This window comes from Acrocarpospora phusangensis (assembly GCF_016862995.1).
Classification (GTDB): Bacteria; Actinomycetota; Actinomycetes; order Streptosporangiales; family Streptosporangiaceae; genus Acrocarpospora; species Acrocarpospora phusangensis.
In genome coordinates, this window is sequence record NZ_BOOA01000008.1 from 114,647 (window position 1) to 172,317 (window position 57,671).

Sequence of the window (57,671 nt, forward strand, 5' to 3'; positions counted from 1 at the left end):
AAGCGGCGAGGAAGGCCGCCTTCAAGGCACGTTCGCGGGGCATCAGGTAACTCCTGTGGAGTAAGTTGCAGAGATGCCTGGTTCTGGGATCCTCGACAACGACGTGCTCACATTCCCGCCGGTCGAGCTGGCGCTCGACGACGAGCTTGCGGCCATCGTGCTCGCGGTGCCCCTGGTGCGCGACGCGCACCGGCTGGCGGCCTGGACCGGAACCCGCGAGGTGACCGAGGCGTCGATGCTCACCGAGGCCGACGCCGCCGCGGCGGCCGGAGCGCTCGGTCTGACCCCGGCCCGGCTGGGCCTGCTCTGGGTGGTCGCCGTGAACGGCCGCCTGATCGAGATCACCAAGGCGGGCGCGCGGCCCGGCCCCGGCTGCGCCGACCCGATGGAGTTCTGGGACGGCGTCGTCATGGACGTGCTGGACCGCACCGACACCCCCGACGGGCTGACCGGCTCCGCCGTGATCGACGAGCACCTGACCGAGATCCTGGCCACCATGTACTCGGTCCGGGACGGCATGGCCTTCACCGCGCTGGCCTCCGGCATCCTCCAGGCGCACGAGGTCGGTTGCGAGGCCCGCCCGGCCGAGCTGCGCCGGCTGCGCGTGTCCCTGCCGGCCGAACTGGCCGAGGCGATGGACCTGCTCCGCTACTGCGGCCTCATCGAGGTCGTGGGCGACCTGGTCAGGCTCACCCCGCCGGGCGTCTGGGCGGTCCGCCGCGACCTGCTCCGCGAGGGCCACGACGCGCCCTCGCTCAGCGAGGTGGCAGGGCTGGCCGAGCTGAGCGCGGGCGAGCTCGTGGACGCCATGCTGGCGGGCCGCGCCTCCGCCAGCGCGGCCACGCTCTGGCTGGAGCGGCGCGTCCCCGAGGAGGCCGCCCGCGACCTCATCAAGATCGCCGCGTCCGGCAACGCCGCCCAGCGCGGCACGGCGGGGACCATCCTGGAGGAGCTGGGCCCGGAGGCCGCGCCCGCCGTACGGGAGGCCCTGGACGAGCCCATGATGTGGAGGTACGCGGCGGCCTGGCTGGGCGTCCGGGACCTGGAGGCGCCCGCGCTCGGCGGCGGGGACGGCGCCTGGGTGGCCGTGGACACGCTGGCCGCGCTGCTCTACCTGAACACCCGCGTGGACTCGCCCGCCAAGCTGGACATCCTCGGCGAGGACTTACTGAGCCTGGTCCCCGAGATGGGCGCCGCCGACCACCCGGACACGCTGGCCGTGCTGGAGCTGCTCGGCAAGCACCACCCGGACGTGGTGGTGGCCAAGGCGGCCCGCAAGACCGCGATGAAGGCCCGCTCCCGGTGAGGCGGGGGGGCCTCCCGAGGACCCGTAAACTGGGGTGATCCCTAGGTAAGAGGAGCCCGCTGGTGGCCATTCAGCCGATCCGCCTGTTCGGCGACCCCGTCCTGCGCACGCCCGCGGAGCCGGTGGTGGACTTCGACAAGGAGCTGCGCAAGCTCGTCAAGGACCTCACCGACACGATGATGGACGCGCCGGGGGCCGGTCTGGCGGCGCCCCAGATCGGGGTCGGCCTGCGGGTGTTCACCTACCACATCGACGATCAGCTGGGCCACCTGATCAACCCGGACCTGGACCTCTCCGCCGAGCTGGACGAGGAGGGGGAGGAGGGCTGCCTGTCCTTCCCCGGCCTGTCCTTCCCGACCCCGCGCGCCATCCGCGCGGTGGCCAAGGGCTTCAACATGTACGGTGACCCTGTCACGCTCGAGGGCACCGACCTGATGGCGCGCTGCTTCCAGCACGAGACCGACCACCTCAACGGGGTGCTGTTCATCGACCGCATGGACGTCAAGCAGCGCAAGCTGGCCATGAAGGCGATCCGCGAGGCGGAGTGGAGCGGCATGTCGGCGCCGGTCGTCAAGCTGTCGCCGCACGCCACTCAGGGCCGCGCCGTCTAGCCGGGTCCCGGCACCGAAATCTCCGAAAGGACAGACTTGAGGCTGGTCTTCGCGGGCACACCCGAGACCGCGCTGCCGTCGCTCCGCGCCCTGCTGGCGTCCCGGCACGAGATCGCCGCCGTGGTCACCCGGCCGGACGCCGAGGCGGGCCGCGGGCGCAAGGTGCGGCCCAGCCCGGTCGCCGAACTCGCCGCCGAGTCGGGCATCGAGGTGCTCCGGCCGGAGAAGGCGGGCGACCCCGCGTTCCTGGACCGGCTGCGCGAGATCGCCCCGGACTGCTGCCCGGTCGTCGCGTACGGCGCGCTGCTGCCGCAGGAGGCGCTGGACATCCCCGCCCACGGCTGGATCAACCTGCACTTCTCGCTGCTGCCCGCCTGGCGCGGCGCGGCCCCCGTGCAGCACGCCATCCTGCACGGCGACGAGATCACCGGCGCGGCCACCTTCCGCATCGTCAGGGAGCTGGACGCCGGGCCGGTGTTCGGCGTGGTCACCGAGGAGATCCGGCCCGCCGACACCAGCGGCGACCTGCTGGCCCGGCTCGCCGAGTCGGGCGCCGGGCTGCTGGCCGCCACCCTGGACGGCGTCGAGGACGGCACGCTGGAGGCCCGCCCGCAGCCGGGAGACGGCGTCAGCCTGGCCCCCAAGATCACCGTGGAGGCCGCGCGGGTGGACTGGCGGGCCCCCGCCATGCGGGTGGACCGGCTCATCCGGGCCTGCGCGCCCGCCCCCGGCGCGTGGACCGAGTTCCGCGGCGAGCGCATCAAGCTCGGCCCCGTGCGGACCGCGCCGGACGCGGAGAAAGACGCGGAGAAGCTGGGCCCCGGGGAACTCCGGGTGAACAAGAACACCGTCCTCGCCGGCACGGGCGGTCACCCGGTCGAGCTCGGCGAGGTACGGCCACAGGGCAAGCGGCAGATGCCGGCGGGAGACTGGGCGCGCGGCGTCCGCATCACAGAGCAGGATCGGCTGAACTAGTGACGGGAAACCGGGCCGGGATGAGGCAGGGGTCGGACAGGCGGGGCGGCAGGCGGCCGGGCGGCGGCCCCAAGGGCCCCAAGCCGGTCAGGGACGAGGCGCGCAACGCCGCCTACGACCTGATGCGCGCGGTGGACGAGCGGGACGCGTACGCGAACCTGCTGATGCCGGTCATGCTCCGGCAGCGCGGCATCACCGGCCGGGACGCCGCGCTGGCGACCGAGCTGGCCTACGGCACGCTGCGCGGGCTCGGCACCTACGACGAGATCGTGGCCGCGTGCAGCGACCGCGCCCCCGAGCACGTCGACCCGCCGCTGCTGGACGCGATCCGGCTGGGCGCGCACCAGCTGCTCAAGACCCGCATCCCGGCGCACGCCGCCGTCAGCGCCACCATCGACCTGGTCCGGCTCCGCGTCGGCGAGGGCCCGTCCAAGTACGCCAACGCCGTGCTCCGCAAGGTGGCCGGGCGTTCGCTGGCGGAGTGGCTGGCGATCGTCGCCCCGCCGGCGGACCAGGACCCGGTCGGCCACCTGTCGGTCGTGCACAGCCACCCGGCCTGGATCGTCTCGGCGCTGCGGGACGCGGTCGGCGGCGACTTCGCCGAGACGGCCGCGCTGCTGGAGGCCGACAACGAACGCCCCCGGGTGGCCCTGGTGGCCCGTCCCGGCCGGGCGACCGTGGACGAGCTGGTCGCGGCGGGCGCGGAACCCGCCGCGTTCTCGCCGTACGGGGCCTATCTGACCGAGGGGGATCCGGGATCGCTGGCCGCGGTCGGGGAGGCTCGCGCGGCGGTGCAGGACGAGGCCAGCCAGCTGGTGGCGCTCGCGCTGACCCGGGTGCCGCTGGACCGGGACGGCCGCTGGCTGGACATGTGCGCGGGCCCCGGCGGCAAGGCCGGGCTGCTGGACGCGGTGGCCGCGCAGACCGGCGCCCGGGTGCTCGCCGCCGACCTGCAGGAGCACCGGGCCCGGCTGGTGTGGCGGACCACCAAGGAGGCGAAGGTCGTCGTCGCGGACGGCGTCGAGCCGGCCTGGCGTCCCGGCGCGTTCGACCGGGTGCTGCTGGACGCGCCGTGCAGCGGCCTGGGCGCGCTGCGCCGCCGCCCGGAGGCGCGCTGGCGGCGCGACCCGAGCGGCATGCCCGAGCTGGCCGGCCTCCAGCGCCGCCTGCTCGGCTCCGCCCTGGACGCGGTACGGCCCGGCGGCGTCGTCGCCTACGTCACCTGCTCGCCCCATCTGGCCGAGACCAGGGCCGTGGTGGCGGACTTCGCCGGCCGGGCCGAGACGCTGGACGCCCGCGAGTACCTGCCGGAGGTCCCGGACCTCGGCGACGGCCCGTACGCCCAGTTCTGGCCGCACCGGCACGGCACGGACGCCATGTTCCTGGCCCTGCTCAGGAAGGGGTAGGACGCCGGGCCTCTAGAATTGCCGGTCATGGCCGTACAGATCTCGCCCAGCATCCTGTCCGCCGACTTCGCCCGTCTCGCCGAGGAGGCGGCGCGGGTGGAGGGGGTGGCCGACTGGCTGCACGTGGACGTCATGGACAACCACTTCGTGCCGAACCTCACGCTGGGGCTGCCGGTGGTGGAGGCACTGCTGCGGGCCACGCCGATCCCGATCGACTGCCACCTCATGATCGAGGACCCGGACCGGTGGGCGCCGGGTTACGCGGAGGCCGGCGCCGGGAGCGTGACCATCCACGCGGAGGCGTCCAAGGCGCCGGTGCGCACGCTGCGGGCGATCCGGCAGGCGGGGGCCAGGTCGGGCTTCGCGCTCAACCCGGCCACCTCGGTGGAGGTGTACGAGGACCTGCTGCCGGAGATCGACATGCTGCTGCTGATGACCGTGGAGCCCGGATTCGGGGGGCAGCGGTTCCTGGACGTGGTGCTGCCGAAGGTGACCAGGGCGCGGGCGCTGATCGAGAAGCACGGCGGGGAGATCTGGCTCCAGGTGGACGGGGGCGTGTCGGCGGAGACGATCGAGCGGTGCGCCGCCGCGGGGGCGGACGTGTTCGTGGCGGGCAACGCGGTCTACGCGGCCGACGACCCGGCCCAGGCCGTACGGGATCTGCGGGCGCTGGCCCGTCTTGCTTGACACCTCCGGCAGGGGGTAAGCACACACTTATGGGGGACTGCGGGATTTTCGGGCCCGGTTCGGTGACCTGGCGGGTCATGGGGGAGCCGATCCTGCTGGTGGGCGGGTTCCGCGCGCTGCTCATGCAGGGGCTGCACCCGCGTGCCATGCGCGGCGTGCAGCAGAACTCCGACTTCCTGGACCCCGCCGAGGCCTGGTCCCGCTTCGTCCGCACCACCGAGTTCGTCCGCGTCCGCACGTACGGCACCCGCGCCGAAGTGGCCAAGGCCGCCAGGCGGGTGCGCCGCATCCACGCCAGCCTGACCGCCTTCGACCCCGACACGGGGGAGCGCTACCGCCTGGACGACCCGGACGCGCTCCGCTGGGTGCACGTGGGCGAGGTGGACTCCTACCTGTCGGTGGCGCGGCGGGCGGGCGTGCCGCTCAGCGACGAGGACGCCGACCGTTTCGTCGCGGAGTGGCGGCGCGCCGCCCAGCTCGTCGGCCTGCGCCGCGGGGACGTGCCCGGCAGCGTCGCCGAGCTGCGCGACTACATCGAAGCCCAGCGCCCCGGCCTCTACCTGGTCCCGGAGGCCGTCCACCCCCTCCGGCTGTCCCTCAACGCGCCCCTGCCCCTCAAGCTCACCCCGCTCAAGCCCGCCTTCCCGCTGATCATGGTCCTCGCCTTCGCCACCCTGCCCCGCTGGGCCCGCCGCCTGTACCACCTGCCCGCCACCCCCGTCGGCGACCTGTGGGCCACGATGACCCTGAAGACCCTCCACCAGGGCCTGCGCTTCCTCCCCGACCAGCTCCGCTACAGCCCGGACGCCCGCCGCGCCCGCGCCATGACGGCCGCCTGAGCGGGCCGTTCCCGCATGTGACCAAGCGCTCGCTTGTCCCACCAGGTGGAGCGGGTCGCGGCGTTTTGCGGTGGCATGGCACACTGGAAGACGAGCAAAGCGTGCTCCGGGGTCGGTGTAATTCCGAACCGGCGGTTACAGTCCGCGACCCGGCCGAAGCCATCGGCCGGTTGACCTGGTGAAACTCCAGGACCGACGGTGAAAGTCCGGATGGGAGGCAGCGCGCTGGCGGGCGATTGGCCGTTACCCGGTTTACGGGGAGGGGCCGGCGTCCGCTGACGGAGTGCACCTGGCGTGCACCCGTCGCCACCCCCGGGGCCCGCCTGGTGACACAGGTGAGGAGAGGACCGGGGTGGCCGATCAGACGGATATCACTCACATGCGGCGTGCCGTCGCGCTCGCCGCGCTTGGCCTCGGCACGACCAGCCCCAATCCCGTCGTCGGCTGCGTGATCGTGGACGCGGCGGGCGAACCGGCGGGCGAGGGCTTCCACGAGTACGCGGGCGGCCCGCACGCCGAGGTCAACGCCCTGCGCGCGGCCGGGGACCGGGCCAGGGGCGGCACCGCGTACGTCACGCTGGAGCCCTGCGACCACACCGGGCGGACCGGGCCGTGCAGCCAGGCCCTCATCGAGGCGGGCGTCGCCCGGGTGGTCCTCGCCGTCGCCGACCCCAACCCCGTCGCCTCCGGCGGCGCCGACCGGCTCCGGCGGCACGGCGTCCGGGTGGAGACCGGCGTGCTGGCCGAGGAGGCCGGGGACGGCAACGCGGCCTGGCTGACCTGGACGCGCCTGGGCCGGCCGTACGTGACGTGGAAGTTCGCGGCGACGCTGGACGGGCGGTCGGCGGCCGAGGACGGCACCAGCAAGTGGATCACATCGCCGGAGGCGCGGGCGGACGTGCACCGGCTGCGTGCCGAGCACGACGCCATCCTGGCCGGGATCGGCACCGTGCTCGCCGACGACCCCCAGCTGACCGTGCGCCCGCCGCGGGGGAGGCCGCCGCTCCGGGTGGTGCTCGACAGCGACGGGCGGACCCCGCCGCACGCCCGCGTCCTGGACTCGGCCGCGCCCACCCTGATCGCGGTGGCGGAGGGCACCGAGATCTCCCACCCCGACGTGGTACGGCTGCCGCGCGCGGACGGCGGGCTCGACCTCACCGCCCTGCTGGCCGAGCTGAGCCGCCGCCAGGTGGTGAGCCTGCTGATCGAGGGCGGCCCCGTGGTGGCCGGGTCGTTCCTGCGGGCCGGGCTGGTGGACCGGGTGGTCGGCTACCTGGCCCCGGCGCTCCTGGGTTCCGGCCCCGCGGCGCTCGGCCCGGCCGGAGTCCCCACCATCACCGAAACCCATCGACTGACATTTGACGAAATTTCCCCTATTGGGCCGGACCTGCGTCTCGTCGCCCGGCCGGCACCCCCGAAGGAGACACGTGTTCACGGGAATCGTTGAGGAACTCGGCGAAGTCGTACAGATCGAGCAGCTGGGCGACTCCGCCCGCCTGGCCGTACGCGGAAAGACCGTCACGCCCGGCGCGCGGCACGGCGAGTCGATCGCGGTCAACGGCGTCTGCCTGACCGTCGTCGACGCCAACGGCGAGGTGTTCACCGCCGACGTGATGAAGGAGACCCTGACCCGGTCCTGCCTGGGCGTGCTCATGCCGGGCTCGCGGGTCAACCTGGAGCGCGCGGTCCGCGCCGACCAGCGGCTGGGCGGCCACATCGTGCAGGGCCACGTGGACGGCACCGGAGTCATCCTGACCCGGGAGCCCGCCGAGCACTGGGAGATCGTCCGGCTGTCGCTGCCCGCCGAGCTCAACCGCTACGTGGTCGAGAAGGGCTCGATCACCGTGGACGGGGTCAGTCTCACCGTCTTCGCCGTCGACGAGCAGAGCTTCGCCGTCAGCCTCATCCCCACCACGCTCGGCCTCACCACGCTCGGCTTCAAGCAGCCGGGCGACCCGGTCAACCTCGAGGTCGACATCATCGCGAAGTACGTCGAGAAGCTGGTGACCCGCTCATGACCCGGTCAAGGAAAGAAACGGTGGCGAAATGACCATCAGGCTGGATCCGATCGAACGCGCCATCGCGGACATCCGCGACGGCAAGCCGGTCGTGGTCGTCGACAACGAGAACAGGGAGAACGAGGGCGACCTCATCTTCGCCGGTTCCAAGGCCACGCCCGAGCTGCTGGCGTTCACCATCCGGCACAGCAGCGGGGTGATCTGCGTGGCCGTGCCCGGCGCGGACCTGGACCGGCTGGGGCTGCCGCTGATGGTGCACGACAACCGGGAACGCATGCGCACCGCGTACACGATCAGCGTGGACGCCAGGGACGGCGTCTCCACCGGCATCTCGGCCGCCGACCGGGCGCGCACCATCCGCACCCTCTGCGACTCCGCGACCGAGCCGTACGAGCTCGTGCGCCCCGGCCACATCTTCCCGCTGCGCTACCGCGACGGCGGCGTGCTGGTCCGCCCCGGCCACACCGAGGCCGCCGTGGACCTGGCCCGCCTGGCCGGGCTCACCCCCGCGGGCGCGCTCGCCGAGGTCGTCAACGACGACGGCACCATGGCGCGGCTGCCCCGGCTGCGCGAGTTCGCCGACGAGCACGACCTGGCCCTGATCTCGATCGAGCAGCTCATCGAGCACCGCCGCCGCACCGAGCGCATGGTCGCCCGCGTCGCCGAGACCCGCATCCCCAACCGGTACGGCATGTGGCGCGCGTACGGCTACACCAGCGCCATCGACGGCGGCGAGCACGTGGCCCTCGTCTACGGCGCGGAGGACGACTTCGCCGCCGACGGGGAGAACGTCCTGGTCCGCGCCCACTCCGAATGCCTCACCGGCGACGTGCTCGGCTCGCTCCGCTGCGACTGCGGCGTGCAGCTCGACCACGCCATGGCCGCCATCGCCGCCGAGGGCCGCGGCGTGATCGTCTACCTGCGCGGCCACGAGGGCCGGGGCATCGGCCTGGTGGCCAAGCTGCGCGCCTACAGCCTCCAGGACAACGGCAGCGACACCGTCGACGCCAATCTGGAGCTCGGCCTCCCCGTGGACGCGCGGGAGTTCTCCAACGCCGGCCAGATCCTCGCCGACCTCGGCGTGAAATCCGTCCGGCTGCTCACCAACAACCCCGCCAAGATGCGCGGCATGGACGGTTACGGCATCAAGGTGCTGGGCCGGGAGCCGATGCCGGTGGCGGCCAACCCGTACAACGAGAGCTACCTGGCGGCCAAACGGGACCGCCTCGGTCACGACATTCCTGGAGCGAAGTGATGAGTGGCGCAGGACGCCCCGAGACCCAGCCTGTCGACGCCGCCGGGCTCACCGTCGGCATCGTCGCCGCCCGCTGGCACGAGCGGATCACCGACCAGCTGGTGGCCCGCGCCGTGGAGGCCGCCAAGGACTGCGGCGCCACCGCTGTGGTGGTCCGCGTGGCCGGCTCCCTGGAGATCCCCGTGGTCGCCCAGGCCCTGGCCCGCCGCCACGACGCCGTCGTCGCCCTCGGCGCGGTGATCCGCGGCAAGACCGCCCACTTCGACTACGTCTGCGACTCCGTCACCGCCGGCCTCACCCGGATCGCCCTGGACGAGTCCACCCCCGTCGGCAACGGCGTCCTCACCTGCGACAGCGTCCACCAGGCCGTGGACAGGGCCGGCCTGCCCGGCAGCCATGAGGACAAAGGCTACGAAGCCACCGTCGCCGCCCTGGAGACCGCCGTCCTCCTCCGCGCCCTGACCCCCTGACCACCACCCCCGTGCAGTACGGTTGCGAGGTCCCGCCCCGACTCACCTGGTGACCTCACAACCGTGCCCGAAGCCCTGCCCGCCCTCCCCCTGACCTGGCGCCCCCGCCGTTCCCGCTTCGTCGCGTACGGCCTCGCGGCGCTCATGCTCGTGGGCTCCCTGATCCTGGCGATCATCCTCCCCGAGCAGTTCAAGGCCCCCGACCGCATCGGCATGGTCGCCTTCTTCGGCGCGATCGCCTGGGTGCTGCACCTGCTCGGCCGCATCCGGGTGGTCGCCGAGGAGAACGGCCTCACCGTCGTCAACGTCCTGCGCACCCACCACTACGAATGGCCCGAGGTCCTCGACGTCACCCTCGCCGACGCCGACCCCTGGCCCCGCCTCGACCTCGCCGACGGCACCGTCATCGGCGCGATGGGCATCCAGGGTTCGGAAAAGATCCGCGCCGCGAAGGCGGTGGCGGAACTCCGCATCCTCGTCAAGGCGAAAGGCGAGGCTCCCGAAGCCTGAGACCGCTGGTCCGGGCAGTTCGCGAGGGTGTAGGGTCGGCGGGTAAAACCGAAAAGGATAACAGGCCGGACCCTCAAAGTCCGGAATGGAAAAGCAGGTCTTCCCCGCCCTTCCGCTATGAGGTGGTCAGCTGTGTCCGTCTGTTCGTCCAGCATTCCCGATCTGTCGGAGATCTCCTTCGCCGAGATCGCCAATCTGATGGAAGAGTCACGGCCGGAGTCGCGGCCGTCCTTCAATTCTTCTATCTAGGTGTAGGGCGCGGCGTACGCGCGCGGAAAAGTTGTGACCCCAGGGTTTGCGCGCGCGTAACGCTTTGCTCCGGCCCGGCATTTGGTGCAATTATGGCCAAATTGAGCGGACGTCAACGGATTTGCGCCGCGCCCCCTGGGCGCGCCCGCCGAAGGCCGCCCAGTCGCATGACCGTTCCGGCCTGAGGCTATAGAGTTAGCTCATCGTGTCCGGGCACTTACCGGTAAGTGCCCATTTCGTCGTTCGGAAAGGTCATCTCTCGTGTCTAGTAAAGTTATCATTCAGTCTTCTCTTGTCAACTCGGCGGAGATCTCGCTCGCCGAGCTCGCCGACATGGTCAACGAATCGAATCAGACATCGCCCAGCTTCAATTCCTCTATTTGAGGCCAGCCGATTCGACATACCTGAGATCATGGTTCCGTTCCGCGGGGTGCCCGCGAGGCGAGCTGCCGATCTGATCTCGCGTGCGATCATCGTGTTTATGGATTCGCCGATCGGTCCTGGTCGGCGAACCTAAACCCCAACTTCAGGAAAGCGTGAGCCAGGGGTGGCTGGTTCTCCCCGTGGGGCACGAGTGGTGTGGCGCCGACTATTGCTGACTACAAAACGCGCCACCGGCAAGTGGGCCGTACGCGCTTCACACAAATCGCATTTTTCCGCTTAACCTTGCACCCACAGGACCGTGACCGAGGCGTCTACGGGAGGTGCGGGTGGCCGGATCACACACGTCACACACGCACCCCCCATATTTCTTTCTGAGCTACGCGCACACGCCGCCCAGCCGGGACAACGGGGTAAATCCCGACCGTGACGTGGCCACGTTCTTCGAAGACCTGTGCCAGGAAATCCTGCACCACACCGAATTCCCCGCGGGAATTCCGGTCGGGTTCATGGACACCGGGCTGCGGAACGGGGACGCCTGGCAGGAGCGCCTGGCGATGCAACTGGCGATCTGCCGGGTCTTCGTGCCGCTCTACTCCCGGCGCTACTTCAGCAGCGAATACTGCGGCAAGGAATGGGCCGCGTTCGACCTGCGCAGGCGGGCCTCGGGCGCGGACGACCGCCCGCCGCCCGAGGCGATCGTCCCGGCTTTCTGGGTGCCGGTGCCCGACTTCGAACTGCCCGAGGCCGTCCGTCATATCCAGTTCAAAGACGAGGCGCTCGGCTGGCAGTACCTGAAGTACGGTATTCGCGGCCTCATGCGGATCAACAGACTGCGCGATGAATACCACCTGACGGTGGACGCGCTCGCGAAAAGGGTCATCAACCTCGCGGAGGAAGTCCGGCTTCCGTCCCGTGAACCGTGCGACCTGGCCGCGATCAAGAGCCCTTTCCAGCCGGATATCTTCCGCATCACGGTGGTCGCGCCGGACGCCCGTACGCTGCCGACCGGCCGCAACCGGGTCTTCTACGGGCCCGCGGCGACGGACTGGCACCCCTATCGTGCGATCAGCTCCAGATCCCTGGCCGACAGCGCCGCCGAGGTCGTCCGGAGCTTCCAGTTCAAGCCGGACGTCGGCTCGCTCAACGACCACCGGGGCGACCTGCTCGCCGACGAGGCGAGCCCGTGCCCCGCGGTGGTCATCGTGGACCCCTGGGCCACGCTCGACGCCCGGTGCCACGAATTCCTGAAGGCGCTGGATCGCCGCAACAAGGCCTGGGTGGGCGTCATGGTCGTGTGGAACGACGACGACGAACAGTTGCTGGAGGCGGGCGAGGAACTGCGGCGCGGCCTGGGGAGCGCGTTCCCCGTCAAGACGCACCAAGGCCGGCTCTCGGCCAAGGACGTCCTGCACGGCATCAGCGGGCTCGCCCAGTTCGAGAGCGTCCTGCGCCAGGTGATCCAGGCCCTGCGCGCCTCCTATATCAGGGAGGCGCCGGCCTTCCCGCCGAAGGTCCCCGGCAGCCCCCGCCCTCACCTGCTGGCACCGGCGTGCCCGACCGATCCAGCCGAACCCAGGGAGGCGTGATGCCAGAAAGCCGCGACGGCCGGATCGTCACCTTCTACTCGTTCAAGGGCGGCACCGGCCGGACGATGGCCCTCGCCAACACCGCGTGGATCCTCGCCGCGAACGGGTTCCGGATCCTCGTCGTGGACTGGGACCTCGAATCGCCGGGACTGCACAAGTTCTTCCGCCCGTTCCTGGACGGAACCGAGATCGCCAGGACGCCCGGCGTGGTCGAGCTGATCACGGAGTACCGCGAGGCCGCGATCCGCGACAAGGAGCGCCCCGAGGACTGGCACGTCGAGTACGCCCGGGTGAGCCCCAGCGTGGTCTCCATCGACTGGGACCATTTCCCCGGCGATGGGGCCATCGACTTCCTCTCGGCCGGGTCGCAGAATCGCGACTACTCCACCTCGGTCTCCACCCTCGACTGGGACGACTTCTACGAGCGCCTCGGCGGCGGCCAGTTCTTCGACGCGCTGCGCGACCACATCAGGGCCGACTACGACTACGCCCTGATCGACAGCAGGACCGGACTCAGCGACATCGCCGACATCTGCACGGTCCACCTGCCCGACGTCCTGGTCGCCTGCTTCACCCTCAGCGACCAGAGCATCGAGGGAGCCGCCGGCGTCGCCACCCAGATCGCCGGCCGTTACGCGGACCGCAGGATCAGGATCCTGCCCGTCCCGATGCGGGTGGACGACGCGGAGAAGGAGAAACTGGACGCCGGACGCGCGTACGCGCGCACCCAGTTCGCACGGTTCCCCACCGGTTTGGGCGGTGACGATGCGGACCGGTACTGGGGCAGCGTCGAGGTGCCGTACAAGGCGTACTACGCGTACGAGGAGACTCTGGCGACGTTCGCGGACACGCCGGCCTCGCCGGCCTCGCTGGTGTCCTCGTACGAACGCCTGGCCGAGGTGATCACGGAAGGGCGTGTCACCAAGCTTCCACCCCTGGCGGAGGAGATCCGGCTGAACTACCGGGAACGGTTCGTCCGCCGCTGGCCGCATTCTCAGGTCGACATCCACCTCAGCTACATCCCTGAAGATCGCCTGTGGGCGGACTGGATCGGCTCCGTGCTCACCCAGGCGGGGCTGCGCGTGCACAGCGCGGACACGCCGGGCGGGCGGGCGGGCGGCCCGGCTCGCACGCTGGCGCTGCTCAGCCCGGGCTATCTCCGGTCCACGGCCGCGGAGTCGGCGCGGCGTCCGCCCGGCGCCGACTCGCCCCGGGGGCTGCTCGTGCCGGTCCGCGTCGCCGAGGTGCTGATGGAGGCGCCGTACGCGGGACCGGCCATGGTGGACCTGGTCCATCTGGACGAGGCGCAGGCACGCCGGGCGCTGCTGCGGGCGCTGGGCTGGTCGGAGCAGCGGGCGGTGGAGGCGGGGAAGCCGAGCGGGCCGAGATTCCCCGGCACGCCGCCGGCCGTGGTGGAACTGCCCACCCGCAACACCAGCTTCACCGGGCGCGCCGAGGTCCTGCAGCGGCTGCGCGACCAACTCGTCGGCGGCGCGCAGACCGTCGTCACCCAGGCCCGCGTGCCACACGCGCTGCACGGGCTGGGCGGCGTCGGCAAGACCCAGCTCGCGATCGAGTACGCGCACCGCTACCTGACCGACTACGACGTGGTCTGGTGGATCTCGGCGGAACAGCCCGAACTGCTGAACGGGGAGATGGCCGAGCTCGCGTACCGGCTGGGCATCCGGGTGGGCGACAACGTGGCCGAAGCGGCGCAGGCGGCCCGGGAGGCGCTGCGCCGCGGCGAGCCGTACTCGCGGTGGCTGCTCATCTTCGACAACGCCGACCAGCCGAGGGACCTGGAGAACTTCATCCCGCGCGGCAACTCGGGGCACGTGCTGATCACCTCCAGGAGCACGATCTGGTCGCAGGCCGCCGAGCCGCTGGAGATCGACGTCTTCACCCGGGAGGAGAGCCTGGAGCATCTGCGGCGGCGGGTGCCCACCCTCAGCGACGAGCACGCGGACCGGGTCGCGGCGGCGCTGGGCGACCTCCCGCTCGCCATCGAGCAGGCGGGCGCCTGGCTCCAGGAGACCGGGATGAAGGTGGACGAGTACATCGAGCAGCTGTCCAGCCAGCCCTCCGCCACCCTCGCCCTCGGCGACACTCCCACCTACCCGGTCCCGGTCCTCATCACCTGGAACGTCTCGTTCAACCGGCTGAGCCAGCGTTCCCCGGCGGCGGTCCGGCTGCTGGAACTGCTCGCGTTCTTCGCCGCGGAGCCGGTCTCGCTCTCGATGCTGTACGGGGACGAGACGATCCGCTGCCTGGTCGACTACGACCCGTCCCTGCGCGAGAAGATCATGATCGGCCGGCTGATCCGGGACCTGAGCAGGTTCGCCCTCGCGAAAGTCGACCAGCGGAACAACAGCGTCCAGGTGCACCGCCTGGTCCAGGCCGTGCTGCGCGACCGCATGGACGACGACGAGCGGGAGCGCACGGTCCACGACGTGCACCGCATCCTGCTGGGCGCGCGTCCCCGCGAGGGCGACACCGACGACGCCAGGAACTGGCCGCGCTACGACGAGATCTGGCCGCACCTCGCCCCCTCCAACGCCGACAGCTGCGACGAGGAGGAGACCCGCCAGCTGCTCATCGACCGTGTCCGCTACCTCTGGAAGCGCGGCGAGTTCGACCGGGCCCTGGCCCTCGGCCAGCGGCTGGAGGAACGCTGGATCAGCAAGCTCGGCACGTACGACCGCCAGACCCTGCACCTGCGCTTCCAGATGGCCAACGTGATGCGGTCGCAGGGCCGTTACCAGGAGGCCTGCGACCTCGATTCCGCGGTGCTCGCCGACCAGCGCGAGAAGCTGGACGACCCGCACCCGCACACGCTGATGACCGCGGCCGGGCTGGCGGCCGACCTGCGCGCGCTCGGCCAGCTCCAGGAGTCCCTGCGGATGGAGCGGGAGAGCCTCGCGCAGACCCGGGAGCTCTTCCTCGACGACCACCCGCGCACGCTCATGGCGGCCAACAACCTGGCGTGCGCCCTGCGCCACGTGGGGGACTTCCAGGGCGCGCTCCGGCTCGACCGGGAGACGCTGGACCGGCGCCGCGCGGTCCTCGGCACGGATCACTTCTTCACGCTGTTCTCGGAGAACAACCTCGCCCTGAACGTGCGGGAGGCCGGCGAGTACGAGAAGTCCGTGGAGATGCTGCGGGTCACCCTGGCGAGCTACCAGCGCGTGCTCGGCGAGGACATGGTCGACACCCTGCGCACCGCCCAGAGCCTGGCGATCTCGCTGCGGAAGGCCGGCCGCCTGGGCGAGGCCAGGCAGCTCACCCAGGCCACCTACGACCGTTACCTGCAGCGGTACGGCGCGGAGTCCCCGGAAGCGGTCTCCTGCAAGCTCATCCTCGCCTGTGACCTGAACGCCGCCGGGGATCCCGCCGCGGCCCGGGTGCTGGCCGAGGAGGTCCGCCAGACGTACGAGCGCAGCCTCGGCGTGGACAACCCGTACGCGCTGATCGCGGCCAACAACGTGGCCATCTACCTGCGCCGGACCCGTGATCTCGGCGAGGCCCGCGTGCTCGGGGAGCGCACTCTCGGCCTCTTCACGGAGCGGCTCGGCGCGGATCATCCGCTCCGGCTCGTCTGCGCGGTCAACGTGGCCAACGGCTACGCCGATCTGGGCGATTTCGACAGTGCGAAGAGCCTGCAGCGCGACACCCTCGCACGGCTCAGGGACGTCAAGGGCCAAGACCACGCCGACACGCTCGTCTGCCAGGCGAACCTGGCCATCGTGCTGCGCGAGACCGGGCCTTCCGACGAGGTCAAGAAGCAGCGTGACCCGGCGCTGGCGCGACTGGGACAGACCCTGGGCGAGGCGCATCCGGTGCTGGCGGCGCTGCTGGACTGGCGGCTGGTCGGCATCGACCTCGAACCGCTGCCCTGGTAGGTCAGCGGCTCAGCTGCGCGAGCCAGGGGAGCAGGTCGGGCAGGACCTCGATGGCGTCGAAGTGCGCGGCGCCGGGCTGTACGGTGAACCGCGCCGACGGGATGCGCTGGGCGAGCCAGCGGGAGTGGCTGACCGGGGAGAACACGTCGTCCTCGCCGTGCCACACGACCGTCGGCACCCGGATCTCGGCCGGGTCGATCCCCCACGGCGAGCAGAAGGCGATGGCGTCGTCGATCCACCCGGCGGGCGAGGCCCGCACCGCCTCCGCGAAGTTCCTGGCGAGCATGGTCCGGATGCCGGTGTCGGCCACCACCCGCCGGTCGGCGTCCCTGAGCTCGGCGAAGAGGCTGTTCACCAGGTGAGCGGGGTCCCTGCGGATCTCCTGGGCGGCCCAGGCCAGCCGGGCGGCCAGCAGGGCGTGGTTGTGCCGCGCGGTCTGGTATTCACGGATGTTCGCCGGCGTCATGCCCGCGAACCAGTCCAGCCAGTCCAGGCCGTCCGCGCCGGGCGGCGCCAGGCTGACCAGGACGGCCACCCGGGTGACCCGCTCGGGGATCAGCGCGGCGCAGGCGAGGGCGTGCGGCCCGCCGCCGGAGCGTCCCACGACCGCGAAGGAGTCGAGTCCCAGGTGGTCGGCTATCGCCGCGACGTCGGAGGCCACGTCGCTGACCCGGCGCCCGGGATGGCGGTCGGAGCGGCCGTAGCCGGGGCGGTCGTAGGTGATGAGCCGAACGCCGAGGCGGTAGAGCAGGCCGTCGCGGGGGACCGGCCCGACCCTGCTGCCTGGGGTTCCATGTAATAGCAGCACCGGAATGCCGCCTTGGATCTTTCCCCTCTGGGCGACCGCGAGGATTCTCGTACGATCGGCTGAGCGAATAGCCTCCGTCAAAGCCCTTGCCCCCTAAGGCGTGTCCTGAACGGATCCGCGTCCAGCATCCCCCGTGGCCGGGGAGCTGGGAAGGGCTGGTAAGTGCATGCGATACGTGCCGTTTGTCGTGTTTACGGTTGGTCACTTTGACCTTGGTCTTTCTCACCGTGAGAGGAAGACTGGACTACTATTCAGGTCTGCACCACCACATCTCCCCGGCGGGATGCAATTACGCTGCTTGTCCGCATTTTGGGCGATGTCGATTGCTTGGCTGGATCCTGCGCACTGTGGTTATGATGCGCCATGGCGGCGTAGATCCGCTGGCATGGGTAAACCCATCGGCATTCGCATGCGGAAAGTGTGGTCCGGGTGCTTCTATCGATCGCGGACAGAAACGAAACCGAGGGTGAAATGATGACTGATCGACAAGGCAAGATCATCACGTTTTATTCGTATAAAGGCGGAACCGGGCGGACCATGGCCCTCGCGAATTGCGCCTGGATTCTCGCGAGCCGGGGGCACCGGGTCCTCTGCGTCGACTTCGACACCGAGTCGCCTGGGCTGCTGCACTACTTCGAACCGTTCCTGGGCCAGTGGTCGGCATCGGCGTCGGGAGTGATCGAGTTGTTCACCGGCTACGAGCACGCCGCCAAGGATGGCCGTGACCTGGACGCATTGATCGCGCGGCATGCCGATGCGGCCTCCCTGGTGCTTCCCGTTTCCTGGGGCCATTTCCCGGAGGGAGGTTCCTTAGGTCTGATCCCGGCCGGTCGGCAGCGGCGTGAATACTCCGCTCAGCTGTCCGGATTCGGCTGGGACAAGTTCTTCGATGGCTTGAAAGGCACCCAATTCATTAAAGCTCTGCGTGCGAATTTCAAGCGTGACTACGACTATGTGCTGATCGACAGCAAGACCGGCCGGGGTGAGATCTCCGATGTCTGCGCGGTCGACTTTCCGGACACCCTCGTGGTGTGCTTCACCCTGAATGATCAGAGCATTGACGGGGCGTCGGAGCTGGCCAGGGAGATCAGCGACCGGTATCGCCACATCGAGATCCTTCCGGTCCCGATGCGGATCGAGGAGGGTGAGAAGGAGAAGGCGGACAACGGGCGGACATACGCCAGGAACCGGTTCTCCAGGTTCCCGGTGGGCCTGCCGGCGGAGCAGACTCGGCGGTACTGGGGATCGGTCGAGATCCCGCACCGGTCGTTCTACGCGTTCGAGGAGATCCTCGCGACGTTCGGCGACGGGCCGGACGTGCATTCGTCCTTGCTGGCGGCCTACGAACGGCTGACCGGGGCGATCACCGGCGGTGCGGTCACCGCGCTCGGGGTGCCGTGGATCGCGGGCAGGCCCATGACGGCGGAGGAGGCCGAGGCGCTGCGGATACGCCACCGCTGGGTCTTCAACCGCAAGCGCATCAACCCGGGCACCACGGTCTATCTCAGTCACGTGCCGGAGGACCGGGCCTGGGCCGAGTGGATCCAGTTCCTGCTCAGCCGTTTCGGTCTGTACGTGATCCCGCGCTGCTCAGGCGTGGAGAACGACGAGGAGATCGAGCGGGCGGTCAAGGACGCCGATCACATCGTCGAGGTGGTCTCGCGGTCGTACCTGGACGCGCAGGGATCCAGGCGGGTCCGTGGCACGGCCGCCGCGGAGGATCCCGTCGGCGCCGGCCGCCTGCTCAAGCGGGTGCTGGTCGGGGAGATCGGCCAGGTGGCCCCGATGGTGGCGGAGGACCTGGTCGATCTGACCGGGCTGACGCCGGAGGAGGCCGTTCACACGCTGCTGGGGGTTTTCGGGCGGAGCGCGACATCGACGCAGATCGAGGAGGCGCTCCGTTCGGGGCCCCGGTTCCCGGTGCCCGGCCCGCTCAGTTGAGGGCGGGGTCGCCGCTGCCGATCAACCAGGGGAGTATGCGCGGGAGCGCGTCCAGCGCGTCGAAATGGGCGGCTCCCGGCCGTACGCTCAGCAGGGCCGTGGGGATGTGTCTCGCCAGCCAGAGGGAGTGGCCGATGGGCGAGAACACGTCCTCGGTGCCGTGCCAGAGGAACGTCGGCACGGTGATGCGGCCGGGGTCGAACCCCCAGGGGGCGATGAAGGCGAGGAGGTCGTCGATCCAGCCGTCCGCCGAGTTCTTCAGCGCCTCCGCGTAGTTGACCTCCAGCTGCGCGCGGATGCCGATGTCGGAGACGACCTGCCGGTCGGCGATCGGCAGCTCGTGGTAGAGCGACTCGATCAGCCGTACGGGATCGGCCCTGATGCCGTCGGCGGCCGGGGTGAGGCTCTGGGCGAGGTGGGGCCGCCCGTTGGCCGCCGCCAGGTACTCCCGGACGTTGGAGGCCGTCATGCCGGCGAGCCAGTCGAGTCCTTCGGCCAGGCGGGGAGCCAGGGCGACCAGGGCCGCGCACCGGGTCACCCGGTCGCCGAGGAGCGCCGCGCAGGCCAGCGCGTGCGGCCCGCCGCCGGAGCGCCCGGCCACCGCGAACCGGCGGACGTCCAGGTGGTCGGCGAGCAGTGCCACATCTGCGGCGCAGTCGGCGACGGTCCGGTCGGGCTGCCGGTCGGACTCCCCGTAGCCGGGGCGGTCGTAGGTGATCAGGCGGATGTTGAGCCGGCGTAGCAGAGAGCTGCGCGGACGTGGGGCCAGGCGGCTTCCCGGGGTGCCGTGCAGCAGGAAGAGGGGGTGCCCGTCCTGTGCGCCCTCCTGTTGGAAGGCCAGCCGCCGGCCGTGTGAGACCTGAACGAAATCAACCAATTCGTCTTCCTCCGTAGTCGCCTTTCCTGCCGGTTTGATCAGGGGGACTTCTCGGAGCAAAGACTAGGGCGTCACCGTAGGACGGGAAGGCGCTATCTCGTGGTTCATAGGCGCTGTTGGCGGGATTTCTCAGACCGTCAGGAGCGCCAGCTCTCGGGTGAGGTTTTCCCTCGCTTGGTTGGTCCAGAGGGATTGGGCGGTTGAAGTCTGGAATAAGGGGTTTTTGGTGAGGAGTCGGGTGAGGACTTCGGTTCTGCCGGTTTTGAAAAGGTTGAGGGGGACGTGGTGGTATTCCTGGCGGATTGACTGGCTGTATTCGTCGTACGCCGCGGGAGCCGCGCCCAGGATGGACAGGTCGGCGTCGCACAGGACGGCCGCGTTCCGGTCGCCCGGGTCGTGGCTGTGGGTGGCCGTGACGCGGACCAGGCGGGCCACCTCGGCGGCGGCCGGGTAGCCGCAGGCGGTGAGGCGGGTGTGGGCCAGCTGGGCGCTGCGCTCCTCGTCGTGGCCGGGACGGCCTTCGTAGACGGCGTCGTGGAACCAGGCGGCGAGCCGTACGGCGAGGAGGTCGTCGGCGTGGGCGGCGAGGCGGTCGACGGCGGTGAGGACGGCCCGCAGGTGGGCGCGGTCGTGGTAGCGCCGGTGGGGTTCCGACCACCGCGCCTCCAGTTCGGCGAGGAGTGCGGTGGCGGCGGGAGAGCCGGGCAGACCGAGCGGATTGTCCACGGGGAAAAGGTAACCGGTGGCGTAGCCTGAGGGCGTGTGGGAGCGAACGGGCAGAGCCTCTGAAATCGATACTCCGGCGGCGCTGGCACGGCTGATGGAGGAGCGGGACTATCTCGCCGACGAGGGGCTCGCCACGGCGGCGTTCCTGGCGCTGAAGATGGGCCGCCCGCTGTTCCTGGAGGGCGAGGCGGGGGTCGGCAAGACCGAGCTGGCCAAGACCCTCTCGGCGGTGCTGGACGCGCCGCTGATCCGGTTGCAGTGCTACGAGGGGCTGGACGCCGCGCAGGCGCTGTACGACTGGGACTTCGCCCGCCAGCTACTGCACCTGAAGGCGGCCGAGGCGGTGGGCGCGGCCGACGTGCGGGCGCTCGAAGGGGAGATCTACGACCGGCGCTTCCTGATCGCCCGGCCGCTGCTGCGCGCCCTGGAGGTGCAGCCCGCGGTGCTGCTGGTGGACGAGATCGACCGGGCCGACGACGAGTTCGAGGCGTTCCTGCTGGAGGTCCTGTCGGACTTCACCATCTCGATCCCGGAGCTGGGCACGATCGCGGCCGCCGCGCCGCCGGTGGTGGTGGTGACCTCCAACCGTACGCGGGAGGTGCACGACGCGCTCAAGCGGCGGTGCCTCTACCACTGGCTGGAGCACCCGGGCTTCGACCGCGAGGTGGCCATCCTGACGCGCCGCCTGCCGGCCTGCACGGAGACGCTGGCGGCGCAGGTCGCCAGGGCCGCCGCCCGGCTCAGGGAGGCCGACCTGGTCAAGCCGCCGGGCATCGCGGAGACCCTGGACTGGACGGAGGCCCTGCTCACCCTGGGCGCCGCCGAGCTCAACCCCGATCTGGCCGCCGCCACCCTCGGCGCGGTGCTGAAATATCGGGAGGACCAGCAGTTCACGGTGAAGAACGGCCTGCTGCGCGATGCCTGAGCCGCCCGCCCGGCTGGTGCCGGTGCTGGTGGGGTTCGCGCGGACCCTGCGGGCGGCGGGCGTCGGCGCCGACCACGAGAGGACCAGGAACTTCCTGACCGCGCTGGAGCGGCTCGACGCCGCCAGGGAGCAGGACGTCTACTGGGCGGGCCGCCTCACCCTGTGCGCGGGCCCGGACGACCTGCCCAGATACGACCGCTGCTTCGCCGCCTACTTCGCGGGCGTACGGCCAGGCCCGGGCAGGCCCCAGATGACCGTCACGGTGACCCGGTTCACCGCCACCCCGTCGGGGGACCGCGGCTCCTCGGACGGGAACCCGGACGTGCTGCCCGCCACCGCGAGCGAGGTGGAGGTGCTGCGCAACCGCGACATCGCCCGGATGAGCGCCGCCGAGCGGGACGAGGTGCACCGCATGCTCGCCATGCTCCGCGCGGCCAGGGAGCAGCGCAGGTCGCGGCGGCTGGTGCCGTCCACCGGCGGGGTCCTGGACGGGCGGCGTACGGTGCGGGAGGCGATCAGGCGCGGCGGCGAGCCGGCCCGGCTGCGCTACCGGGACCGGCGGTACAAGCCGCGGCGGGTGGTCATGCTGGCCGACGTGAGCGGCTCCATGGCCGCGTACGCGGACTCGCTGCTGCGGTTCGCGCACGCGCTGGTGCGCTCCGAGCCGAGGGCCACCGAGGTGTTCAGCGTCGGCACCCGGCTCACCCGGATCACCGCCGAGCTGCGGCACCGGGACCCGGCGCTGGCCATGGACGCGGTGTCGAAGGCCATCCCGGACTGGAGCGGCGGAACCCGGCTGGGGGAGGAGATCCGCGAACTGCTCCGGCTGGCCGACGCGCGCGGGTCGGTCGTGGTGATCGCCTCCGACGGGTGGGAGCGTGGGGATCCGGGGCTGCTGGGCGCGCAGATGGCGCGGCTGGCCCGGATGGCGTACCGGGTGGTCTGGGTCAATCCTCATAAAGGGGATCCGGGGTACCAGCCGTTGACGGCGGGCATGCGGGCCGCGCTGCCGTACGTGGACGAGCTGGTGGCCGGGCACAGTCTGGCCGCCTTCGAGGAACTGGCGGATCGGCTGGGAGGGCTGAGACGTGCGTGACGTGCTTTCGCAGATTGTCCGCTGGTGGGAGGCCGGGGAGCGGTTCGGCCTGGCCACCGTGGTCGGCACCTTCCGCAGCGCGCCCCGGCCGCCCGGCGCGGCCATGGCGGTGCTCGCCCAGGAGGCCGTCGGCAGCGTCTCCGGCGGCTGCGTCGAGGGCGCGGTGTACGAGCTGGCGCAGGACGTGGTGGCCGACGGCCGCCCGGTCCTCCAGCGGTACGGCGTGAGCGACGACGACGCCTTCTCCGTCGGCCTCACCTGCGGCGGGATCATCGACATCTTCGTGGAGCCGGTCTCCAGGGAGGTCTACCCCGAGCTGGGGGAGATCGCCGCGTCGATCGAGAAGCGGCAGCCGGTGGCGGTGGCGACCATCCTCTCCGGGCCGGGACGGACCGGGACGCGCCGGGTGATCTGGCCGGACCGCGCCTCCGGCACGCTCGGGTCCGCGCGGCTGGACGACGCGGTGGACGACGACGTGCGCGGCATGCTCGCCCAGGGCCTCACCGGCATCCGCAGGTACGGCGCGCAGGGCGAACGCCGCCTCGACGACCTCCAGGTGTTCGTGCAGTCCTTCGCGCCCGCGCCGCGCATGCTGGTGTTCGGAGCCATCGACTTCGCCGCCTCGGTGGCCAGGATCGGCAAGTTCCTCGGCTACCACGTGGTCGTCTGCGACGCCCGCCCGGTCTTCGCCACCGGCAAACGTTTCCCGGAGGCCGACGAGGTCGTCGTCAAATGGCCGCACGACTACCTGACCTCCACCACGGTGGACGAGCGCACGGTCATCTGCGTGCTCACCCACGACCCCAAGTTCGACGTCCCGCTCCTGGAGGTCGCCCTCCGCACCCCCGCCGCCTACGTGGGCGCCATGGGTTCCCGCCGCACCCACGAAGACCGCCTGGTACGGCTTCGCGAGGCCGGCCTCACTCCCGCGGAACTGGACCGGCTGCGTTCGCCCATCGGACTGGACCTGGGGGCGCGGACCCCGGAGGAGACGGCCGTGTCGATCGCGGCCGAGCTCATCCAGTTGCGCTGGGGCGGGTCCGGGCGGCCGCTGACCGCCACCGAGGGGCGTATCCACGGTGAGTGAGCCCGGGGTCATCGGGGTTCTGCTGGCGGCCGGGGCCGGGCGGCGGCTGGGCACGCCGAAGGCGCTGGTCGAGTTCGGGGGAGAGCGCCTGGTCGACCGGGGTGTCCGCTTGCTGGAGGCCGGCGGGTGCCACCCGGTCGTGGTCGTGCTGGGCGCCGTGAGCGTACCGGTCCCGGGCGCGGTGACGGTGCTGAACCCGGACTGGGAGACGGGCATGGCCTCCTCCCTGCGGGCCGGCCTCGCGGCGCTGCCCGAATCGGCGCAGGCCGTCGTGATCGCCCTCGTCGACCAGCCCCTGATCCGGCCCGAGGCGGTCAGGCTCCTGATCGACGCCCACCGGAAAGGCGCGGCGATCGCCGTGGCGACCTACAACGGCGAACCGCGCAATCCCGTGCTCGTCGCCCGAGCCCACATCCACGACCTCGCGCAGACCCTCCACGGCGACGCGGGGGCACGTCCGTTCCTGCGCGCCCATCCCGAACTGGTGACCCACGTCCCCTGCGACCACGCGGGCGACCCCGCCGACATCGACGAGGCGGCCGACCTGGCCGCCCTCAGCGCCCGGGAGAATCCCGCGGACTAGCCGGGCAACCGCGAGAAGCGGGCCGGATTCTAGAAGCGGAGGGTGGCGGTGGCGGCGCGGTGGTCGCTGCCGGCGGCTTCCTCGACGGTGGCGGTGGTGGCGGTCATGCCGCGGTAGAGGATGTGGTCGGGGCGGGTGATGGGGAAGCGGGCCGGCCAGGTGAAGCCGAAGCCCTGGCCGGCCTCCTGGTGGGCGTCCAGGAGGGGCGGGACGAGGTCTTCGCGGTGGCGGTCGTCGGTGGCGGTGTTGAGGTCGCCCAGCAGGAGGAGGCGGTCGCTGTCGTCGGCGGAGATGAGCTCTCCCGCGGCGTCCAGGGTCTCGTCGCGGAACTCGGTCTCGCCGGGGCGGGCGGAGGCCAGGTGCATCACGTAGACGGTCACCTCGCCCTTGGGGGACTCGACGATCGCGCGCAGGGCGCGGGCCCAGCCGAGGCCCACGTCGACCTTGCGGGCCCCGGTCAGCGGGTAGCGGCTCCAGAGGCCGACCGTGCCGACCTGGAAGTGGTGCGGGTAGCGGTCGTTGAGCTCCTTCGCGGCGGGGCCGCCGGGCGTCAGCTCCTGGAGGGCGACCAGGTCCCGGCCTTCGGAGAGGTTCCGCACGGCCGTACCGGATAAGTCGTTGGCGACGCCGACGTTCAGGGTGGCGACGGAGAGGTCGCTGGGGCCGCCGGGCGGGCTGCGCAGCAGGCCCGGCCCGAACAGGAGCAGCCAGACCACGCCGGGGACCAGGGCGGCCACGATCGCGGGGACCGAGCGGGAGGCCAGGGCGGCGGCCAGCAGGATCGGCACGCCCAGGCCGATCCAGGGCAGCACGCTCTCCAGGACCGGGGTGAACCCGCCGAGTTCGGGCAGCAGGCGATGGCCCGCGAGCACCGCGGCGAGCACGGCCGCGAGCACGATGACCGCGCTTCTGAGGACCGCGCTTCTGAGCAAGATCACTCCCTTGGGCTGCGCTGAACAGTCTACGGCCCAGGCGATCAGCGGGCCGCGCCCTCATGTACCCTCGGAATGCCGAAAAAACCGAACATCATTCGGTCGAGGAGGACTGCTATGCGGATCGGGATGGCCCTGAGCTACTCCGGGGGTTTCAAGGAGACCGTGGCCGAGCTGGCCGACTACGAGAAGGCCGGGCTCGACATCGTCTTCGTCGCCGAGGCGTACAGCTTCGACGCGGTGAGCCAGCTGGGGTACATCGCCGCCAGGACCGAGACGCTGCAGATCGCCTCCGGGATCCTGCCGATCTACTCCAGGACCCCCGCGCTGCTGGCCATGACGGCGGCCGGCCTGGACTACGTCTCCGACGGGCGGTTCACGCTCGGTCTGGGGGCGTCGGGGCCGCAGGTCATCGAGGGCTTCCACGGGGTGCCGTACTCGGCGCCGCTGGGCCGTACCAGGGAGGTCATCGAGATCTGCCGGAAGGTGTGGCGGCGCGAGCGGCTGGAGCACCAGGGCAGGCACTACACGATGCCGCTGGCCGGGTCCAAGCTCGGCAAGCCGCTGAAGCTGATCAACCACCCGGTCCGCGAGCGCATCCCGATCGTGGTCGCCGCCATCGGCCCGCAGAACGTCGAGCTCACCGCCGAGCTGGCCGAGGGCTGGGAGCCGATCTTCTACCTGCCGGAGAAGGCCGCCGACGTCTGGGGCCCCTCGCTGGCCGCCGGCCGGGCGAAGCGCGCCCCCGAACTCGGCGAGCTGGACGTGATCGCCCAGGCGACCCTGGCCATCGGCGACGACGTCAGCGGCCTGCTGGAGTTCGGCCGCCCGATGGCCGCCCTCTACATCGGCGGCATGGGCGCCAAGGGCAAGAACTTCTACAACGACCTCGCCCGCCGGTACGGCTACGAGCGCGAGGCCGAGCGCATCCAGGACCTCTACCTCGACGGCAAGAAGGACGAGGCCGCCGCCCTGGTCCCGCACGAGCTGCTGGAGAGCATGTCCCTGATCGGCCCGGAGGGCTTCGTCCGGGACCGCATCCAGGCCATGCGCGAGTCCGGCGTCACGACCCTCAACGTGACCCCGGTCGGCGCGACGCACGCCGACCGGGTCGCCCTGATCGAGAAGATCAAGGAGTTGACGTCAGCGTGAGCGCGTAGAGGGCGATGGCCGCGAAGTCGTCGGCGGGCTCCGAGGCCTGCCACGACCGCACGTCGTCCACGTAGCGCGCGCCCCGGCCGGTGAACTCCTCGTAGCGGTCCACGCCGTCCGGCGGGCAGTGGTTCATCTCGTCGAAGTGGCCGCCGAGGCCGTCGGCGAACAGGTCGGCGCTGTTCGGGCCGTTGACGACGGCGCCGGTCAGCATCGGGTGCCGCCCGTCGGCCCGGCCCTTCAGGTTGGCCACCTGGTGGTGCGGGCAGCGCTCGGCGTTCTCACCCGCCCCGACCATGAACGAGACGCCCCACGGGTTGGCGCCGAACGCCCAGCCGCGCTGCCGGGTGCCGAACGCGTCGTAGGAGGGGTCGCCGGACACCGACCGGTACAGCCGCGCGGTCGCCACCAGGCCGAAGGTGTGCGGCACCGCGTCGAACTGGGCGTAGTCGGCGCCCGCCTGGAACGGGTCGGGGGTGGCCCGGGCCACGCCGATCTCCAGCTGGGCCTTCAGGTCGGCGATCAGGTCCTGCTCGCCGACCGCCAGCCCGCGGGTTTCGTGCGGGCCGGAGGCGCGCAGGGCCAGGACCAGGTCGCGGTGGGCCAGGGCGCTCACGTCGTACAGGTTGAGGGTGTCGCCGCCGGCCTCGTGGGACAGGTACTCCCCGGCCCAGTGGGCGGCCTGGGCCAGCCAGGCGCCGGCGCGGGGGTCGCCGAGCCGTTTCGCGGCCAGGGCGAGCTGCGCGCCGCCGAGCTCCATGTCGTCGCGCCAGGCCCACTCGGGGTAGAAGGCGTACGGCAGGGAGGTCACCAGCTGGCCCACGTCCGTGGTCTTGGCCTGGGCGTACAGGGTGGCGGCCTGGTCGAGCAGGCGGCGGGCGGTCTTGCGGTCCGGCTCCACCTGGGCGGCCAGCGCGAAGGCGGCGGCGGTGCGGCCCGCCAGGTTGGGGCTGATCTTCTGGCCGGGCGCGGCGGCGCGGAAGACCGGGCGGTTGCGGATGTACTGCCGGCCTTCCCCGGTGTCGTGGTCGTCGGCCTCCGGGAGCCGCCACACGTCGTGGTCGCCCGCGAACGTGCCCTCCTCGTTGCCGGCGCCGATGCCGACCTGGATGTAGAGCGTCCTGGACTTCTCGTCCCACATCTTGTCCAGCCAGCGCAGGCCGTGCCGCGCCTCCGCCGTCAGGTCGGACGTGACCCCGGACGGGAGCGACCCGGCGTCGCGTCTGGCCGCCCACATGAGGGTGTCCACGTAGGCCAGGATGTGGGTGAACTTGAGGTAGTCGCCGGCGTCGAACCAGCCGCCCTCGACGTCCACCCGGCCGCCGATCCTGGTGAGGTCGCCCTGGATCACGTCGGTGTCGGGGCCGGTGAAGGTGGGCCACTCGTAGACGGTGGCGGCGCGGTCGTTGAGGTGGCTCGGGCGGCGGTCCAGTTCGCCGGGCCGTACGTCGGCGCCGTCGCGCTGGGTGCCGAAGAAGGTCAGGGTCTTGGCGGCAGGCCCCGCGAACTGGGCGGCGGGGGCGATGCGGAACTCGGGCGAAGTCAGGCCGCCCGCTTTGATCCGGTACGAACCCGGGCGTTCCAGGGCAGAGATGTCGATCGGATAGACATGCGGATATTTCGTGTTCCATGTTCCCCGGTCGGCTCCGGGAACCCCGGTCAGGACCGTACGGCCCCGGGAGTCCACGACGCTGAAACGTGCAGCCGCTCCCGGCGTCAGAAGGTAGGCCTGCTTGCTCTCCGCGGGGGTGAACCCGATCTGGTCCACCCGGATGAAGCCCGTCAGCGCCGGGTCCGCCGTGCCGGCCGTCGCCGGGCTGGCCAGCGCGGCTACCAGCGCGGCCGCGAGCGCGGGCCTCAGTAAGTGCCTGGATGAGTAACGCACGAACATGCTCCGCCCTATAGTTAGGAAAGATTCCTAACGTTGTAGCCCGCCGCGAGGGGCTGGTCAAGATATCCCGTAAATTCGGGACATGAACTACGTGGAACGGCGCCTCCGGCTGGCCTCCTCGCTCGACGTGCCCGCCCTGCTCGTCACCGGCCCCGTCAACGTGCGGTACCTGACCGGCCTGGCCAGCAGCAACGCCGCCGTCCTGGTCCGCGCGGACGGCTCCGCCACCCTCGCGACCGACTCCCGCTACCTGCAGACCGCCCGTGAGTGCGCCGGCGTGGAGGTGATCGAGGACAGGGACGTGGCCGCCGCCCTGCTGGGTCCCGGCGTCGCGGTGGAGGGCGAGCACATGACCGTGGCCGACTACCGCCGCCTCGGCGGTGACATGGCCGTGCGGACCGGCGTGGTCGAGAGCCTGCGCACGATCAAGGACGAGACCGAGATCGACGCGCTCAGGCAGGCCTGCGCGCTCACCGACCAGGCCTTCGCCGACGTCGCGGACCGGATCGCGCCCGGCGTCACCGAACGGGAGATCGCCCGCATGCTGGAGTCCCGGATGACGGAGCTCGGCGCGGACAAACCGGCCTTCGACACCATCGTGGCCGCCGGGCCCAACGGCGCCGTGCCGCACCACGTGCCCGGCGACCGCCCGGTCGGGCGCGGCGACCTGATCACCCTCGACTTCGGCGCCCGCTACCGGGGCTACCACGCCGACATGACCAGGACCGTCGCCCTCGGCGAGCCGGCCGCCTGGCAGCGCGAGCTGTACGACCTGGTCCGCGCGGCCCAGCGGGCCGGCCGGAAGGCCGTACGGGACGGGGCCGGGGCGCACGACGTGGACGCCGCGGCGAGGGACCTGATCGCGGGCGCCGGGCACGCCGAGCACTTCGGTCACGGGCTCGGCCACGGGGTCGGCCTGGAGATCCATGAGCTTCCGTTTCTCGGCCCCGACAGGACCGGTAGACTAAAGGATCGAGTTCCGATCACCGTCGAGCCGGGGGTCTACCTGCCGGGCAGGGGCGGTGTGCGCATCGAGGACACGCTCGTGACGCGTGCCGACGGGCCGGAGCTGCTCACACTCACGACCAAGGAGCTGCTCGTCCTCTAGGGCGGCCCGCAAGCAGGAGAACCACGTGGCGACGACGAACGACCTCAAGAACGGCCTGGTGCTGAAGCTCGACGGCGGCGAACTCTGGGCCGTCGTGGAGTTCCAGCACGTCAAGCCCGGTAAGGGCGGCGCGTTCGTCCGTACCAAGCTGAAGAACGTGATGTCCGGCAAGGTGGTCGACAAGACCTTCAACGCCGGCGTCAAGGTGGACGTGGCGACCGTCGACAAGCGCGAGATGCAGTTCTCGTACATGGACGGCGGCGAGTTCGTGTTCATGGACACCGAGACCTACGACATGCTCAACGTCTCCCGCGCCTCGGTCGGCGACGCCGCCAACTACCTGCTGGAGAACATGACCGCCACGGTCGCGATCAACGAGGGCAACGTGCTCTACGTCGAGCTGCCCGCCGCGGTCGAGCTGCTCGTCGCCGAGACCGAGCCGGGCCTGCAGGGCGACCGCTCCACCGGCGGCACCAAGCCCGCCACCCTGGAGACCGGCGCCGAGATCAAGGTGCCGCTGTTCATCACGACCGGCGAGAAGGTCAAGGTCGACACCCGCACCGGCGACTACCTCGGTCGCGCTTGATGTCAGCCCGGGGGAAGGCCCGCAGGCGAGCCCTGGACATCCTCTTCGAGGCCGAGGCCAGGGACCGGAGCCCGCTCGACGTGCTGGCCGAGCGGATCGAGCGGGCCGAACCACCCGTGAACGAGTACACGGTCACCCTCGTCGAGGGGGTGACCCGGCATCTCGCCCGGATCGACGAGCTCATCTCGACCTACGCCGAGGGCTGGAGCATGGAGCGCATGCCCGCGGTGGACCGCAACGTGCTGCGCGGCGGGACGTACGAGATGCTCTGGTCGGCCGAGGTGCCCGAGGGCGTGGTGATCAGCGAGTGGGTGCACCTGGCCGGCGAGCTCTCCACCGACGAGTCGCCCCAGTTCGTCAACGGCATCCTGGCGCGCTTCAAGCAGCTCAAGCCCTCCCTGGTGCTGTAGCGGCGTAGGCTGGTCGCCTGTCCGGGCAGCTCTGGGGAGGAAACATCAAGGTGCGGCAGACAGTCGTGTGGGACGCGCTGCGCGCGGTGCTGGCCGAGCGGGCCGCCGCCACCGGGCGGGAGACGCTGGACATCGTGGACGCAGGCGGCGGCACCGGCGGGTTCGCCGTGCCGCTGGCCGGGCTCGGGCACGCGGTCACCGTGGTGGACCCGACGCCCGACTCGCTGGCCGGTCTCGAGCGGCGGGCCGCTGAGGCGGGCGTGGCGGTCAAGGGCATCCAGGGTGATGCCGGAGACCTCGGCGAGCTGCTCGCGCCCGGCAGCGCGGATCTGGTGCTCTGTCACAGTGTGCTGGAGTACGTGGAGGATCCTGCCGCCGCGCTGGCCGCGATCGGCGGGTTGCTGCGGCCCGGCGGTGTGCTGAGTGTGCTGGCGGCCAATCCGGTGGCGACCGCCATTCATCGGGCTGTGTCCGGGAACTTCGGTGAGGCGCGGCAGGTGCTGGGGGATCCGGCGGGGCGTTGGGGTGAGAAGGATCCGACGCCGCATCGGTTCACCGCGGACGCGCTGGCGGGGCTGCTGGGTAAGGCCGGGTTGCGGGTGGCCGAGACGCATGGCGTACGGATCTTCGCGGATCTGGTGCCGAGTCGTTTGGCCGAGGGTGACCCGGAGGGGCTGGCGGCTCTCGAACGTGTCGCCGCCACCCATCCTGTGCTCCGTGACGTCGCCACCCAGTTGCATCTCGTGGCTTATCGATAAGGGGCGAGGTCAGGGGGTTCTCCCACCCACCCACCCTTTTCGAGCTGGCGCTCGGCCTTCCCCGGCGGCGGTCGGGATCAGGGGGTTCGCCCACCCTTTCGCTGGCGCTTGGCCATCCCCCGGTGGTGGCCGGGGCCAGGTGGTTCGCCCATCTTTTCGAGCTGGCGCTCGGACATCCCCGGCGGCAGCCGAGATCATGTGGTTACCCTTTTGAGTCGGCGCTTGGCCTTTCCCGGCAATCAAGCGCTGTGGATGTCGAATGGATGTTCGGATAGGCTGGGGGCGTGTCCAGGAAGCAGATGTTGCCGAGTGGTCGCGGGGGGCTCGCGGATGACGCGGGCTGCCCGATTCTGCACGTCGACATGGACGCGTTCTTCGCCAGTGTGGAGTTGATGAGCCGGCCCGAGCTGCGCGGCCTGCCGGTCGTCATCGGCGCCGCAGGGGCGCGCGGGGTGGTGCTCAGCGCCACCTACGAGGCCCGCAGGTTCGGCGTGCACTCGGCCATGCCGATGACCCGGGCCAGGCGGCTGTGCCCGCAGGCGGTGGTGATCCCGCCCAGCCACGGCAAGTACGGCGCGGTCTCCGCGGGCGTGATGGAGATCTTCCACGCGATCACCCCCGAGGTGGAGCCGCTCTCGGTGGACGAGGCCTTCCTGGACGTGAGCGGGGCCCGGCGCAGGCTCGGCTCCCCGGCCGTGATCGCGGCCATGATCCGCGAGCAGGTGGCCGAGCGGTTCGGGATCACCTGCTCGGTGGGGGTGGCGAGCACCAAGTTCGTGGCCAAGCTGGCCTCCCGCGAGTGCAAGCCGGACGGGCTCCTGGTGGTCGCCGCCGACCGGGTGACGGAGTTCCTGCACCCGCTGCCCGTGGCGGCCCTGTGGGGCGTCGGAGAGCGCACGGAGCAGGCCCTGGTGCGGCTGGGCATCCAGACGGTCGGCGATCTCGCCCAGGTGCCCGTCACGACCCTGCGGCGCGAGTTCGGCGTCGCCGGGGCCCACCTGCACGCGCTCGCCTGGGGGCGGGACGAGCGCGCGGTGGTGCCGCACACCCCGGACAAGAGCATCGGCAACGAGGAGACCTTCGCCCAGGACGTGGACGATCCCGTGGTCATCGAGCGGGAACTGCTGCGGCTGGCGGAGCGGGTGGCCGCCCGGCTCAGGGAGGCCGGTCTGATAGGGCGTACAATCAGTGTGAAACTGCGCCGGTCGGATTTCACCACGATCACGCGGTCTCGCACCCTGCGCGAGGCCACCGACGTGGCCAAGGAGATCCACGCGACCGCCTGCGAGCTCTACCGGGCCGCGGGTCTGCAGCGGATTCGGCTGCGGCTGGTGGGGGTCCGGATGGAGAATCTCCGACCGGCGGGCACCGCGACCAGGCAACTGGGCCTCGGTGATCGGGAGACGGGCTGGCGGGAGGCGGAACAGGCTATGGACAAGGCGATCCGGCGTTTCGGTCCGGATGCGGTGCGCCCGGCGTCGCTTGTTCGCCCGCCGTTTGGTCCAATGGATCTATGACGTCACCTCCGGTTTGGACCGCGCTTGTGGACGTTGTGACCGTTTTCTTTCGTCTACGTCTACAGACTCGTATTCTGGGGATAACCGACCGCAGGGTTCGGACACCCCGTGTCGTCCGTTGCCGTCTTCCCCGTACTGGGGCTGTCCTTGGGAGGCGCCGTGCCGCTGTCTGAGCACGAGCAGCGCTTGCTCGACCAGATCGAGCAGGCCCTCTACGCCGAGGACCCGAAGTGGGCCAATACCGTCCGGATCAGTGATCCGCGCAGCCATTACAAGCGCCGCCTGGTGAAAGCCTCCATCGGCTTCACGCTCGGCGTCGTCCTGTTGATGGTCGGCGTCGTGTCCAACACGATCTGGCTCGGCGTCGCCGGCTTCGTGGTCATGCTCGCGACCTGCCTGTGGGGTCTGTCGAGCTGGAAACGCATGAACGGTTTCGGCGGAGAGACCACGTCCCCTGCCGCTCCGCCCCAGGGTGGTGGCCGCCGCGCGGGCCGCCGTCCGGGATTCATGGAGCGCATGGAAGAACGCTGGCGTCGCCGTAACGACGAGAGATAACGAAGCAGGACGCGACAAGAAGGAAGGCCCGGGGGTTTCGAGGCCCCCGGACCCTTTGTTGTTACCAGCGCCGAGTTCCGGCCAGCGGGCGATCCGCTGCGGGCTCGGCCTTCTTGGTGTCCCCGGTGCGCCCGGTGTGTCGCGGGCGCGTCCGGCGCCACAGCCGCCAGGGCCGCCAGCCGGTTCCCTCCAGCCGGTCGAACCCGTCCAGCAGGCCCTCCCCGACCGCCTTGACCCGCAGCAGCGCCGACACGGGCGCCAGCACGGCCCCGAGCCTGCGCTGCCAGGAGACGGTCGCGGCCAGCGCGGCGCGGGCCACCTGGAGGTCCTCGGCCAGCGGGGCCGCCTGCGCCGGGGTCCTGGCGTACCGCAGCCGCTCCTCGGCTGAGGAGATCTTGCCGATGGCCGCCGCGGCCTCCCGGTCCAGCTCGTACCGCTCGGTGAGGCGGCGGCCCAGCGCGCGCGGGGTCTCGCTGCCCTGCCGGGCCATGCCCAGGTCGGTGAGCGTGTCGCAGAGCTCGGCCCAGGCCGCCTCCACCGCCGGGACGGTGAACTTGGCGGGGTCCGCCTCCGGCAGGTCGTCGGGGTCGGCGGCGGAGCCGATCTCGTCGACGGTCCACCCGTGCGATTCGGGTTCTTCCCGTGTGCTCACTTCGGCGGACCCAAACCCGGCCGCGCGGGTCAGGATCCGCCGCCGCCACAGCCGCAGCACGAGCCGCATCAGCGCCGGCACGAGGGAGAGCAGCAGCGCCACGCCCACCCCGATGAGGATCTTGACGTAGAGCGGCAGGCCCGGGTCGGCGGCCGGTCCCGACGAGCCGGCGAACGGGTCCTCCAGCTCGCGGAGGTTGCGGGCCGCCTCGGAGTCGGGCCCGGTGGCGCCGGTCGCCCCGGGGGACGGCGCCGTGGAGGCGCCCGCCGACGGGCTGGCCGTCGGGGTCACCGGCAGTGAGTACTGCGGCACCCGGGCGGTCGCCTGGCCGCCGCCGCCCGCCGGCGTGGGCTCGAACCTGAGCCAGCCGGCGCCCTCGAAGTAGAGCTCGGGCCAGGCGTGCGCGTCGTGGGTGCGGACCACCCACCGGCCGTCGATCTTCGAGCCGCCGGTGTAGCCGATCGAGACCCGGGCCGGGATGCCCAGCATCCGCGCCATCACGGCCATCGCGCTGGCGAACTGCTCGCAGTAGCCGGCCCGGCTGTTGAGCAGGAACTCGGCCAGCGCCTCGTTCCCCGAACCCCGCGTCTGCAGGCTGTACGCGAACTGCCCGGTCTCGGTGAACCACTCCTGGAGCTTGATCGCCTGCTGGTACGCCGACGCCGCCCCCTCGGTCACCTCGTACGCCAGGTCCTGGATGCGGGGGTCGAGCCCGCGCGGCAGCGACAGGAACCGGGACTGCACCTCGATCGGCGCCGCCGGCGCGGTGTCCAGCGCGTCGTACGTCGGCCGCAGGTCCATGCCGGTCACCCGGTACTCCAGACCGGCCGCCTCGTCCCTGGTGGAGAAGACCATCAGCGTGCTCCGGTCCGCCCGCCAGTCGCCGTCCACCTCCACCTGCGTGGCCGGGTACGGCAGCGGCAGGAACCGCAGCTCCTCGATCTCGTCGCTGATCCGCAGGGTGGTCTCGGTCCTGGTGGCGGGCGTGCTCGGCGACAGGCCGGGCACCGGCGGCATCGGCCCCTCGTCCAGCCTGTCCTCGGGACGCCCTTTCAGCGAGCTGGGCCTGAACTGCCGGCCGTCGAACACGTCCAGGGAGTAGATGCGCAGGTAGCGCGGCGTGTCGTCGGCCGAGGTGTAGCTCATCACGGTGGCGTTGACCGGCTGGGTGAGCTGGCCGCTGAGCTTGGCCACCGCGTCGGGGATGCCGACGTTGTTGCCGCCGCCGCCCAGGCCGTTGCCCACGCCGAAGCCGAACAGCGGGGCCGGGACGAGGGTCGGGATGAGCGCGGGGACGGCGATGGCCAGCGCGATCGCGGTCACGCCGACCCGCTTGCCGGACAGCGCCAGCTTGCCCGCGTCCGCGGTGGTGGTGGTCCTGGAGCGGCGCACCAGCACGGCCCGGCCCCAGTGGCTGACCCGCTCGCGGCCGTCGGCGACCAGCAGCCCGACGTAGCCGAACGCCCCGATCACGAAGGCCGGCCAGCCGATCGGCTCGTTCAGCACGGCGGCCGGCACGGTGAACAGGGCCAGCAGCGGGAGCCCGGCCAGGGCCGCCTTGCGCAGCCGTACCGCGAACAGGTCCACGAGGACGGCGATGAGGGCGATGCCGCCCGCGGTGAGCAGGCTGATGCCGGGGTTGGCGGGCACCGGGGCGGCGAACCGCTGGATGTCGTCGAACCCGGTCAGCAGGTGCTCGGCGAGGGTGAGCAGCGAGTCCTTGGTGGGGATGAAGGACAGCCAGGCGTCGTCCCTGGCGTACAGGACGGTCAGGAAGACCCAGGCGCCGCCGAGCATGCCGACGGGGGCGAGCCAGGGCGGGAGCGCGAACCGGCTGACCAGGGTGGCCACGGCGGTGGTGACCAGGAGCACGCCCAGGCCGGCCCAGAACCACGCGCCCTCCGCGAAGAGGGGGTAGAGGGTGAGCGAGACGGCTCCGGTGGCCAGTCCCGCCGAGATCGGCAGCCGCATCACGCCGCGCTCCTCTTGTAGGCCGCGTCCGGCCAGACCGACGCCAGCGACGCGCCGGCGGGCAGCCGCAGCACCCGCCACCCCGTGCCGGCCAGGATGGCCTGGGACTGTTCGAACCGCTCGTCCACCTCGTGCGTCTGCTCCCAGGTGGAGATCTCCAGCATGACCGCGACGCCGGTCATGTGGCCGTGCCTGAGCCGGGCCAGCGCCTGCGCCTCCTCGGGCTCGATCGCGCCGAGGACGGCCACGATGAGGCCGTCGCCGCCGCCCTGGCGCAGCGCCGCGACGCCCTGGTCCAGGCCGCGGGACTGGCTCTGCCGCACCACCGCGAGGGTGTCCAGCAGCGACCAGGAGACGCCGGTCTCGTGCAGGTGCTGGGGGCCCTGGTCGGTGACCAGGCGCAGGCCGAGGCCCTCGTGGGCCAGGTGCACGCCGATGGACGCGGCGGCCGAGACGGCCACCTCGAAGGAGGAGCGCGGGCCCTCGCCGCGGTGGGCGGCGCGCCGGGTGTCCAGCAGGAGGGCGCCGCGGCTCTGCCACTGCTGCTCCTCCCGGCGGACCATCAGCTCGCCGTACCGGGCGGTGGAGCGCCAGTGCACCCGGCGCAGGTCGTCGCCCTGGCGGTACTCGCGCGGGGCCACGTCGTCGTCGCCCGCCGCCGCCACCGACCGGGTACGGCTGTCGCCCCCGCCGGTCCACTCCCCGGACAGCCGCACGTGCGGCAGCGGGACCACCTGCGGGGTGACCACCAGCGTGTCCGTCACGGTGAACGTCCTGGCCAGTTCGACCAGGCCGAACGGGTCGGTGATGCGGATGGCCAGCGGGCCGATGGTGAACCGGCCGCGCAGGTCGGAGCGGACCTTGTAGTCGATCTCGCGGACGCCCTTCGCCTCCACCCGGTCCAGCACGAAGCGGGGGCGGGTGCCCAGCGCGTACTGCAGGGTGTCCTCGATGAGGAGCAGGCCGGTGGGCAGGCGGGTGACGTTCTCCAGGCGGAGGGTGACCGTGCTGTCGTTGCCGGCCTCGACCCTGGCCGGGTCGAGGCGGCGGGCGCAGCTCAGCCGGTACCGGGTCCTGGCCACCACCATGGCGGCCAGCAGCGGCAGCGCGGCGATCAGTACGGCCACCCGGAGCAGGTCGTGCTCCCCCAGGAAGAAGGCGCACAGCAGAGCCGCGAAACCCGAGGCCAGGAAGGACCGGCCCCGGGAGGTGAGCGCCTTGAGCCCGGTCATTTCGCGAGCCCGCTCATTTGGTGTCCGGCACCGGCACGCGACGGACCAGCTCGGTCATCACCTGCTCGGGGTGCCGGCGCTGACCCTGGGCCTCCAGGCTGGGCAGCAGCCGGTGCGCGAGCACGGGGACGGCGAGCTCCTGCAGGTCGTCCGGGATGACGTAGTCGCGGCCGGCCAGGGCGGCGTGCGCCCGGGCGGCTCTGACCAGGTGCAGGGTCGCCCGCGGGGAGGCCCCGAGGCGCAGGTCGGTGGAGTGCCGGGTGGCGTCCACCAGGTCGATCGCGTACTTCTTCACCGACTGGGAGACGTAGACCGCGCGGACGGCCCGGATGAGGGCCTGCACCTCGGCGGTGCCGGCCACCGGGTCGAGCTTGGCGAGGGGCTGCGGCGCGCCGTGCACGTCCAGCATCTCCAGTTCGGCGGCCGGTTCGGGGTAGCCCATCGCGATCTTGACGGTGAACCGGTCGCGCTGGGCCTCCGGCAGGGGATAGGTCCCCTCCATCTCGATCGGGTTCTGGGTGGCGATGACCATGAACGGCGTCTCCAGCTCGTACGTCACGCCGTCCACCGTCACCTGGTGCTCCTCCATGCACTCCAGCAGCGCGGACTGGGTCTTGGGGGAGGCCCGGTTGATCTCGTCGCCGACCACGATGTTGGCGAACACCGGGCCGGGCTTGAACTCGAACTCCCTGGTCTGCTGGTTGTACGCGCTCACCCCGGTGATGTCGCTGGGCAGCAGGTCGGGGGTGAACTGCACGCGCCGGACGGGACAGTCGATGGATCGTGCCAGCGCCTTGGCCAGCATGGTCTTCCCGACCCCCGGTACGTCTTCGATGAGGAGGTGGCCCTCCGCGAGCAGGACCGTCAGCGTCAGCCGGACGACGTCGCCCTTGCCCTCGATCACCGATTCGATCGCGGCGCGGATCCGGTGCGCTACCTCGACCAGATCCTCAAGCCGTTCCGCGTCGACGTCGGCGTCGGCGCCGTGTGTTACTGCCACCAGGCCTCCAGAGGCGTGCCGTATTGCTGGGGGTTTGCCATTCCTTATCCATTGTGTGTACCGACACTATGCCGCGAGAGGTTCCTAGGCGACTTTGTCGAAACAACCCTGAACTGCCCCACAGTGTCGTGAACTTGCTTCTCGATCGGGTGGTACGGATGTCCGAATTCCGTGACATGGGGCTATCCGATGCTGGTAATGGGCTTGATCCGCCCTCTTCCGGGGATGCGGCGGAATCGTCGCTTCGGTGTCAAGTAGCCCCCGCGACACGCCCAAACGCGGGGTATGCGGGCGTGGTCCGCCCCACTTCACTCCACCCTCGTTGACCTGCGGAAACGCGAAGTTAACGCCTTCTCCATACCGTTTGAATCAGTTGACGGTGGGGAGAAGTGGAGTATGGTGGAGCCCAGTGGAGGACCGTGGCTGCAGAGCTAGGTGTTCCGCAAGGTACGGGAGGTGGGGCCGGTGTTCCTCGGCACCCATCAGCCGCGCCTCGACGACAAAGGACGACTGTTCCTGCCGGCGAAGTATCGCGAGGAGCTGGCGGAGGGTCTTGTGATCACCAAAGGCCAGGAGCGCTGCCTCTACGTCTTCCCCGTAGAGGAGTTCCAGCGGCTTACTGAGGCTTTGCGCACCGCGCCGGTGACCGCCAAGGCCGTCCGCGACTACAGCCGGGTCTTCTTCGCCAGCGCATCCGACGAAACGCCCGACAAGCAGGGGCGGATCACCATCCCCCCGAGCCTCAGGCTGTACGCGGGACTGGAACGTGACTGCGTCGTCATCGGAGCCAACACCCGTCTCGAGATCTGGGACGCGCAAGCCTGGGAGACCTACCTGGCCGAACAGGAGCCGGCGTTCGCCGATCTGTCGGAGGAGGTGTTGCCAGGAATCCTGTGACCGGTGATCAGCCGTCCCTGGCGGTGATCGGGAAATCCGATTGACCGGGACAGCGGGCGTACTGATCTTATTGTGACCCGTCGGTGACGTTCGGCGAGGTCTCCACCCGCACCCTTCGGGCAGCTGATGCACCTTCCCCGGTGTCAGGTGCCGCGAGCAGTGGTCTGCGGATGGGGACCTGGCCGGACGGGTCGGCTCCCCGGGACCTCCGGACGGAGCCGGCTCAGGGGTGGGGTCTTGTTCACCGAGGGTGGAGCCGCATGACCGCGAGCTTTGAAGCGGCAGTTCGTTGGGGGTTGAACGATGTCTGAGGATATTCAGCAGCCGGGCGGGCACGTCCCGGTCCTGCTGGGCCGTGTGCTGGAGTTGCTGGCACCGGCTCTCACCGGGCCCGACCCGGTCGTCGTCGACGCCAACCTCGGCCTCGGCGGGCACGCCGAGGCGCTGCTCGCCGCCCATCCCGCGCTGCGCCTGATCGGGATCGACCGCGACCCCTTCGCCATCGAGAGGTCCACCGAGCGGCTGGCGCCGTACGGGGAGCGGGTCACGATCGTGCGCGCGGTCTCCGACGAACTCGCCGAGGTGCTGTCCGATCTTGGCCGCCCGGTCGTGAACGGGGTGCTGTTCGACCTGGGGGTTTCCTCGCCCCAGCTGGACGAGGCCGAGCGCGGGTTCGCCTACTCGTACGACGCCCCGCTGGACATGCGGATGGATCGGGAGCAAGAGCTTACCGCGGAAAAAGTGGTGAACACGTACCCGCCGGGGGAGCTCACCCGGATCCTGCGCGACTACGGCGAGGAGCGCTTCGCGGCCCGGGTGACGGGGCTGATCGTCAAGGAGCGGGCCAGGGAGCCCATCACCTCGACCAAGCGTCTCGCGGACCTGGTCAGGCAGGCGATCCCCGCGGCCACCCGGCGGACCGGGGGAAACCCCGCCAAACGGACTTTTCAGGCGTTGCGTATCGAGGTGAACGCGGAGCTGTCGGCGCTGGAGACGGCGCTGCCGGCCGCCCTCGACGCGCTGGCCGTGGGCGGGCGGGTGGTCGTGCTCGCCTACCACTCCTTGGAGGACCGGCTCACGAAGCAGGTCCTCACGGCGCGAACCAGGGACACCGGCCCGCCCGGGCTGCCGGTCCCGCTGGAGGCCCATCAGCCTCGGTTCCGCCTCCTGACGAGGGGAGCAGAGCTCCCGGACGACGACGAGGTGGCCCGCAATCCGCGGGCGGCCTCGGCCCGGATGCGGGCGGCAGAGAGGATCCGCCAGGGATGACGACCGACCAGGACAGGCGGCGCGCGGGCGCCGAGGCGCGGACCAGGGCACGGGTTCCTGGCCGCATGGTTCCAGGGCGTACGGTTCCGGAGCGCGCGGCGAGTATGGCGGGCACGGCGGGCACAGCCGCGGCCGCCAAGGCGCAGCCTGCCCCCGTGCGGCCGGCGGCGGCCAAGCCCGCCGTGCAGCCGGGGGCTCCGCAGGCTCCGGCGAAGCCGCCGGTGAAGTCGCGGCCGAAGTCCCCGCTCGACCCCCGGCCCAAGGCGGAGTCCAGGGCGGAGTCGGCGGCCCCCAAGGTCGCGGTGAAGGCCGGGGCGATCCGGGCCTCCGGGCGGCGTCCGCCGCGGGCGCCGTTCGTGCTGCTCGTGGTCGGGCTGCTCGGCGGCGGCCTGGTGAGCCTGCTGCTGCTCAACACGGTGCTCGCCCAGGACTCCTTCAAGTACAACGAGCTGCGCCGGATCACCGAGCAGCTGCACCAGCAGGCCGACGCCGAGAACAACCGCATCCGCGAGGCGCAGCAGCCGACCAGGCTGGCCGAGCGGGCCGGCCAGGCGGGCCTGAAGCCGGACGTCTCGGCGCCGGAGTTCGTCGGCGACGGCATGCACCCGGCCAGCCTCGGTGAGCGCCTGCCCGACGAGGACGGCGGCTCCGGCGCCCCGGCATCGACCACGGAGGGCACGCAGCGGTGAAAGACGGCGGCGGCCGGCCGCCCAGCGCCGGCCGCGGCGGTCCGGGAGGCGGTTCCACGGGCGGCCCTGGGGGAGGCCCCGGGGGCGCCCGCCGCACTCCCGGCAGCCCGCACGATCGTTCGGGCCGCCCCAGGCCGCCTCAGCCCCGCCCGGGGCCCCCGCGCGAGCCCCGGGTCCCGGGGCAGCAGCGCCCTGCCCAGAACCCGCGGGAGGGCCAGGCCCAGGACGCCCAGACCCGGCCGGCCCAGGGCCGTGACGCCCAGCAGGCGGGCCAGAACCGGAACCCGCAGGGCAAGACGACGCCCCAGGGCAAGACGCCTCCGGGCAGGACGTCTCCGGGCAGGGATCCCCAGGGCAGGGACGCGCAGGCTCGTGACCCCCAGGCTCGTGACCCCCAGGGCCGTACCGGGCCGGGCGGGGGAGGGCGGGGGCGAGGCGGGCCGCCGCCGCGCCCGTCCGCGCGCCCGCCGGCCCGTCCGCCCGCCATGCTCCGGCTGGGCGACCCGTCGCGGCGCATCAACGTCGCCCTGGTCGTGATGGCCTTCGTGCTGTCCCTGTTCGCCGGCCGCCTGGTCCAGCTGCAGGGCCTGGACTCCAAGGCGTTCCAGGCCAAGGCGGCCCAGCAGCGCGTGCAGCCGGAGACGCTGCCCGCCAGGCGCGGGTCCATCACCGACGTCAACGGCCACGAGCTGGCGCTCACCTCCGAGGCGCGGGAGATCTACCTCGATCCGTACGAGGTGCGGCCGAACCAGCGGGACCTGATCGCGACCACCCTCGCCACCGAGCTGGGCAAGCCGAAGGAGGAGATCGCCGCCAAGCTGGCCCAGGCCGACAAGCGCTACCTGGTGGTGGCCAAGGACGTGGACCCGCTGCGGGCCCGCAAGATCATGGGCCTGGGCTTCCGCGGGGTCGGCTCCAAGGCCACCTACCGGCGGCTCTACCCGGGCGGTTCGCTGGCCGGCGGCCTGGTCGGCTTCGTCGGCGACGAGGGCTTCGGCCTGGAGGGCCTGGAGCAGGCGAACAACAAGCTGCTCGCCGGCCAGGACGGCCAGCAGAGCATCGAGATCGGCCGCGACGGCCAGCGCATCCCGATGACCCGCAGCACCCGGGTGGCCCCCGTGCCCGGCCGCGAGCTGCGGCTGACCATCGACCGCTACATCCAGTGGGCCGCCCAGCAGGCCATCGCCAAGCAGGTGAAGGCCACCGGCGCGCGCAGCGGCAGCGTGATCGTGATGGACACCAGGACCGGCCAGATCCTGGCCATGGCCAACGCGCCCGAGGTGGACCTGCGGTCCTGGCAGAAGGTGCCGGCCGAGGACCGGGGCAACCGGGCCGTGGCCGAGGTGTTCGAGCCGGGCAGCACCAACAAGGTCATCACCGCCGCCGCGGCGCTGGAGGCCGGCGTGGTGGCCCCCGAGACGATCTTCACGGTGGCCGACCACATCAAGTGCGCCGACCGGATCCTGCGCGACGCGCACCCGCACCCGACCGAGCAGATGACGTACGCGGAGATCCTCGGCGAGTCGAGCAACGTGGGCACCATCCTGGCCGGGCAGAAGATCACCAACCAGCGCCTGTACGACATGTTCCGGTCGTTCGGCTTCGGCGCCAAGAGCGGCGGCGCGCTCCCCGGCGAGGAGGCCGGCCTGCTGCCCAAGTGGCAGGACTGGAGCGGCAGCCAGCGCTGCACCATCATGTACGGCCAGGGCATCTCGGTCACCGCCCTCCAGATGGCCAGCGTCTACCAGGCCATCGCCAACGGCGGCGTGCGGATCGCCCCGTCGATCGTGGCGGGCACCACCGACGTGCACGACCGGCTCGTCCCCGCCCCGGCGGGCAAGTCCACCCGGGTGGTCAGCGACCTGACCGCCAGGCAGCTCACCGCCATGCTGGAGGGCGCGGTCTCGGGCGAGGACGGCACCGGCAACGCGGCCGCCATCGAGGGGTACCGGGTGGCCGGCAAAACCGGCACGGCGATGCGCTATGACCAGAAATGCGCAGGTTACTGTGGCTACACGGCCACCTTCGTCGGCTTCACCCCGGCGGAGGCTCCCCGGCTGCTGGCGCTGGCCGTGATCCAGGACCCGAAGAAGGACCACTACGGCGGGACCATCGCCGCGCCCGTGTTCAAGGACGTCATGACATTCGCGTTGAAGACCAAGAAAATCCCGCCGACGGGCTCGACGGGCGCTCTGCCGTGACCCGGAACGATACGCTCTCGCCGTGAACCAGCCCGCAGCGCATCCCACGGGCCGTCCCGTGCACCATCCGATGCGTCCGTCCGCCACACCCGCCCGCCCGCTGTCGGGGCTGGCGACCCTGCTCGGCGCGCCGTCCGCCTCCGGCCGGGTGGCCCGCGGCGTGATCACCGGTGTCACCATCGACTCGCGGCGGGTCCAGCGCGGCGACCTCTACGTGGCGCTGCCCGGCAAGGCGGCCCACGGCGCCGCGTTCTCCGCCGCGGCCCAGTCCGCCGGCGCGGTCGCCATCCTCACCGACGAGGAGGGCCGGGACGAGGCCGCCGCCACCGCCCTGCCGGTGCTGGTGCTGCCGGACCCGCGCGCCCTGCTCGGCCAGGTCGCCGCCTGGGTGTACGGCCAGCCCGCCACCGACGTGCTGGTGATCGGCGTCACCGGGACCAGCGGCAAGTCCACCTCCACGTTCCTGCTGGAGGCGGGCCTGAAGGCGGCCGGGCACCGGACCGGCCTGGTCGGCGGCGTGGAGATCCACGCCGGGGACATCCGGATCACGCCCGAGCTGACCACGCCGGAGGCCAGCGACCTGCAGGGCCTGTTCGCCCTGATGCGGGAGGAGCGGGTCACCGCCGCCGCGATGGAGGTCTCCAGCCACGCGCTCGCGTTGGGCCGCGTCGACGGCATCTTCTACGATGTCGCGATATTTACGAATCTGTCCCAGGATCACCTGGACTTCCACCGGGACTTCGACGACTACTTCGCCACCAAGGCGCGGCTGTTCACCCCGGAGTTCACCCGCCTCGGCGTGGTCAACACCGACGACCCGCACGGCCGCGAGCTGGCCGGGTTCGCCAAGATCCCGATCACCACGTTCTCGGCGGCCGGGGGCCCCGAGGCGGAGTGGCGGGCCGAGGACGTGCGCCTCGGCTCGGACGGCAGCGCCTTCCGGGTGGTCGGCCCCGGCGGCATCGAGGCCGACATCTCGGTCGCCCTGCCCGGCCCCTTCAACGTGGCCAACACGCTGGGCGTGCTGGTCGCGCTGGTGGAGGCCGGCGTGCCGCTGCAGACCGCGGTGGCCGGAGTCGGCGGCTTCGCCGGGGTGCCCGGCCGGATGGAGCGGGTGCCCGCCCCCGGCGGCGACTTCCAGGCGATCGTGGACTACGCCCACAAGCCCGGCGCGGTCGAGTCGGTGCTGCGCTCGCTGCGCGAGGTCACCGAGGGCACGCTGACCATCGTGCTGGGCTGCGGCGGCGACCGGGACCGGGGCAAACGCCCGCTGATGGGGGAGGCCGCCGCCCGCCTGGCCGACGTGGCCATCTTCACCAGCGACAACCCGCGCAGTGAGGACCCGCTGGCCATTCTCTCCGCCATGATGGACGGGGCACTGGAGGTGCCGCCGCCGGAGCGGGCCCGCGTGATCGTGGAGCCGGACCGGGCGGAGGCCATCGAGCTGGCGATCTCCCGTGCCCGCCGGGGAGATGTGGTAGTTGTGGCCGGCAAGGGCCACGAGCAGGGCCAGTACGTCGCAGGCGAGGTCGTGCCATTCGACGACCGTGAGGTGGTCGCCGCCGCCATTCGCAGGAGGAACGCATGATCCCGTTGCCTTTGGGCCGGGTCGCAGAGATCACCGCGGGCGCCCTGATGGGCCAGACCGACCCCCGGGCCGTGGTGCGGGGTCCTGTCGTGATCGACTCCCGGGCCGTGGAGCCGGGCTCGCTGTTCGTCGCGCTCAAGGGCGAACGGGCGGACGGGCACGACTTCGCCGTCCAGGCGTGCGAGTCGGGGGCGGTGGCCGTCCTGGCCGGGCGGCCGGTGGACGCGCCCGCGCTGATCGTCGGCGACGTGGTCGGCGCGCTGGCGGAGCTGGCCAAGGCCGTCGTGGCGGAGCTGCCGGACCTGACCGTGGTGGGCGTGACCGGTTCGGCCGGCAAGACCACCACCAAGGACCTGCTGGCCCGGCTGACCGCGCGGGTCGGGCCCACGGTGGCGCCGGTCGGGTCGTACAACAACGAGATCGGGCATCCGCTGACCGTGCTGCGGGCCGACGCGGAGACCCGGTACCTGGTGCTGGAACTGAGCGCCCGAAATGTCGGGCATATCGCGTACCTGGCGGAGATCGCGCCGCCCCGGATCGGGGTGGTGCTCAACGTGGGCACCGCGCACCTGGGCGTGTTCGGCGGCAAGGACGTCATCGCCCGGGCCAAGGGCGAACTGGTCGAGGCGCTGCCCAAGGACGGCGTGGCCGTGCTCAACGCCGACGACCCCCTCGTGGCGGGCATGGCCGAGCGCACCGAGGCCAGGGTCACCTGGTTCGGGCGGGGCGCGGGCGCGCACATCCGGGCCGAGCACGTGCACCTCGACGAGCGGGGCAGGGCCGCGTTCACGCTGCGCACCCCGACCGGCACCGCCCCCGTCCGCCTCCGCCTGCACGGCGCGCACGCCGTCGACAACGTGCTGGCCGCCGCGGCCGCCGCGTACGAGCTGGGCCTGCCGGTGGCCACCATCGCCGAGGAGCTGTCGGCGGCCGAGCCGCGCAGCCGCTGGCGGATGGAGGTGACCGACCGGGCCGACGGGGTGACCGTGGTCAACGACGCGTACAACGCCAACCCCGACTCGATGCGGGCCGCCTTCGCGGCGCTGGACGCGATGGCCGCGGGCCGGCGCAGGTTCGCCGTGGTGGCCTCCCTCCGCGAACTGGGCGAGGAGGGTCCCGCGCTGAACGAGGGGGTCGGCAGGCTGGCCGCGGGCGCGGGCCTGGCCGGACTGATCGTGGTGGGCGAGAACGCCGGCCTGATCATGGCCGGGGCCCCGGACGCGATCTACGCGCCCGACGTGGACGCCGCCGCCGCCGAACTCGAGGCCAGGATCGCCCCCGGCGACGTGGTGCTGATCAAGGGACCCCGGGCCGCCGGCCTGGAACGGGTGGCCGCCCGCCTGCTGGGGGGTGACGCCCGGTGAGGGACATCCTCGTCGCCGCCGCGGTCGGCCTCGTGCTGTCCATGCTCGGCACGCCGCTCGCGATCCGGCTGTTCGCCCGCCGCGGCTACGGCCAGAACATCCGCGAGGAAGGGCCGTCCGGCCACTACGACAAGCGCGGCACGCCCACCATGGGCGGCACCGTCATCGTCATCGCGGCCCTGCTCGGCTACGGCGCGGCGCACCTGGCCACGCTGGCCTCGGCCAACCCGTCGCCGCCCACCGCGTCGGCGCTGCTGGTGCTGTTCCTGATGACCGGCCTGGGCATGGTCGGCTTCCTGGACGACTTCATCAAGATCTACAAGCAGCGCAGCCTGGGCCTGCGCAGCGGCGCCAAGGCGCTCGGCCAGCTGGTCGTGGGCGCCATCTTCGCGGTGCTGGTGGTGCAGTTCCCCAACGCGTACTCGATCACTCCGGCGGAGACGCGGCTGTCGTTCCTGCGGGACTTCGGGCCGTCCATCGGGCTGATCGGGTTCACCGTCTGGGTGCTGATCATGATCGTCGGCTTCTCCAACGCGGTGAACCTCACCGACGGCCTGGACGGCCTCGCCTCGGGGGCCACCGGGGTGGTGCTCACCTCGTACGTGCTGATCGGCAACTGGCAGCTGCGCAACAGCTGCACCACCGCCATCCTCGGCCCGAACTGCTACATCGTGCGCGACCCGCTGGATCTGGCCGTGGTGGCGGCGGCGGTGCTGGGCGCGCTGGTCGGCTTCCTGTGGTGGAACGCGCCGCCGGCGAAGATCTTCATGGGCGACACCGGGTCGCTCGCCCTGGGCGGTGTGCTGGCCGGTCTGGCCATCACCACCAGGACCCAGCTGCTCCTGCTCATCCTGGCCGGGCTGTGCGTGGTGATCACCTCCTCGGTGATCATCCAGGTCGGCTTCTTCAAGATGACCAGGAAACGCATCTTCCGGATGGCCCCCCTGCAGCACCACTTCGAGCTGAAGGGCTGGGCCGAGACCACGATCGTGGTCCGGTTCTGGCTGATCGCCGCGCTCAGCGCCGCCGCCGGGCTGGGCCTGTTCTACGTGGAATGGATGCCCAAGCTGTGAGGAGCTGCGTCGTCGTCGCCGGGCTGGGGGTGTCCGGCACCGCCGCCGCCCGCGGCCTGGCGCAGGGCGGGGAGCGGGTCGTCGTGCTGGAGCAGCACGAGCGTCCCATCCCTCCCGTCCTGGCCGAGCTGGGCGTCGAGGTCAGGTTCGGCGAGCAGGAGCTGCCGGCCAGGACCGAGCTGGTGGTCACCTCGCCCGGCTGGAAACCGGACCATCCGCTGCTGCTGGCCGCCGCCGCGGCCGGGATCGAGGTCATCGGCGAGGTCGAGCTGGCCTGGCGGCTGCGGCACGAGGGCGCGCCGCCCTGGCTGGCGCTGACCGGCACCAACGGCAAGACCACCGCCGTCCGCATGCTGACCTCGATGCTGGCCGCGGGCGGGGAGCGCGCGCTGGCCGTCGGCAACGTGGGCACGCCGATCGTGGACGCGGTGCTGGACCCGGGCGACACCACCGTGCTCGCCGTGGAGCTGTCCAGCTTCCAGCTGCACTGGTCGGCCAGCCCGGCCCCGAAGGCGGCGGCCGTGCTGAACGTGGCGCCCGACCACATCGACTGGCACGGCTCGCTGGAGGAGTACGCGAAGGCGAAGGCGCGCATCTTCGCCAGGGCCGAGCGGGTGATCTACAACGCCGACGACCCGTGGGCGTCCCGGCTGGCCGAGCCGTACCAGGCCGGAGGGGACGGACGGGTGGTGGGGTGGACGCTGGGGGTGCCGCGGCCCGGGCAGCTGGGCGTGGTGGAGGACCTGCTGGTGGACCGGGCCTTCACCGGGGACCCGGTGCGGTCGGCGGAGGAGCTGGCCGCCCTCTCGGACGTGCGTCCCTTCGCGCCGCACAACGTGGCCAACGCCCTGGCCGCCGCCGCTTTGGCACGGTCCTTCGGGGTGCCGGCCGAGGCCGTACGGCAGGGCCTGGCCGACTTCCGCCCGGACCCGCACCGGATCGCCCACGTGGCCAGGGTCGGCGAGGTGGACTACGTGGACGACTCCAAGGCCACCAACCCGCACGCCGCCGCCGCCTCGCTGGCCGCCTACCCCTCGATCGTCTGGATCGCCGGGGGCCAGCTGAAGGGCGCGGACGTGGACGATCTGGTACGGCGGGCCGCGCCCCGGCTGCGCGGCGCGGTGCTGCTGGGCGCCGACCGGAAGCGGATCGCGGAGGCGCTCGCGCGACACGCGGCGAATGTCCCGGTCCTTGAGGTGGCCGGGGACGACACTGGGGTGATGGATCGTGTCGTCACCGAAGCCGCCAGGCTCGCCTCCCCGGGGGACACCGTGCTGCTGGCCCCCGCGGGCGCCTCCCTGGACATGTTCTCCGGTTACGGCGCGCGGGGGGAGGCCTTCGCGCGAGCCGTGCGTGACCTGACCGGTCTGGCGGAGCGGTGACGGCCGCCGCGGAGGGCGGGCGCCGTCCCGGCTGGGCGCGGGTCCAGCTGGCGGTGCTGCGCGAGCTGCTGAGCCGCCCGCTCACCTCCTACTACCTGGTGCTGGGGTGCAGCGCCCTGTTGCTCACGCTGGGCCTGATGATGGTGCTGTCGGCCTCCAGCATCGAGGCGCTGCAGGTCAAGGGCGACCCGTTCTACTGGTTCCTGAAGCAGTCGCTCTCGGTCGCGCTGGGCATCCCGCTCATGTACCTGTGCGCGAAGGTGCCGCAGCGCTTCTTCCGGCTGGCCGGGTACCCGCTGCTGGCGCTGTCGATCATCGGCCTGGTCATGGTGATCTTCATCGGCTCGACCGAGCTGGGCGCGCAGCGCTGGATCTACATCGGCAGCCTCACCATCCAGCCGTCCGAGCCGGCCAAGCTGGCCCTGGTGCTGTGGGGCGCGGACATCCTGGCCAGGCACGCGCGCGGCCGGCTGATGGAGTGGCGCAACCTGCTGATCCCGCTGATGCCCGGCGTGGCCATCCTGGCCGTGCTGGTCATGTGGGGCCGCGACCTGGGCACCACGCTGGTGCTCATGATTATCTTCCTGGCGCTGCTCTGGGTGGTGGGGGCGCCGATCCGCCTGTTCGCCGGCCTGCTCGGCGTGCTCGCCCTGGCCACCGTCTTCATGATCATCTCGGAGGGCTACCGCTCCGACCGCATCTCCGGCTGGCTGAACACCTGGGAGAACGCCCAGACCACCGGCTACCAGGCCGCCCAGGGGCAGATCGCGATGGGCTCCGGCGGCTGGTTCGGCCTCGGCCTGGGCAGCAGCAGGCAGAAGTGGGACTGGGTGCCGCACGCGGAGAGCGACTTCATCTTCTCCATCCTGGGCGAGGAGCTCGGCCTCATGGGCACCCTCGTCGTGGTCGCCCTGTTCGGCCTGCTCGGCTACGCGGGCCTGCGCATCGCCGCCCGGGTCAACGACCCGTTCGTCCGGATCGCCTCGGCCGCGTCCGTGGCCTGGATCGTCGGGCAGGCCATCGTGAACATCGGCGCCGTCATCGGCGTGCTGCCCATCACGGGCATTCCGCTCCCGCTCGTCTCGTACGGCGGGTCCGCCCTGTTGCCGACCCTGGCCGCGCTTGGCATGTTGTTGTCGTTCGCGAAACGTGAGCCGGGTGCGGCCGAAGCGTTGGCCGCGCGGGGGCCCGGACCGGCGGCGCGGGCTCTAAGCTGGCTTGGCCTCCGGGCATAATCCGCGACTCGACACACGCGGCTTGACATAGGGAGAGACATGAGGGTGGTCCTCGCCGGCGGCGGGACGGCCGGCCATATCGAGCCGGCGCTCGCGCTGGCCGACGCGCTTCGTCAGATCGACCCCACGATCGGGATCACCTGCCTCGGCACCGATCGCGGCCTGGAGACCAGGCTGGTGCCGGCCCGCGGCTACGAGCTGGAGCTGGTGCCGGCGGTGCCGCTGCCCCGCGCGCTCACCCCGCAGCTGCTGGCGGTGCCCGGGCGGCTGGCCGGGGCGATCAACACGACCACCGGCATCCTGGACAAGGTCGGCGCGAACGTGCTGGTCGGCTTCGGCGGCTACGTGGCCACCCCGGCCTACCTGGCCGCGCGCCGCCGCGGCATCCCCATCGTGGTGCACGAGGCCAACCCGCGGCCCGGCCTGGCCAACCGGCTGGGCGCGCGGCTGACCGACCACGTGTTCACCGGCCACCAGGACACCGCCCTGCCGGGCGCCGAGTGCATCGGCATCCCGCTGCGGCGCCAGGTCGTGAACATGGACCGGTTCTCGCTGGGCGACAAGGCCCGCTCCTACTTCGGCCTGGAGTCGGACCGGCCGACGCTGCTGGTGTTCGGCGGCTCGCAGGGCGCCCGCTCGATCAACAAGGCCGCGCTGGACGCCGCGCCCGCGCTGCGCGCCGCCGGCGTGCAGGTGCTGCACGTGATCGGCCCGAAGAACACGGTCGAGCAGGAGCCCCCGCCCGGCGACCCGCAGTACGTGATCCTGCCCTACGTGGACCGGATGGACCTCGCCTACGCCGCCGCCGACCTGGTCCTGTGCCGCAGCGGCGCGATGACCTGCGCCGAGCTGACCGCCGTGGGCCTGCCGGCGGCCTACGTGCCGCTGCCGCACGGCAACGGCGAGCAGCGGCTCAACGCCCAGCCCATCGTCGCGGCGGGCGGCGGGCTGATGGTGGACGACGCCGAGCTCACCCCCGAGTGGATCATGAGGGTGCTGGCGCCGCTGCTGCACAACCCCGAGAAGGTGGCCGTGATGTGCGAGGCGGCCCTCCGGATGGGACGCAAGGACGCCGACGTGACGCTCGCCCGCAAGGTTCTGGAGATCGCAGCACGATGAGTCTGGTGAAACTGATCGAGCCGGTTCCCGCCGAGGAGCTGGGCCGGGTGCACTTCATCGGGATCGGCGGCGCCGGCATGTCGGGCATCGCCAGAATCCTGCTGAAGCGCGGCGTGGCCGTCTCCGGCAGCGACGCCCGCAGCTCCGACATGCTCACCGAGCTGCGCGAGCTGGGCGCGACCGTGCACGTCGGGCACGCCGCCTCGCACATCAGGGACGTGAACACCGTCGTGGTCTCCACCGCGATCCGGGACTCCAACCCGGAGCTGGGGGAGGCGCTGCGGCAGAACGTGCGGATCATCCCGCGGGCCGCCGCGCTGGCCGCCGTGATGACCGGCCGGGTCGGCATCGCCGTCGCGGGCACCCACGGCAAGACCACCACCACCTCGATGCTCACCGTGGCGCTGCAGAAGTGCGGCGCCGACCCGTCGTACTGCGTGGGCGGGCAGCTGGTCACCACCGGGCTCGGCGCGGACGAGGGCACCGGGGACGTCTTCGTGGCCGAGGCCGACGAGAGCGACGGCTCGTTCCTCATGCTGGCGCCGCGGATCGCCGTGGTCACCAACGTGGAGGCCGACCACCTGGACAACTACGGCGACCCCGAGGCGGTGCACGACAGCTTCCACCGGTTCGTGGAGCGGATCGGGTCCGTCCTGGTGCTCTGCGCCGACGACCCGGGCGCGGCCAGGCTGGCCCCCGTCGCCCGCGCGCGCGGCCTCAGGGTCGTCACGTACGGCGAGAGCGCCGGGGCCGCCGTCCGGGTCGCCGACGTGGCCCCCAGAGGACTGGGCGTCGAGTTCGACGTGGCCGGGCACGGCCGGGTCAGGCTGGGCGTGCCGGGGCGGCACAACGCGCTCAACGCCGCCGCCGTGATCGCCGTGGCGCTCGAACTGGGCATGCCGTTCGAGGAGGTCAGGGACGGTCTGGCGGCCTTCACCGGGGCCAAGCGCCGGTTCGAGGCCAAGGGCGAGGCGGACGGCGTCACCGTCTTCGACAGCTACGCCCACCACCCGACCGAGCTCGCCGCCGACCTGGCCGCGGCCAGGGACGTGGTGGCCGGCAACGGCCGGGTGATCGCCGTCTTCCAGCCGCACCTGTACTCCAGGACCCGGTACTTCGCCGCCGAGTTCGGCGCCGCCCTCGGCCTGGCCGACGAGGCCATCGTCCTGGACGTGTACGGCGCCCGCGAGGACCCCGAGCCCGGCGTCTCCGGCGCGCTGGTGGCGGGCCAGGTCCCCCTGCCGGCCGGCCAGGTCTCGTATGCTCCCGACAGGTCCGCGGTGCCCGCCCTGGTGGCGGGCCGGGCCCGGCCGGGCGACATCGTGCTCACCATGGGCGCCGGCGACGTCACCGAGCTCGGCCCGCACATCGTCGCGGAGCTGCGCGCGCGTTGACCGCTCGTGACCGTTCGTTGACAAGGAAGCCGGTTTGAGGAAGAGCGTCCTGTGGCGTACGGCGGTGGGGACCCTGCTCGCGGGCGGGGTCGTGGCGGTGGCCGGCTGGGTGGTGTTCCTCTCGCCGGTGCTGGGGGTCCGCGAGGTGGCCGTGATCGGCAACGAGCGGCTGCCGGCCGAGCAGATCCGCAGGGCCGCCGCGGTGCCGCCGGACACCCCGCTGGTCGGCGTGGACACCGAGGAGGTGCGGGCCAGGGTGGCCGCGCTCCGGGAGGTCGAGTCGGCCACCGTGGACCGGGAGTGGCCGGGCACGCTGCTGATCTCCGTGGTGGAGCGGCTGCCGCTGGCCGCGGTGCCGATCAACGGCAAGGTGACCGTGGTGGACCGGTTCGGCGTGGTGCTGGACGTGGTGGACCCGGTGGAGGTGATCTCCTACCGCCTGCCCGAGTTGCGTACCCACCGGTACGACCCGGCCGACCCCGGCATCAGGGCCGCGCTGGCGGTGCTGGCGACCCTGCCGGAGAGCCTGTCCCGCCGGGTCAAGCAGGTGACCGCGGCCTCCGCGGAGACGGTGACGCTGACCCTGGCGGACGGCCGCACCGTGGTGTGGGGCGGCCCCGAGCGGACCGGGGACAAGTCCAGGATCCTGACCGCGCTGCTGCGCGAGAACGCCATGACCTTGGATGTCAGCTCGCCCGACGTGGTAACGGTCAAGTGAGATCGGCGACACGCCGGACGTGCTTGCGGCGCGGTTAGTTGACCCTGGGGGAGGCGCAACCCTACTGTCCGTATCAATCCTCAGGTTGACATAACTCTAAATCTCAACTTGAGGGTGAGGGTTTGGCAGAGCGGGCAGTCGCCCGCATGAGACATATGTAAGCGAGCGGAAAGGCCCCTCGTCGTGGCAGCACCGCAGAACTACCTCGCGGTCATCAAGGTCGTCGGCATCGGCGGCGGCGGAGTGAACGCCGTGAACCGGATGATTGAGGAGGGACTCAAGGGCGTCGAGTTCATCGCCATCAATACCGACGCCCAGGCGCTGCTGATGAGTGACGCCGACGTGAAACTCGACGTGGGCCGCGAGCTCACGCGTGGCTTGGGCGCGGGCGCCAACCCCGAGGTGGGCCGCAAGGCGGCGGAGGACCACCGCGAGGAGATCGAAGAGGTCATCAAGGGCGCCGACATGGTCTTCGTGACGGCCGGCGAGGGCGGCGGCACCGGCACCGGCGGCGCGCCCGTCGTGGCCAACATCGCCAGGTCGCTGGGCGCGCTGACGATCGGCGTGGTCACCCGCCCCTTCAGCTTCGAGGGCAAGCGGCGGGCCATGCAGGCGGAGGCCGGAATAGAGAATCTCCGGGCGGAGGTGGACACCCTCATCGTCATCCCGAACGACCGGCTGCTGTCCATCTCGGACCGCCAGGTGAGCGTCCTGGACGCCTTCAAGGCCGCCGACCAGGTGCTGCTCTCCGGTGTGCAGGGCATCACCGACCTGATCACCACGCCGGGCCTGATCAACCTGGACTTCGCCGACGTGAAGTCGGTCATGTCCGGGGCCGGCTCCGCGCTGATGGGCATCGGCCACGCCAGGGGCGACGACCGCTCGGTGGCCGCGGCCGAGATGGCGGTCTCCAGCCCGCTGCTGGAGGCCAGCATCGACGGCGCCCACGGCGTGCTGCTGTCCATCGCGGGCGGCTCCGACCTGGGCCTGTTCGAGATCAACGAGGCCGCCCAGCTGGTCTCCAACGCGGCCGCGCCGGACGCCAACATCATCTTCGGCACGGTCATCGACGACGCGCTCGGCGACGAGGTCCGGGTCACCGTGATCGCGGCCGGGTTCGACGAGCCGGTGCCGGAGAAGCCGGCGGTCATGCCGCAGCCGCGCCAGCAGCAGTCCCGCCCGGCTCCGGCCGCGCCCGCCGCCCCGGCGGGCCGGGAGCGTCCCGCGCTGTCGTCCTACGTGGCGCCGGCCAAGCCCGAGCCCCGCCAGGAGGCGCGGCCCGAGGCCAGGACCGACCCGCAGCCGACGCCGGTCCGCCCGCTCAGCCCCGCGCCGGCCACGCCCGCGCCGGTCTCGCCGGTCCAGCCGGTGCCGCCGATCACCTCGCCGCCGGTGCAGCCGGTGCCGAACCACCCGGCGGCCCAGCCGCACGGGCAGGCGGCCTCGGCCGAGCAGGCCGTGCCCGCCGTGCCGTTCGGGCGGGAGGGCGACGCCTCGCGGCCGGACCAGGGGGCGTCGGGCACCGGCCCTTTCGCCATCCCGCGGCCGACCGAGCCGCCGACTCCGATCAGCTCCAAGCTCACCCAGCCGGTTCCCCGGCGCCCGGTGGTCTTCGAGGAGCAGGAGGAGGAGCTCGACGTGCCGGACTTCCTGAAGTGACACCGGCCAAGTGATCCACCCGGAACCCCCCGCCGGGCGGCTCGCGGAGATCGCGGCCGGGCTGGCCGGGGTGGAGCGGCGCATCGAGGAGGCGTGCCGCTCCGCGGGCCGGTCCAGGGACGAACTCACGCTGATCGCCGTGACCAAGACCTACCCGGCCGCCGACCTGCGGCTGCTGGCTTCCCTCGGGGTCCGCGACGTGGGCGAGAACCGGGACCAGGAGGCGGCGGCCAAGGCGGCCGAATGCGAGGACCTCCCGCTCACCTGGCATTTCATCGGCCAGGTGCAGACCAACAAGGCCAGATCCGTCGTCGCGTACGCGGATCTGATCCACGGGGTCGACCGGGAGCGCCTGGTGGCCGCGCTGAGCCGCGAGGCGGTCCGGCAGGGCCGGGAGGTGGGCTGCCTGATCCAGGTGGCCCTGGACGACCGTCCGGAGCGCGGGGGAGCCCGTCCCGCCGACGTGCCCGTCCTCGCGGCCGCGCTGGCCGGGGCGCCGGGGCTGCGGCTGCGCGGGGTGATGGCGGTCGCGCCGCTCGGGGCGGACCCGGGTGAGGCGTTCGGGCGTCTGTTCGACGTGGCGCAGGCCGTACAGAAGGAACACCCGGGCGCGGACGTGATTTCCGCCGGGATGAGCGGCGATCTGGCACAGGCGATAGCGAAAGGCGCGACACACCTGCGTGTCGGTACGGCGTTGCTCGGCCGCCGGACGCCCTTCGTCAGGTAATGTCCCCCGAGTAACAGGTAGAGGTCGATCAGCGGTTCGCCAGTCGGGGGGTACGGCTTCCGCCACGGACCTTCAAGGCCCTCGAACGCGCCCGGCACGCTAGGGTGGCCGCAGAGGCATGGTAGACGGAGGACGACGGAGCGATGGCCGGCGCGATGCGCAAGATGGCGGTCTACCTCGGTCTCGTGGAGGACGACGACCGCTACGACAGGTACCGGGACTACGACGCCGACGACTTCGGCGTGGATCCCTACGACGGGCAGGGCGAGGACTTCGGTCCCGCCGGGGCGCACGGGCGTGAGGCCGGCGACGACACGCCGGTGCCGGCGCCCAGGCCCTCCACGGCGGTGATCGAGCGCCGTACGACCGATCTGGCGCGGATCACCACCCTGCACCCCCGCACCTACAACGAGGCGCGCACCATCGGGGAGCACTTCCGGGAGGGCACGCCGGTCATCATGAATCTGACCGAAATGGTTGACAGTGACGCCAAACGCCTTGTCGATTTTGCGGCAGGTCTCGTCTTTGGGCTACACGGCAGCATTGAACGTGTTACCAACAAGGTGTTCCTGTTGTCCCCTGCCAATGTCGAAGTGACCGCGGAGGACAAGGCTCGGATCGCGGAACGCGGCTTCTTCAACCAGAGCTAGAGTTCCTTGTATGGACAGTGAACAGCTGAGCGGTGCCCGCGGGGACCGGAGGCGGCGAACCTGGCAGCGGACCAGGACGGAGGCGGGGCTCGACCGTGGGGATCGTTAGTGGGGTCTTGGTCTTCTTCCTGTCCCTGTACCTGGTCTTGCTGATCGGAAGAATGATCTTCGAGACGGTGCAGGCGTTCGCCCGGGCCTGGCGGCCCCGAGGGCCGGTTCTGGTGCTCGCCGAGGCCACTTACACGGCCACGGATCCACCGCTCAAGTTCCTCCGCCGTTTCATTCCTCCCCTGAGGTTGGGTACGGTGGCCTTTGACCTAAGCTTCACAGTGCTGTTCATTGTGGTCTTGGTCTTGATCCAAGTCGTGTCCGCGTTTGGTCGAGGATAGGTACTTCTCTCCGGACAGACTCCAAGCGCGCCAAGGAGACCCAAATGCCGCTGACGCCCGCTGATGTGCGGAACAAGCAGTTCAGTACGACCCGGCTGAGGCCGGGCTACGACGAGGAAGAGGTGGACGCCTTCCTCGACGAGGTCGAGGCCGAACTCGACCGCCTCATCCAGGAGAACGAGGAGCTCCGCGCCAAGCTGGCCGAGTGCCTGCGGGGCAAGGTGCCCGGCGGCATGGCCGGGGGCATGGGCGGTGCCATGGCTGGCGGGATGGCCGGCGGGATGATGGGCGGGGGCATGCAGATGGCTCCCGCGCCGATCGCCGAGTCCAAGCCCGAGATGATGGTTCCGCAGCCGGAGCCGATGCGCCAGCCCGAGCCGGTGCGTCCCGAGCCCGTCCCCGTCGGCATGGGCCTGCCGCCCGCCGAGGACAACATGGACACCGCGGCCCGCGTCCTGGCCCTCGCGCAGCAGACCGCCGACCAGGCCATCGCGGACGCCCGCCGGGAGGCGGACGAGACCGTGACCCGGGCCCGCCGCGAGGCCGACGAGGTGCTGGGCAAGGCCCGCCGCCAGGCCGAGCAGATCATCGGCGACGCCCGCGCCCGCGCCGAGACGCTGGAACGTGACGCTCAGGAGCGGCACCGCCAGGCCATGGGGTCGCTGGTGCAGACCAGGGACGAACTGGAGCGCAAGGTCGAGGAGCTGCGCAGCTTCGAGCGGGAGTACCGCAGCCGTCTGAAGCTCTACCTGGAGAACCAGCTCGCCGAGCTGAACGTCTCCGCGGAGGGCAGCGGCGGGTTCCCGATCGTGACCGCCGGTCAGGGCCAGATGTCCGGCCAGCAGATGGCGCACGCCATCGCGCCCGCCGGTCAGCAGCCCATGCCCGCGCCGAACCCGTTCGGCGGCGAGCACTCGGGCGCGTTCCAGAACCCCGAAGGCCCGCACGGCGACCGCCGGTAGCCTCCGCCCGGAGAATTCCGGGAGATCATTCGGTCGGCGTTCGGTAACGCGCGTTCGGTAGTTCGGAGATCCCCCCAGTGATCCTTGTCAGTGCCGCCCTGGTGCTCGCCGCGATCGTCCTGCTGATCGCGGGCGTCGTCCTGGCGAAGCCGTTCCTCGTGATGTGGTCGATCGTGGTCAGCGTGCTGTCCGCGGTCTGCCTGCTGATCGGGGCCTTGCTCAGGCGGCACGAGCTCTTCCCGGCCGGCGGGCGGTCCCAGACCGCCACCCCCCAGCCGCAGCCCCATCAGATGCCGCAGATGGCGCACGCCGGAGGCCCCGCCTACAGCGGGCCGCCGTCCCAGCCGTCGCAG

The 57,671-nt window shown here is 71.6% G+C and carries 52 protein-coding genes and 1 riboswitch (2 of these 53 running past the window's edge); of the genes, 44 read left to right on the top strand and 8 right to left on the bottom strand.

Features of this window, described 5'->3' with window-relative positions; all coding sequences use genetic code 11:
• From Aph01nite_RS07105 to fxsT, 14 genes are all read left to right on the top strand, one after another.
• Positions 1–50: the final stretch of a hypothetical protein gene (locus Aph01nite_RS07105; protein ID WP_239161450.1), read on the top strand. The gene continues 1,639 nt to the left of window position 1, outside the view; the window shows 50 of its 1,689 coding nt (coding positions 1,640–1,689); its start codon lies off the left edge, out of view; it ends in the stop codon at positions 48–50.
• 23 nt (positions 51–73) lie between these two features.
• Complete coding sequence (locus Aph01nite_RS07110; protein ID WP_204039947.1) at positions 74–1,306, top strand: hypothetical protein; 1,233 nt, start codon at positions 74–76, stop codon at positions 1,304–1,306.
• A 62-nt stretch (positions 1,307–1,368) separates the two neighbouring features.
• Positions 1,369–1,917, top strand: a complete 549-nt coding sequence (gene def / locus Aph01nite_RS07115; protein WP_204039948.1) for a peptide deformylase — start codon at positions 1,369–1,371, stop codon at positions 1,915–1,917.
• A 36-nt stretch (positions 1,918–1,953) separates the two neighbouring features.
• The gene (gene fmt / locus Aph01nite_RS07120; protein ID WP_204039949.1) at positions 1,954–2,892 is read left to right on the top strand and encodes a methionyl-tRNA formyltransferase; all 939 of its coding nucleotides are present in this window, start codon (positions 1,954–1,956) and stop codon (positions 2,890–2,892) included.
• Positions 2,893–2,912: 20 nt separating this feature from the next.
• On the top strand, positions 2,913–4,298 hold the full coding sequence (locus tag Aph01nite_RS07125) for an RsmB/NOP family class I SAM-dependent RNA methyltransferase (protein WP_204039950.1): 1,386 nt from the start codon (positions 2,913–2,915) through the stop codon (positions 4,296–4,298).
• A gap of 27 nt (positions 4,299–4,325) precedes the next feature.
• Positions 4,326–4,985 (top strand): ribulose-phosphate 3-epimerase, encoded by a 660-nt coding sequence (gene rpe / locus Aph01nite_RS07130; protein WP_204039951.1) that lies wholly within the window; start codon positions 4,326–4,328, stop codon positions 4,983–4,985.
• A gap of 77 nt (positions 4,986–5,062) precedes the next feature.
• Entirely contained in the window at positions 5,063–5,824 is a 762-nt protein-coding gene (locus tag Aph01nite_RS07135) for an oxygenase MpaB family protein (protein WP_239161451.1), read from the top strand.
• A gap of 97 nt (positions 5,825–5,921) precedes the next feature.
• A riboswitch (FMN riboswitch) is annotated at positions 5,922–6,052 on the top strand.
• Positions 6,053–6,176: 124 nt separating this feature from the next.
• Entirely contained in the window at positions 6,177–7,271 is a 1,095-nt protein-coding gene (ribD, locus tag Aph01nite_RS07140) for a bifunctional diaminohydroxyphosphoribosylaminopyrimidine deaminase/5-amino-6-(5-phosphoribosylamino)uracil reductase RibD (protein WP_373872267.1), read from the top strand.
• Entirely contained in the window at positions 7,252–7,842 is a 591-nt protein-coding gene (locus tag Aph01nite_RS07145) for a riboflavin synthase (protein ID WP_204039954.1), read from the top strand. The genes ribD and Aph01nite_RS07145 overlap by 20 nt, the downstream gene beginning before the upstream one ends.
• Before the next feature lie 28 nt (positions 7,843–7,870).
• Positions 7,871–9,097 (top strand): bifunctional 3,4-dihydroxy-2-butanone-4-phosphate synthase/GTP cyclohydrolase II, encoded by a 1,227-nt coding sequence (locus Aph01nite_RS07150; RefSeq protein WP_204039955.1) that lies wholly within the window; start codon positions 7,871–7,873, stop codon positions 9,095–9,097.
• Positions 9,097–9,567: a 6,7-dimethyl-8-ribityllumazine synthase gene (ribH, locus tag Aph01nite_RS07155; RefSeq protein ID WP_204039956.1), complete on the top strand. Its 471-nt coding sequence runs from the start codon at positions 9,097–9,099 to the stop codon at positions 9,565–9,567. Before Aph01nite_RS07150 ends, ribH begins: the two co-directional genes overlap by 1 nt.
• A gap of 63 nt (positions 9,568–9,630) precedes the next feature.
• Positions 9,631–10,077 (top strand): PH domain-containing protein, encoded by a 447-nt coding sequence (locus Aph01nite_RS07160; protein ID WP_239161452.1) that lies wholly within the window; start codon positions 9,631–9,633, stop codon positions 10,075–10,077.
• Positions 10,078–11,036: 959 nt separating this feature from the next.
• Entirely contained in the window at positions 11,037–12,296 is a 1,260-nt protein-coding gene (locus tag Aph01nite_RS07165; RefSeq protein ID WP_239161453.1) for a TIR-like protein FxsC, read from the top strand.
• Complete coding sequence (gene fxsT / locus Aph01nite_RS07170) at positions 12,296–16,195, top strand: FxSxx-COOH system tetratricopeptide repeat protein (RefSeq protein WP_204039958.1); 3,900 nt, start codon at positions 12,296–12,298, stop codon at positions 16,193–16,195. The genes Aph01nite_RS07165 and fxsT overlap by 1 nt, the downstream gene beginning before the upstream one ends.
• A gap of 1 nt (position 16,196) precedes the next feature.
• On the opposite strand, the gene Aph01nite_RS07175 is transcribed toward fxsT, so the two are convergent.
• Positions 16,197–17,003 (bottom strand): alpha/beta hydrolase, encoded by an 807-nt coding sequence (locus Aph01nite_RS07175; protein ID WP_204039959.1) that lies wholly within the window; start codon positions 17,001–17,003, stop codon positions 16,197–16,199.
• Positions 17,004–17,477: 474 nt separating this feature from the next.
• Between Aph01nite_RS07175 and Aph01nite_RS07180 the strand changes: the two genes are divergently transcribed.
• Positions 17,478–18,944 (top strand): KGGVGR-motif variant AAA ATPase, encoded by a 1,467-nt coding sequence (locus Aph01nite_RS07180; protein WP_275418729.1) that lies wholly within the window; start codon positions 17,478–17,480, stop codon positions 18,942–18,944.
• On the opposite strand, the gene Aph01nite_RS07185 is transcribed toward Aph01nite_RS07180, so the two are convergent.
• Both Aph01nite_RS07185 and Aph01nite_RS07190 read right to left on the bottom strand, forming a co-directional pair.
• A complete protein-coding gene (locus Aph01nite_RS07185) occupies positions 18,937–19,821 on the bottom strand; it encodes an alpha/beta fold hydrolase (RefSeq protein ID WP_204039961.1) in 885 nt (294 codons plus the stop codon). The genes Aph01nite_RS07180 and Aph01nite_RS07185 overlap by 8 nt on opposite strands.
• A gap of 129 nt (positions 19,822–19,950) precedes the next feature.
• A complete protein-coding gene (locus Aph01nite_RS07190; RefSeq protein ID WP_204039962.1) occupies positions 19,951–20,547 on the bottom strand; it encodes an HD domain-containing protein in 597 nt (198 codons plus the stop codon).
• A gap of 94 nt (positions 20,548–20,641) precedes the next feature.
• Here Aph01nite_RS07190 and Aph01nite_RS07195 point away from each other — a divergent pair, with 94 nt between their 5' ends.
• From Aph01nite_RS07195 to Aph01nite_RS07210, 4 genes are read left to right on the top strand one after another with little or no spacing between them, the layout of a single operon-like run.
• Positions 20,642–21,472, top strand: coding sequence for an AAA family ATPase (locus Aph01nite_RS07195; RefSeq protein WP_204040008.1), 831 nt, complete (start codon positions 20,642–20,644; stop codon positions 21,470–21,472).
• Complete coding sequence (locus Aph01nite_RS07200) at positions 21,465–22,568, top strand: vWA domain-containing protein (RefSeq protein WP_204039963.1); 1,104 nt, start codon at positions 21,465–21,467, stop codon at positions 22,566–22,568. Before Aph01nite_RS07195 ends, Aph01nite_RS07200 begins: the two co-directional genes overlap by 8 nt.
• Positions 22,561–23,655: an XdhC family protein gene (locus Aph01nite_RS07205; protein ID WP_204039964.1), complete on the top strand. Its 1,095-nt coding sequence runs from the start codon at positions 22,561–22,563 to the stop codon at positions 23,653–23,655. Before Aph01nite_RS07200 ends, Aph01nite_RS07205 begins: the two co-directional genes overlap by 8 nt.
• Positions 23,648–24,238, top strand: a complete 591-nt coding sequence (locus Aph01nite_RS07210; RefSeq protein ID WP_204039965.1) for a nucleotidyltransferase family protein — start codon at positions 23,648–23,650, stop codon at positions 24,236–24,238. The genes Aph01nite_RS07205 and Aph01nite_RS07210 overlap by 8 nt, the downstream gene beginning before the upstream one ends.
• Positions 24,239–24,267: 29 nt before the next feature.
• Here the strand turns inward: Aph01nite_RS07210 and Aph01nite_RS07215 are convergent, their stop codons facing one another.
• On the bottom strand, positions 24,268–25,170 hold the full coding sequence (locus tag Aph01nite_RS07215; RefSeq protein WP_239161454.1) for an endonuclease/exonuclease/phosphatase family protein: 903 nt from the start codon (positions 25,168–25,170) through the stop codon (positions 24,268–24,270).
• A 117-nt stretch (positions 25,171–25,287) separates the two neighbouring features.
• Between Aph01nite_RS07215 and Aph01nite_RS07220 the strand changes: the two genes are divergently transcribed.
• Positions 25,288–26,322, top strand: a complete 1,035-nt coding sequence (locus Aph01nite_RS07220) for an LLM class F420-dependent oxidoreductase (RefSeq protein ID WP_204039966.1) — start codon at positions 25,288–25,290, stop codon at positions 26,320–26,322.
• On the opposite strand, the gene Aph01nite_RS07225 is transcribed toward Aph01nite_RS07220, so the two are convergent.
• On the bottom strand, positions 26,300–28,207 hold the full coding sequence (locus Aph01nite_RS07225; protein ID WP_239161455.1) for a glycoside hydrolase family 9 protein: 1,908 nt from the start codon (positions 28,205–28,207) through the stop codon (positions 26,300–26,302). The genes Aph01nite_RS07220 and Aph01nite_RS07225 overlap by 23 nt on opposite strands.
• A gap of 88 nt (positions 28,208–28,295) precedes the next feature.
• On the opposite strand from Aph01nite_RS07225, the gene Aph01nite_RS07230 reads away from it, so the two are divergent.
• The 6 genes from Aph01nite_RS07230 (at position 28,296) to Aph01nite_RS07255 (ending at position 33,147) form a co-directional block, all read left to right on the top strand.
• Positions 28,296–29,321, top strand: coding sequence for an aminopeptidase P family protein (locus tag Aph01nite_RS07230; protein ID WP_204039967.1), 1,026 nt, complete (start codon positions 28,296–28,298; stop codon positions 29,319–29,321).
• Between the two features lie 25 nt (positions 29,322–29,346).
• Positions 29,347–29,907 (top strand): elongation factor P, encoded by a 561-nt coding sequence (efp, locus tag Aph01nite_RS07235; RefSeq protein WP_204039968.1) that lies wholly within the window; start codon positions 29,347–29,349, stop codon positions 29,905–29,907.
• A complete protein-coding gene (nusB, locus tag Aph01nite_RS07240; RefSeq protein WP_204039969.1) occupies positions 29,907–30,317 on the top strand; it encodes a transcription antitermination factor NusB in 411 nt (136 codons plus the stop codon). The genes efp and nusB overlap by 1 nt, the downstream gene beginning before the upstream one ends.
• 50 nt (positions 30,318–30,367) lie before the next feature.
• Positions 30,368–31,075: a methyltransferase domain-containing protein gene (locus tag Aph01nite_RS07245; RefSeq protein WP_204039970.1), complete on the top strand. Its 708-nt coding sequence runs from the start codon at positions 30,368–30,370 to the stop codon at positions 31,073–31,075.
• A 284-nt stretch (positions 31,076–31,359) separates the two neighbouring features.
• Positions 31,360–32,592 carry a DNA polymerase IV gene (locus Aph01nite_RS07250; RefSeq protein WP_373872268.1) on the top strand — a complete coding sequence of 411 codons (1,233 nt, stop codon included), beginning with the start codon at positions 31,360–31,362 and terminating at the stop codon, positions 32,590–32,592.
• A gap of 159 nt (positions 32,593–32,751) precedes the next feature.
• On the top strand, positions 32,752–33,147 hold the full coding sequence (locus tag Aph01nite_RS07255) for an SCO2097 family morphological protein (protein ID WP_204039971.1): 396 nt from the start codon (positions 32,752–32,754) through the stop codon (positions 33,145–33,147).
• A gap of 61 nt (positions 33,148–33,208) precedes the next feature.
• Here the strand turns inward: Aph01nite_RS07255 and Aph01nite_RS07260 are convergent, their stop codons facing one another.
• The 3 genes from Aph01nite_RS07260 to Aph01nite_RS07270 are packed head-to-tail and all read right to left on the bottom strand — an operon-like array spanning position 33,209 to position 38,002.
• Positions 33,209–35,770, bottom strand: coding sequence for a transglutaminase TgpA family protein (locus Aph01nite_RS07260; RefSeq protein ID WP_204039972.1), 2,562 nt, complete (start codon positions 35,768–35,770; stop codon positions 33,209–33,211).
• Positions 35,770–37,002, bottom strand: coding sequence for a DUF58 domain-containing protein (locus Aph01nite_RS07265; protein WP_204039973.1), 1,233 nt, complete (start codon positions 37,000–37,002; stop codon positions 35,770–35,772). The genes Aph01nite_RS07260 and Aph01nite_RS07265 overlap by 1 nt, the downstream gene beginning before the upstream one ends.
• Before the next feature lie 13 nt (positions 37,003–37,015).
• Positions 37,016–38,002, bottom strand: a complete 987-nt coding sequence (locus Aph01nite_RS07270) for an AAA family ATPase (protein ID WP_204039974.1) — start codon at positions 38,000–38,002, stop codon at positions 37,016–37,018.
• A 465-nt stretch (positions 38,003–38,467) separates the two neighbouring features.
• Between Aph01nite_RS07270 and mraZ the strand changes: the two genes are divergently transcribed.
• From mraZ to Aph01nite_RS07360, 18 genes are all read left to right on the top strand, one after another.
• Positions 38,468–38,899: a division/cell wall cluster transcriptional repressor MraZ gene (gene mraZ, locus Aph01nite_RS07275; RefSeq protein ID WP_204039975.1), complete on the top strand. Its 432-nt coding sequence runs from the start codon at positions 38,468–38,470 to the stop codon at positions 38,897–38,899.
• Between the two features lie 303 nt (positions 38,900–39,202).
• A complete protein-coding gene (rsmH, locus tag Aph01nite_RS07280; protein WP_204039976.1) occupies positions 39,203–40,168 on the top strand; it encodes a 16S rRNA (cytosine(1402)-N(4))-methyltransferase RsmH in 966 nt (321 codons plus the stop codon).
• Positions 40,165–40,857, top strand: coding sequence for a cell division protein FtsL (ftsL, locus tag Aph01nite_RS07285; protein ID WP_204039977.1), 693 nt, complete (start codon positions 40,165–40,167; stop codon positions 40,855–40,857). The genes rsmH and ftsL overlap by 4 nt, the downstream gene beginning before the upstream one ends.
• 485 nt (positions 40,858–41,342) lie before the next feature.
• Complete coding sequence (locus tag Aph01nite_RS07290) at positions 41,343–43,058, top strand: peptidoglycan D,D-transpeptidase FtsI family protein (RefSeq protein WP_204040012.1); 1,716 nt, start codon at positions 41,343–41,345, stop codon at positions 43,056–43,058.
• 70 nt (positions 43,059–43,128) lie between these two features.
• Complete coding sequence (locus tag Aph01nite_RS07295) at positions 43,129–44,646, top strand: UDP-N-acetylmuramoyl-L-alanyl-D-glutamate--2,6-diaminopimelate ligase (RefSeq protein ID WP_204040013.1); 1,518 nt, start codon at positions 43,129–43,131, stop codon at positions 44,644–44,646.
• Positions 44,643–46,010 (top strand): UDP-N-acetylmuramoyl-tripeptide--D-alanyl-D-alanine ligase, encoded by a 1,368-nt coding sequence (locus Aph01nite_RS07300; RefSeq protein ID WP_204039978.1) that lies wholly within the window; start codon positions 44,643–44,645, stop codon positions 46,008–46,010. Before Aph01nite_RS07295 ends, Aph01nite_RS07300 begins: the two co-directional genes overlap by 4 nt.
• Entirely contained in the window at positions 46,007–47,083 is a 1,077-nt protein-coding gene (mraY, locus tag Aph01nite_RS07305; RefSeq protein WP_204039979.1) for a phospho-N-acetylmuramoyl-pentapeptide-transferase, read from the top strand. The genes Aph01nite_RS07300 and mraY overlap by 4 nt, the downstream gene beginning before the upstream one ends.
• Complete coding sequence (murD, locus tag Aph01nite_RS07310) at positions 47,065–48,465, top strand: UDP-N-acetylmuramoyl-L-alanine--D-glutamate ligase (RefSeq protein WP_204039980.1); 1,401 nt, start codon at positions 47,065–47,067, stop codon at positions 48,463–48,465. The genes mraY and murD overlap by 19 nt, the downstream gene beginning before the upstream one ends.
• Entirely contained in the window at positions 48,462–49,700 is a 1,239-nt protein-coding gene (gene ftsW, locus Aph01nite_RS07315) for a putative lipid II flippase FtsW (protein ID WP_204039981.1), read from the top strand. Before murD ends, ftsW begins: the two co-directional genes overlap by 4 nt.
• A gap of 39 nt (positions 49,701–49,739) precedes the next feature.
• On the top strand, positions 49,740–50,819 hold the full coding sequence (murG, locus tag Aph01nite_RS07320; protein WP_204039982.1) for an undecaprenyldiphospho-muramoylpentapeptide beta-N-acetylglucosaminyltransferase: 1,080 nt from the start codon (positions 49,740–49,742) through the stop codon (positions 50,817–50,819).
• A complete protein-coding gene (gene murC, locus Aph01nite_RS07325; protein WP_204039983.1) occupies positions 50,816–52,213 on the top strand; it encodes a UDP-N-acetylmuramate--L-alanine ligase in 1,398 nt (465 codons plus the stop codon). Before murG ends, murC begins: the two co-directional genes overlap by 4 nt.
• Positions 52,214–52,247: 34 nt before the next feature.
• Complete coding sequence (locus tag Aph01nite_RS07330; RefSeq protein ID WP_204039984.1) at positions 52,248–52,931, top strand: cell division protein FtsQ/DivIB; 684 nt, start codon at positions 52,248–52,250, stop codon at positions 52,929–52,931.
• Positions 52,932–53,114: 183 nt separating this feature from the next.
• A complete protein-coding gene (gene ftsZ, locus Aph01nite_RS07335; protein WP_204039985.1) occupies positions 53,115–54,590 on the top strand; it encodes a cell division protein FtsZ in 1,476 nt (491 codons plus the stop codon).
• 10 nt (positions 54,591–54,600) lie between these two features.
• A complete protein-coding gene (locus Aph01nite_RS07340) occupies positions 54,601–55,317 on the top strand; it encodes a YggS family pyridoxal phosphate-dependent enzyme (protein WP_239161457.1) in 717 nt (238 codons plus the stop codon).
• Positions 55,318–55,460: 143 nt separating this feature from the next.
• Complete coding sequence (locus Aph01nite_RS07345) at positions 55,461–55,967, top strand: cell division protein SepF (RefSeq protein WP_204039986.1); 507 nt, start codon at positions 55,461–55,463, stop codon at positions 55,965–55,967.
• 95 nt (positions 55,968–56,062) lie between these two features.
• Positions 56,063–56,356: a YggT family protein gene (locus tag Aph01nite_RS07350; protein WP_204039987.1), complete on the top strand. Its 294-nt coding sequence runs from the start codon at positions 56,063–56,065 to the stop codon at positions 56,354–56,356.
• Positions 56,357–56,400: 44 nt separating this feature from the next.
• Complete coding sequence (locus tag Aph01nite_RS07355) at positions 56,401–57,318, top strand: DivIVA domain-containing protein (RefSeq protein ID WP_204039988.1); 918 nt, start codon at positions 56,401–56,403, stop codon at positions 57,316–57,318.
• A 77-nt stretch (positions 57,319–57,395) separates the two neighbouring features.
• Positions 57,396–57,671 carry the start of a hypothetical protein gene (locus tag Aph01nite_RS07360; protein WP_204039989.1) on the top strand. The gene runs 1,104 nt beyond the window's last position, so the window shows 276 of its 1,380 coding nt (coding positions 1–276); the start codon lies at positions 57,396–57,398; its stop codon lies off the right edge, out of view.

Coding starts and splice junctions, on each gene's coding strand:
- Aph01nite_RS07110 (WP_204039947.1), top strand. CDS start 74: ATGCCTGGTTCTGGGATCCTCGACAACGACGTGCTCACATTCCCGCCG.
- Aph01nite_RS07125 (WP_204039950.1), top strand. CDS start 2,913: ATGAGGCAGGGGTCGGACAGGCGGGGCGGCAGGCGGCCGGGCGGCGGC.
- rpe (WP_204039951.1), top strand. CDS start 4,326: ATGGCCGTACAGATCTCGCCCAGCATCCTGTCCGCCGACTTCGCCCGT.
- Aph01nite_RS07135 (WP_239161451.1), top strand. CDS start 5,063: ATGGGGGAGCCGATCCTGCTGGTGGGCGGGTTCCGCGCGCTGCTCATG.
- Aph01nite_RS07150 (WP_204039955.1), top strand. CDS start 7,871: ATGACCATCAGGCTGGATCCGATCGAACGCGCCATCGCGGACATCCGC.
- ribH (WP_204039956.1), top strand. CDS start 9,097: ATGAGTGGCGCAGGACGCCCCGAGACCCAGCCTGTCGACGCCGCCGGG.
- fxsT (WP_204039958.1), top strand. CDS start 12,296: ATGCCAGAAAGCCGCGACGGCCGGATCGTCACCTTCTACTCGTTCAAG.
- Aph01nite_RS07180 (WP_275418729.1), top strand. CDS start 17,478: ATGACTGATCGACAAGGCAAGATCATCACGTTTTATTCGTATAAAGGC.
- Aph01nite_RS07195 (WP_204040008.1), top strand. CDS start 20,642: ATGGAGGAGCGGGACTATCTCGCCGACGAGGGGCTCGCCACGGCGGCG.
- Aph01nite_RS07200 (WP_204039963.1), top strand. CDS start 21,465: ATGCCTGAGCCGCCCGCCCGGCTGGTGCCGGTGCTGGTGGGGTTCGCG.
- Aph01nite_RS07220 (WP_204039966.1), top strand. CDS start 25,288: ATGCGGATCGGGATGGCCCTGAGCTACTCCGGGGGTTTCAAGGAGACC.
- Aph01nite_RS07230 (WP_204039967.1), top strand. CDS start 28,296: ATGAACTACGTGGAACGGCGCCTCCGGCTGGCCTCCTCGCTCGACGTG.
- nusB (WP_204039969.1), top strand. CDS start 29,907: ATGTCAGCCCGGGGGAAGGCCCGCAGGCGAGCCCTGGACATCCTCTTC.
- Aph01nite_RS07260 (WP_204039972.1), bottom strand. CDS start 35,770: ATGCGGCTGCCGATCTCGGCGGGACTGGCCACCGGAGCCGTCTCGCTC.
- Aph01nite_RS07265 (WP_204039973.1), bottom strand. CDS start 37,002: ATGACCGGGCTCAAGGCGCTCACCTCCCGGGGCCGGTCCTTCCTGGCC.
- rsmH (WP_204039976.1), top strand. CDS start 39,203: ATGTCTGAGGATATTCAGCAGCCGGGCGGGCACGTCCCGGTCCTGCTG.
- ftsL (WP_204039977.1), top strand. CDS start 40,165: ATGACGACCGACCAGGACAGGCGGCGCGCGGGCGCCGAGGCGCGGACC.
- Aph01nite_RS07290 (WP_204040012.1), top strand. CDS start 41,343: ATGCTCCGGCTGGGCGACCCGTCGCGGCGCATCAACGTCGCCCTGGTC.
- Aph01nite_RS07295 (WP_204040013.1), top strand. CDS start 43,129: ATGCGTCCGTCCGCCACACCCGCCCGCCCGCTGTCGGGGCTGGCGACC.
- Aph01nite_RS07300 (WP_204039978.1), top strand. CDS start 44,643: ATGATCCCGTTGCCTTTGGGCCGGGTCGCAGAGATCACCGCGGGCGCC.
- murD (WP_204039980.1), top strand. CDS start 47,065: ATGGATGCCCAAGCTGTGAGGAGCTGCGTCGTCGTCGCCGGGCTGGGG.
- murG (WP_204039982.1), top strand. CDS start 49,740: ATGAGGGTGGTCCTCGCCGGCGGCGGGACGGCCGGCCATATCGAGCCG.
- murC (WP_204039983.1), top strand. CDS start 50,816: ATGAGTCTGGTGAAACTGATCGAGCCGGTTCCCGCCGAGGAGCTGGGC.
- Aph01nite_RS07345 (WP_204039986.1), top strand. CDS start 55,461: ATGGCCGGCGCGATGCGCAAGATGGCGGTCTACCTCGGTCTCGTGGAG.
- Aph01nite_RS07355 (WP_204039988.1), top strand. CDS start 56,401: ATGCCGCTGACGCCCGCTGATGTGCGGAACAAGCAGTTCAGTACGACC.